Raw genomic sequence first — 57671 nt, 5'->3', positions numbered from 1 at the left:
GCCCTCGCCTGGGCGGCCGAACAGGGACCACGTGCCGGTCTGCGGGTCGATCCGCAACAGGCAGGGACGCCTGCCTTGAGGCGCTCGTTCGGGGAAATGACCTCTACGGCGAGTTCGACAGCATCGACGTCCAGGAGCCAGCCCTCGCCGTCGGGGAACGCGCGGGGGCCGATGGTGAGGTCGGGCGTCGCGTAGTCGTCTTCCTGATGATCTCCACACTCATGCTCGTGGCTCGCTCAATGTGTTTTTCACTGTACGACAGAGGCTTACGCCTCGTCGTTCTCTCGGCTGTCGACGATTCCCTTCAGGCCGACGACCTCGAAGGAATGGAGCCTGCGGACCATCTGCGACGCGAGATACCAGCGCAGGCAGGGGTGACCGTACGGGAGGGAGCCGATGTCGGCCGGGGCGGGGCGGACGCGGTGGCCGGCGTGTTCGTAGAGGGCGCCGACCACGCCGTGGAGGCGGGGCGCGGGGACCAGGAGGACGGTCGGGTCGCCGTGGAGGTACGGGCAGAGGGTGGCGGCGGTGCGGGCATGCCTGCGGCAGACCGGAGGTTGGGCGGTCAGGAGGGTGGTTTCGTTCGGGCGCAGTTCGCCGGGGGCGATGAGGAAGATGAATCCCCTTGCCGTGCGGGCCGGTTGGGCGCAGATTTGGCACAACAGGCGTTGCATGCACTCACGTTGGCGGGCCGGATGGACGTCGCGCCACCGGGGGTCGCCGGTGGGGAGGCCGTCAGGTCCGCGTTTCTGCGGGCAGCGGGCCCAGAGGGCGTCGTGCAGGTCGCGGTCCTCGGGGAGTTCGGTTCGGTAGCCGAGCCGGGGACGGCCGTCCGGTGCCCAACTTCCGTGCAGCGCCTTGTTCTTGACGGGTTCCTCGCCCGCACGGCACGTGATGTACGGGACGATCACACCGGGCCCCTTCCAGCGTCCAGGAGACGCAGCCCGCAGCACACGTCCTTGCCCGTCGCCGTCAACTCCGCCCGCCACCAGTCCGTCAACGCGGCGACGAGCAGCATGCCCCGGCCGGACTGCGCCTCCCAGTCCGGCTCCTTCACGACGGGCAGGACACGGGAGCGGTCGCTGACAGTGATACGCAACTCGTGCGCGCAGGCCCGCAGCACGAGGAGGGCGAGGCCGCCGGCGTATCGATGGATGCTGGTCAGCAGCTCGGTGACGACCTCCAGCGCGTCGTCCAGGACGGCGTCAAGTCCCCACGCTCGAACGTGGGTTCCGACGACGCGGCGAACCCAGCGGAGTTCCTCCGGCTCGACAAGCAGGGGCAATCGAAACTCGTGGTGCACCTGTTGGACATGTTGCGGCATGCCGCCTCCAGTTGGGCATTGGGCAGCCAAGATCACGCCAGGTGAGGGCAGTTGAGGCTGCCGAGCGCGGCTGGGCTGCTGCGGCACCAGAGTGGGGTAGCTCGAAGCCGTCACGCAACATACTTAGTGGAATAAGTCCCAACGAGTGAAGTCTCATGGGACTCTGTCATATGCCACGACGAGGGAAAGCCTCCCTCCAGCTCACGCCGTACGACAGACTTGGTCCCGATCAAGGAGGGGATGTGGCAAGTCGGCAAGGTCCAACGCTCAGGCAGCGCAAGCTCGGAGCCGATCTCAAGCGGCTGCGCGAGGCAGCGGGCATCGGCCAGAAGGAGGCCGCCGCCGAACTCGACGCCCAGCAGAGCAAGATGTCCAAGATCGAGACCGGCAGGCTTCGCCTTCGCCGGCTGGAGCTTCAGGCGCTGCTCGATCTGTATGGGGTGAAGGACGAGCGAGTCCGCACGGAACTGATCACGCTGTTGCGGGAGAGCGGACAACGGCAGTACTTCCCCGAGTACAACCTCGGCGTGAACCTGCGCGAGATCGTGGAGCTGGAAGCCGAGTGCACGCGCATTGAGGCGTTCTCCGCCATGCACCTGACGGGGCTGCTCCAGATACCGGAATACGCGCACGCCATGATCTACGGGTTTGATCCTTGGCGCACGCAGGAGGATGTGCAGCACTACGTCGACCTCCGGATGGCCCGGCAGAAGATCTTCAAGCAAGAGAGGCCGCCACAGGTGGTGTGCGTCCTCGACGAAGGCGCTATTCGCAGGCCGGTGGGCGGCCCCGCTGTCATGAGGAAGCAGCTCGGCCATCTGCTTGAGCTGACCAACGAGTCCTACCTGACCATCCAAGTCGTCCCGTTCGAGCAGGCGGTCTATGCCGGACTCCACGGAGCCTTCCGGACGATCATCAACGATGACGCCACCACCCTCGACGTCGTGGAGGTCAGCACCAGAGCCAAGGCGCTGTACATGCAGGACGCCGCCGATGTGGAGGTCTACCGGAAGCTCTTTGACGAGATTCGAGCGTCCGCCCTATCGTCACGACAGACCGCCGACTTGATCAGGCGCGTGATGAAGGACTTCGAGGGAGCTGACGAGAGCCGATGATGCGCAAGGACCTCCCGGCAGGTGGCTGGACGAAGAGCAGCTACAGCGACGGAGCCGATGCCGACTGCGTCGAGTACCTCCCCCTGCCCGCCGGCGAGGTCGCGGTCCGCGACTCGAAGGCCCCCACCCACGGGGCCTTCGTCTTCCCCGTCCCCTCCTGGCTGGCCTTCGTGAACGCCGTCAAGTCGGAGCACGTCCGGTAACTCGCCTGCACCGACGAACCCGGTGTCGCCAAGTGAAGACGTCCGTATGCTGGCCGTATACCGCCTGTCGGGGTCACACCCAAGACTGCCGGTCGGACGAGGAGGTGAAAGGGAATGAGCGTTGCCATCGACCACACCGGGCCCTGGACCGTCGCCGACGTCCTGGCCCTGCCTGAAGATCGCACCGTCCGTTACGAGCTACTGGGGGAATCCCTCGTGATGTCCCCCGCGCCCGGCGTCCGCCACCAGCGGGCCTCGTTCCGTCTCCACGTCGCTCTCGACACGGCTGCCAGGGCCGTCGGCGCACCAGTAGAGATCTTGGAAGGCGTCAACGTCGTCCTGCCGTCCGGATTGGTCGTACCCGACCTGGTCGTAGCCGACGCGGGCGCGACCGCCGACGACCCCGTCACCGTCGACGTCGACGCGGTCCAGCTCGTCGTCGAACTCGTCTCCCCCGGCAATCGCACCATGGACCGCAAGATCAAGCCCATGCTGTACGCGGAGGCCGCAATCCCGCACTTCTGGCGTCTGGAACTCGACCCGGCGCCGATGCTCGCGGTTTACGAGCTGGAAGGCGGTCGGTACACGGAGCGGACGACGGCCCTCGCAGGTGCAACAACTCACCTGGACACTCCGTTCCCCATCGAGATCGACCCGGCCACGCTCTCCCGGCAGTAGACCCGAGGTCGTCGCGACCTCGGGTACGAGCCAGCAGTACCGATTTGAAGTAGTTCAACTCGTCGTCACGCACCGCGTGTTCGACACGTATCCGCTGACGGGAGCAGTCCGGAGGCGGCATGGACCCATAGCGTACGAGGAGTTCCGGTTGCCTTTGTTCATGTTCTGGAGAGGCAAGGTTGTCGGGGGCGAGGACAGCCAGGCTGCTGCCTGCGGTCGAGCCGCTAGGTTCACTACCGCCAGACAGCCCAACACACCAGAGGTCCCACCGAATCGAAACCAGTGAGACCCCTGAAGGCCCCCGTACAACTATTCTTGTGACGCAACACCAAGGAAATACTCAGCGGCACGCTGCAACGCTATTTCCAATGCCGCCAGCCCCTCACTCTTGCACCATTCAGCAGAGCCTTCCTCGCATGCCTGCCACGCCCGAATATAAGCTTCCTCTACATCAGTTACACCGAACATCAACTCGTCGAGGAATTCGCCCGATACCTGACTCTTCGCGCCCGGGTAAAGGATCCGATCATCCATTTCCGCCCTGGCCACCAAAACCTCTCCGACACGCCGAAGATGGATCGCACCAACGTTTGCGCTGAGCATTATTTCGGCCAGAACCTGGAGAGCTGGGTCGGGAGTATACATGCAGCTAAGACCTCCTCCCATTCCTAATCTCGGCCCGCATTTCCCGGAACGCTGCGACCGCATCCGCGCGGGCGACTCCTCCCGCCTGCAGAATTCCCACGCAGTACGTAACGCAATTGTTGCGAGAACCATAGGGGCCGAGGTTGACGCCGATTGATCCTTGCGCCGCTTCGTATGCGGCCTCCGCGTCTGGCAGCTCAAAAGTCCACTGCAAGGTACCTGGTCCCATATCTTCTACGAATGCTTCACCCCCCTCATTGGGCAAGCCCGCATAATTGCCGCGCGTTTGAGGAATCCCCTGAGGCATAGCTTCCGTTACACTCGACCGCCCATCAGCCATGGTTACCGCAATGATGGCATGGCCTTCTGCTCCCTGCTCGGGATCGTAGTGAACAGTCGCAGTGCCGCCACAGTTGTGAACAAGGACCGGGGCCGAACCTGCCACCACGTAGTACGTGTGAGCGTCACCGACGGTCAGGTTGTGGACCGTCACTCCCGGGCTGGTCCTCCGCTCCACAGTTGAGACCTGGACGAGCGTGCCTGCACTGGTGCGCAGCCACTGCCCTGCCCTCAGGGCGGTGGCGTCGATCCACTCCCGCAGGTCGGGTACCCAGAAGGGGTGTCCGTCGGTAGCGGTGACCGAGGCCGACTTGGTGCCCTTATCACCGTCGACATCGATCGTGACCTTGACGAGGTGCTTGAGACCCTCGCCCTTGATCTCGGCGGTGACCGTCTCGACCCGGGTCTCGCCGGTCTTCGGGTCGGTGGCAATGACCTTGTCGCCGGCCTTGACCTTCTCGATCGGCTTCGTCGAACCGTCGGACATGAGGACCTTGGTGCCGGGGACAAAGCTATTGCTGACCGAGCAGGAACCGCCTCCGCCTTCGGCCTTGCCGGAGCCTCCGCTCCCGCTCGACCCGCCGCTTCCCCGGGACGATCCCCCGGAGTTGCCGCCCGGTTTGGAGCCGCCGCTCTTGCCGGAACCCCCACCCCCGGACGCCTTCGCCGTAGAGACCTTCGGAGCCGCCTTCGCCTGGGCCTGCTTCTGCGCCCCGTTCCCGGTCTTCTTCGCCCTCGCAGCAGCCGCGTCGGCCGTCCGTTTCGCCTGTTCCGCCGCCTTCTTCTTCGCCCGTTGCGCGGCTTCGCGTTTCGCCTTCTCGATCGCCGCCTTCTTGGCGTTCAGAGCGGCCGTTTCCGCGGCCTTGGCCGCCTTCAGGACCAGCTCGGCAGCCTTCTTCGCCGCCTTGAACGACTCGATCGCACTGATCGTCCGCTTGACGGCCTTCAGCACCGACGGGATCTTCCCGAACTTCGTCCACGGGATCGCGTCCACGATCAGCCCCGCGCAGGACCACATGTCCCCGCCGAAGCAGGCCATCGCGTCGTTGATGCCGATGAAGTCCTTCAGCGTCTCCCACGCCACCGCCAGGATCACCGACGTCAGGGACTTGCCCATCATCGCCTGCGCCTGTGCGACCTGCGCCGCCGACAACCCCGCCCCCGCCAGCGCAGCGGCCCGCTCCGACGCCGTCAGGCTGATCGACAACCCCGTCGGGTCCGACATGGTCACCGGGTTGTTGTGCGCGTACGAGTACCCGTTGGACTGCAACACGTCGTTGAGGTCCAGAACCGGGTCCGCGGAGAGGAAGCGGCCCACGACAGGGTCGTACAGACGCGCACCCAACGGCTGGAACCCGGACGCATCGTCCCGGTTCGCCCCCAGGAACCCCTTGTTGGACTGGAAGTCGACCCCCACCGTGCCGGTTCCGCGCTGATTGCCGAAGGGATCCTGCTTGCGTACACGCACCGGCATCGAGCCGTCGAGACCCACCTCGACGTACGTACTGCCCTGGTGGTCTCCGGCGAGCGCGACGAGGTACTCCGTGCTCGACCCCTGCGCGTACCGCATCACCGCCCCACCCGGCGCCGAGTACGTCCGCTGCGTGTTGACCAGCGCACCACCCGCCGCGACCGTGACCTCCGTGTCGCCGAGGTACAGCGTCGCCTGCTTGCCCTTGACGGCGAGGAGCTGCGAGCCGTCGGGCCCGTACACGTACCGCGTGTCGTCCTGCGCCGCCCACTGCTGCTCGGCACGGGACGCGTCACACGCAGCCAGCACGATCAGCGCCGAGTTCGTCGACGACGCGTCCTTCACCGCGAAGCACAACCCCGAGGCCACGTGGACGAGTTGGCCGGCGGTGGTCCGCTTGACCTCCTGACCGGCGGCCCCGGTCACGCACTTCTGGAGCTGGACCGCAGACCCCGCCGTACTGCCGGCAGGCTGAGCGCACCAGTCGTCGTAGATCCTGAACGTCCCCCGGTTCGGGTCCGTCTGTCCGGGAGAAACCAAGAAACTCCACCGCTGGGCCGGCGTCCCGTTGCAGGAGTAGAGCTGGATCGGCTGACCGGCGGTCGTGACGCTGCTCTTGAGGTCGACGCACTTGTCCGCGAGACCCACATAAGGCGTGCGACCGCGCGTCCCCGCACCCGTGATCCGCTCGACCTTGCCGTCGTACGTCCAGGACAGGTTCTGCTTGTCGCCGTTCTGGACGGACGTGATCGACTTGGTCTCGCCGGTGAGTTCGTACAGGCGTTCCGCCTCGGCCGTGACCTCCGGCCCACCGGCAGCGGCCCGGTACTTCTTCGAGACCTTCGTGAGCGTGTGCGGCTGGCTGCCGTCCGCCTTGCCGTAGGTGTACGACGTGACCGCGTCCAGCTCCGCCGAACCGGCGAGGTTCTTCTCCGTCAGCTTCGTGCGGTTGCCGACGAGGTCGTACTCGTACTCCTGCCAGTAGCCCGAACTGTCCGCGCCGGCCGAGACGTTCAGGGAACCGTCGGACTTCTTCGGGCCGACGCAGGACGTCTGGTCCGACGATGTCCACGCCGTCTTCAGCTGGCCCAGCGGGTCGTAAGTGAAGCACTGCCGCTCGGCGGCCTTGCCCTCGGCGTTCTCGCGGATGGAGGTGACGTTGCCGGAGGGGTCGTAGGCGTAGGTTCGGCGGGAGACAAGGGTGTTGGGGACGACCGCCTTGTCGGCGGTCCCCTCGCGGTGGACCGACTGCTCGGTGAGTTCGCCGCTGGACTCGTCGTACAGGGCGCTGGTCCAGACGCGGTACGGCTGAGCGCCGAGCGTGGAGCGCAGGACCTGGCCGTGGACGTCGTAGACGGTTTCCGCGCCGTACCAGTCCTTGCCGCTGATGGAGAGCGGCTTGCCGTCCTTGTTGTAGCGGACGACCAGGTTCTCGGCGTCGAAGCGGCCGGCCTTGGGGAGGGTCGCCTCCTGGAGGCTGCCGGTGTCGGTGTAGGAGTAGCCGTACTTGTACGTGGTGTCGAGGCCCCAGGCGTCCTTGAGGGACTGGGGCAGCACCAACGTCGTGGACGTCGGCTGGTAGTCCTTGGTGTAGCCGTCGACCTTCTGTGTGTACGCCTCACCGGCGGTGTAGCGGGTCGCGCTGTACGGCATCCCCTTGCCGCCGGGTGCCTTGTCGTAGTCGAAGGACGCCAGCAGGGTGCCCTTGTCGTCGTTCAGGCGCTGCTCGGTGGGGCGGGAGAGGGCGTCGTAGCCGTTCCAGACCGTGGCCCGCTGGGTGATGGTCTTCAGCGGGCGGTCGCGGTGGTCGTACTCGGTGCGCGTGGTGCCCGTGTCGGGGTCCGTCGCCGTGATCTGGCGGCCCCGGTGGTCGTAGGTCCAGCTCCACGGGCTGTCCTTCTGGGCCGAGTTGACGGCATTGGTGAGGCGGCCGTGGCGGTCGTAGGTGTACGTCGTGGACGTGAAGCCGTTCGGGGCCTGGGGGTTGAAGGTGTCGAGGCGGGCGGTGCGGCCGAGGGCGTCGGTGAAGACGCGGTAGGAGGAGGTGCCGGCCGGGTTGATGACCTCGGACCAGTCCTGGCCGTACTTGTAGCGGGTGGCCCGTTCCTCGACCGGCTTCGAGGTGGCCTCGCCGGACTGCGAGTCCTTGACCTTCAGGACCGGGGTCTCGGCGAGGACGCGGCCGAGGCCGTCGTAGGTGTAGCGGGTGATGTTGGGTACGACGGTGTCGGCGAGCGGGGAGAAGAGTTCGCCGAACTTCGCGTCGAGGGTGAAGTAGGCGTTGTTGGTCTGCCAGATCTCGCCGGAGCTGTTGTAGAGGGTGTCGGTGACCAAGTGGCCGCCACCGTCGGCCTCTTCCTGCGTCTGGCGCTCACGGCCGAGGCCGTCGTAGAGAGTTACGGAGGTCTCGATCCGGTTCTCGTGGCCGCGCGCGTACGTCGTGACGTACGGCGGTTTGACCTCCTCCCGCGTCGCGTTGTGCGCCGGGATCGTGTAGACGGCCTTGAAGTCCGGTACGGCCGAGGCGGACGGGGTGCGGCCCGCGCCCCATGCCTCGACGAGGCGGCCGAGCGCGTCGTACTTCGCCTCGCTGGTATGGCCGTTGGCGTCGGTGGTCTTCAGCGAGGTGCCCCGGCCGGGCTCCAGTTCCTGGATCTGGGTGTGGCCGGCCGCGTTGGTCTCGGTGACCTTGAAGACCTGGCCGGTGGGCGGGTCGTAGGCGATCGTGCCCGCGTTGCCGTCCGGGTCGGTCTGCTTGACGACACGGCCGGTCGCGTCGAACTCCGAGCGGCCGTTCGGCTGGAAGCCGGTGCCGTCGCCCTTGAGGGACCAGGTCTGCGACGCCTCGCCGAGGGTGCCGGCGAGGAGGGCGGCGCCGTACGACTGGCCGTCGTAGGCGGTGCGGGTGGCGCCGCTCAGGGTGGACAGGTCCGTGAAGTCCGCTGCCGCGCAGGTGGTCGGGGAGACCAGGACCTGCTTGGTCAGGCCGATCAGGTTCTTGCCGGTCTGGTGGAGGTATTCGAGGCGCGTGCAGGACTCGTCGTCGCGCTTGCCGGTGTCACCGAGCGACTCGACCTGGGTGGGGAGGCCGTGCACCGGTTCGTACGTCGTCGTGGACTTGACGGTCCGCAGGGTGCGGGTGTCGTCGCCGGTGCCGGAGGAGCGGGTGTACGCGACCTCCTCGGGCTCGGTGACCCGCCAGGCGCGTAGGGGGGTGAGGCCGTCGTCCCGGGTGCGGGTCGCGAGGGCGGTCGCCTCGGGGACGGTGACGGAGCGCGAGAGCCAGTCCGTGTCCGCGTCGGTGGCCTCGGAGTACGTCAGTTCCTCGGCGATGCGGCCCGCGAACGGCTCGCGGTCCTTGGCGATCTCCGTGCCGGTGATGTCCTTCACCGGGACGTCGTCGCCCAGGCCCCGGAAGAAGCGGGTGACCGCCTTGGAGCGCTTGCTGCCGATGGACGGCTCGTCGCTGCCGGTGAGGACGGTGGTCTGCTCGAAGCCCGCGAACTGGGAGTACGTGCGGGTGGCTTTCTTCGTGAACTCGGCCTCGGCGAGCCGCCAACCCGCGTTCTTGTACTGGTAGGCCGTCTGCGTGGAGAACGCGCCGTCGACGTTGGGGAGTTCCTCGACGGTGTCCACGACGTACTTGTGGAACCAGTCGATGTCCTCGACCTCGGGGTCCGGGTGCCAGTAAGTCGGGTAGCACAGGCGAGTGTTGGCCTTCAGCGCCGCCTTGTCGTTCTTGCCGGGGAGGCCGGAGCCGGTGACGCAGTCGCCGGTGGGCTTCTTGTAGGTGACGACGGTCTCGCCGCCGTACTCGTTGATGACGCGGCCGATCCGCAGGCGGGAGAAGCCGGGGCGCGCGTCACTCTTGACGCGGTTCGGCATGTCCTCGGCGTTGGACTCGAAGCGCACCGCGTTCAGGGTGGTGCTCGCGCCGCCCCGCTCGTAGCCGGTGCGCTGGACGGACTCCAGCCACAGGGCCGTGTTCGGACCCGTCTTCAGGACCGGGAAGTCGTGGCTGAGGGTGTACTTGTCGACGGGCTGGCGGGCCGTGGAACCGGCGACGCGCTGCGTCTCGGTGCTGACCGACGTCAGGCGCTTGCGGGTCCAGAAGGACGGGCCGGCGTTCCAGCACTTCTTTCCGGAGGCGGCGCAGCGCAGGTCGGCCGGGGTGTCGTACCAGATGCGGTACTTGCCGGGGTCCTTGTCGGCGAAGTCGGCATCCGAGCAGACGCCGTCCTTCGGCAGGCAGCGTTCCGCGACGGAGAAGGTGACGCGGGAGGTCGCGGGGGTGTCCAGGACACCGCCGTCGGCGTCCTTGCGCTGGCCGTAGTCGATGTGGTCGAGCCAGCCGCCTCGGTCGTACTTGACGGGGGCCTTGAAGTTGAAGTTGCGGGCGTAGTAGTTCTCCTCCTTCTGCCACCACAGGGACATGGCGTTGCCGTGGAGGTCCTCGACGTAGTCCAGGTTCCAGCGCCAGCCCTGCGTGCAGGCGGAGTTCTTCCACTCGGACTGGTAGCAGTCCTCACCGCTGTGGTTGCCGTACACCGGGACCGTCAGCACCGAGTCCGTGACCGGCTTACCGCTCGACCAGCCGGGGAGCTTGTGCTTGCCGAAGTGGTACTTCGTGCCGTCGCGGGTGGTGACGATCCAGTACTCGCCCTTGTAGGCGCCGTTGCCGCTGGAGTCGTCCGTGATGCGCTGGACGACGGCGCCGTCGCCGTTGGCGGTCGTCCACTTGCCGTCCGCCCACACCAACTCGGTGGTCGTGCCGCCCAGGGAGAGGGTGGCGTTGTCCGAACCCCAGCAGAGGTCCGAGGTGCGGTGGGTCTTGTTGTTCGAGTTCTCCTTCTTGGAGTCCTCGCGGCAGGTGGCGTAACTGCGGGTGATGGAGCCGGGGTTGTAGTCCCAGCCGTCGCCGATCCAGGACGCCTGGTTGTTGGTGGCCGAGGTGCGGCCGTCCACCGTCTGGGAGGAGTAGCCGAAGCTGACCTTCGGGGTGAGGCCGCCGGCCGACTCCGGGACCTGGAGCTGGTAGCCGTAGGTGAAGGCGCCGGAGGAGGAGCCCGCCGACCAGGAGCCGGAGGAGAGCAGCGGGGTGGCGGAGAAGTCGCCGGAGGCGGAGGAGCCGGTGTCGAGGGCGCCGACGACTCGGGGGGCTGAGGCGTCTACGGCGGGGAGGACGGTGGTGGAGGCGGGGGTGATCGTCGCGGCGGGGCGGGGTGCGGTCGCGGGTGTGTACGTGACGGCCGCGCCGGCGGTGCCTGCGAGGGCGCGGGAGGTGTACGCGGGAGCCGTACCGGCGGCGGCCGAGGCGCCGGAGCCGTACGAGTCAGCCGCACCGGCGGTGCGCACCGACGCGCCGGTCGTGGTCGAGGGCGCCGCGCCCGTCAGCAGGTCGGCGACCGGGACCGAGCCCGTCAGGATCGTGCGGGTCTTCTCCTGCCGAGCGGCGGTGATCCTGGCGGGCGCCTCCGCCGCCGGGACCTCCTCGACCGCGCTGGACAGCCGCTCGGGCTCCGCCTCCGTCGTACCGGACATGGTCGTGACGCCGGTCTCGGCCGCGCAGTCGCCGGTGCCGGGGGCGTCCAGGACGCAGTCCGGGAGGAGGGTGAGGCCGAAGCGGTCGGCGGCCTGGGGGCCGTACAGGTCGGCGAAGGCGGTGGTGTCGACGGCGAGGGCGACCTGGGCGGCGGGGTCGGCGGTGGCGGGCGGGGTGATCCGCATGATCAGCCCTGAGACGCCGGCGTCCTGGGACGTGGCCGGTGAGGCGAGGTCGACCTTCCAGGCACCGGCGAGCGCCGCCGGGTCACCGCCCTCGGGGACCCCGACCGCGATCGGGAGGTCCTCGACGGGGACCGTGGTGCCGGGGGTGGTGCCCGTGGTCAGGGTCGCGGTGCCGCTGTCCTCGGTCCACGGGGTGACGGCGGTCGGCACGTACGGCTCGACCGGGACCTCGGGCGCGGTGGTGAGGTTCTTCTCCGCCTCCTCGTCGCCGTCGAGGGAATCCGTCTCCGGCAGCTTCGGCAGCTCGATCGCCCTGGTCATGCCGGGCGCCGGCACCGACCACGCCTCGGAGTTGAGGCTCGTCACGGTCAGGACCGAGGACAGCAGCAGGACGGTCGCCACTTGAGCGCGGCGCCGTCTTGGACCTTGAGAACGCAATCGCACACGCATACGCGTCGACCCCACCCAGGCGATGCAGACAACAGAGCTGATCAGGACTTTCTGGCATGAGCACCGCAGAGTTCAAGTCCCTTGAAGTGGAGCAAGACCTCTCGCTTGAGACTTACGTCACAGGTGAATACGTCACCGGGCGTAGCGAATCGGACACGAAACTCCGCAGTAAAGCCCCCGCCAAGCCATCACCAAGCGTTCGTCACGGATTGATAAATCTTTACTTCATGGACGAACGGTGAGAACCGTGTGATCGTGTCGGCGCTCTGTCTTCATTCGCCCTGGTTCACACGGGAGTGGTCGTGCGTACACGCACCTGGCTGACCCTCGCCATCGGCCTGGTCCTGGCCGCCCTGACTGTCGCCCTGCTGCCCTGGTGGGATCCTGACGATCCGCCAACTCCGGCCGCCCGGGGGCCCGTCGACGCCCGCAAGGCCGAGGTCGGCCCGCGTGACGAGGCCGCGGCCGTCGCCGAGTCCCGGCGTACCGGCAAGGCGGTGGCCGTCGACACGGCGACCACCGCCACCGAGCTGACGTGGGCCCTGCCCGACGGCCGGATGCGCACGGAGATCGCGGCGCTCCCCCGGCGTGCGAAGAACGCCGAGGGGCGTTGGGCGCCGGTCGACAACCGGCTCCGGCGTACCGAGGACGGCATACGTCCCGCCAACCCGGTGGTGCCGCTGCGGTTCTCCGCCGGGACGCGGCAGGACAGGGCGGACCGGTCGTACGCCCGACGTCCCCTGACGGCCGGTCAGGACACCGCCACGGAGACCGTGCTGGCGCAGACCGTCATCGGCGGTCACGCCATCTCCTACACCTGGCCCGGCGAGTTGCCCGAGCCGGTGCTGAGCGGTCAGCGCGCGCTCTACTCCGAGGTGCTGCCCGGCGTCGACCTCCTGATGGTCGCCCGCGCGGAGGGCGGTTTCGCCCAGCTCCTCATCGTCAAGACCCGTGAGGCGGCGGCGAATCCGGCGCTGGCGTCGCTGTCGTACGGGCTGAAGTCGTCCACAGCCGTCTTCCGGTCCGATACGTCGGCGCGGCGCATGCTGATCACGGACGCCTCCGGCGCGGAGGTCGGGTCCGTGCCGACGCCGTTCGCGTGGGACTCCAGCGGACGCGACCCGGAGCTGCCGGAGGACCCGGACGTGCCGGGCGATTCCGTCGCGACGCCGGAGGAAGTGCTGGCCCTGTCCGGGCTGAACGGCATCGAGCCGGGCTCACGGCAGGCACCGGCGCCCATGGCGCTGACCGGGGAGGGTACGGGGACGGCGCGGCTTGAGGTGAAGGCCGGTGCGACCGGGCTGCTCAGTGATCCCGAGGCCCGCTTCCCGGTGTTCGTCGACCCGACGATCCACCCGGGCACGTCGGGTTGGACCGTGGCCTACCAGCCGCACCCCAACGCCAGCTTCTGGAACGGCGTCAACTACAACGACGGCACGCCCGAGGCACGGGTGGGTCACGAGAACGACACCGGCGGCACCGCCCGTTCCTTCTGGCGGATGAACTACAGCAGCTCGCTGAAGGGCGCGACGATCAGCAAGGCGTCCTTCAAAGTGCTCAACAACCACTCCTGGTCGTGCGAGAAGCGGGAGTTCCAGCTCTGGCTGACGGGCGCGATCTCGTCGGGCACGACGTGGAAGAAGCAGCCCGGCTGGACCACCGAGATCGACCGGCTGTCGTTCGCGCACGGCTGGAAGGCCGGCAACTGCCCCGACGACTACGAGGAGTTCGACATCAAGGCCGCCGCGCAGAAGGGTGCGGACGCCGGCTGGTCCAGCCTCACCCTCGGGATGCGCGCGACCAGCGAGCGCGACACCCAGACCTGGCGCAAGTTCCAGGCGGCCACGGCTCAGCTGACCGTCGAGTACAACCGCCCGCCGGCCACTCCCAGCGGCGTGACCAGCGCCCCCGGCGGCACCTGCAACACCGCCACGGCCGGTGCGACGATCGGCAAGACCAACGTGGTCCTGTCCGCCAAGTCCACCGACCCCGACGGCAACCTCAAGGGGCTGCGCTTCCGGATGTGGAAGTCCGGCGCCGCCGTCCCGGCGGGGACCCTCGTCACCAGCCTGTCCAGCGGCAAGGCGTCGATCACCATCGCCGCGGCCAACCTCGCGGACAAGGGCGTCTACTACTGGGACGTCCGTGCCGAGGACTCCGGCGGGCGGGTGTCCGCGTACTACCCGACCAGCGGCAACCGGTGCACGGTCACCATCGACGCGTCGGCCCCGCCGCCGCCCACGGTCGACAGCGAGACGTTCCCCGAGCTCACCAGCGACGGGCAGACCTGGGCGACGGTCGAGTTCGGCGGCACGGGAGCCGTCACCTTCACCTCGCCGGGCGCGGCCAAGTTCCGGTACGGCATCGAGGGGCTGTGGTGGAAGACCGTGGACGCGGTCGGCGGCTCGTTCACCGACAGCGCGCTGAAACCCCAGCACACCGGGCCCAACTGGCTGAACGTGTACGCCCTCGACGCGGCGGGCAACCAGAGCGCGGTCACCAACCACGGTTTCTACGTCCCGCCCAGCGGTTCGGGTGACCATCCCGGTGACGTCAGCGGCGACGAGTTCCCCGACATCCTCCAGGTGAACGGCAACGGCCAGCTCTTCACCTGCGTCGGTCTGCCGGCCGGTGAACTCCAGGGCTGCATGCCCGCCTCGTACACCACCGGCGGAGCGCTGCACCCCGCCGGACACTGGTACGACGCGGCGAGCAACAAGGCCGCGCTGATCACCCACTTCTCCGACGCCTACCCCGGCGACGGCATCACCGACCTCTTCGCGGTCTCCCCCGACGGAACCTTCTGGCTCTACCCCGGAGACGGGTACGGGAGTTTCGACGTCGACCAGCGCATCCGGATCATCCTGCCGCCGGACGCCCCCGCGCCCTCTGCCTGGACCCAGATCAGGGCCGTCGGCGACATCACCGGCGACCGGCTGCCCGATCTCTTCCTGCGCTCCGGCGGCTCCTTCTGGGTCCTCTCCGGATACACCGGCGGGAAGTTCCAGGCGGCCACGATGATGAACCCCGACGCCTGGGCCCGCCGTGACATCGTCAACGTCGCCGACGTCAACGGCGACAAGACGCCCGACATGCTGTGGCGCAACCTCGACAACGGCACCATGTACGTCCGCCACGGCAAACCCGGTTCCGTCACCGGCAGCGTCGACCTCGAATCCCTGAAACTCGGCTCCAGCTCCCAGAGCGGCCAGGACGTCGCGTACGGCACCGGCTGGGCCGAGACCGCGGTCTCCACCGCCCTCGGCATCCCCGACATCAGCGGCGACGGCGTCCCCGACATCTGGGCGCGCTCCGCTACGGACGGCCAGATCCGCCTCTACAACCCGAGCCGCACGAACACGAACGCGGCGGTGAAGGTCGTGCTGTCGGCGGACTGGAGGTCGGTCAAGTCTCTGGGCTGACTCCCGTACGAGAAGGGGCCACCCGGGCGGATTCCCGGGTGGCCCCTTACGTGGTCGTGGAGGGAGGTCGGGAACGCCGCTCCCCCACCCCGCGCCCCGCCCGGACCGGTCAACTCCCTGCTCCGCCCCGGGAGATGGGCCGCGCTCTCACCGCGACCGCACGCCATCCGCTCCCAGCGGAACCTGCTCAGTCCGATCTCGAAGAGGCTCGTCACCGTCGAGCCCTCCACGGCCCACGCGGCTCGCCCCGGCTGCCCGAGCCGGAGCGGCACAGGCGAAGACGTGCCGGCGGTCCGCTGAGAAAGCCGGAGCCGCCGTCGAAGGGTTCAGGTCCGCTTGGGCCACGGTGTCCGCCCCGGCGCCGACCAGGTGCACAGCAGCGGCCGGGTGGGCCGTACGGCGAACTCCAGCGCCGCGAGCGGCGTTTCGCCGAGGTCCCAGATCAGGCCGTCCAGGTGGGCGCGGACCCGGCCGCCGGTGCTCATGAAGACGTGGCTGCTGCTGAGCCACCAGCCCACCGGGTCGTGTTCCTCGCCGAAGAGGTCGTTCAGAAGGCGGGCTTCGTCGCGGTAGCGGACTCCGCGGTTGGGCGTGATCCAGTACGGCTCGTCGTTCATGAAGTTGGGGCCGGCGGACAGTGCGGGCTGGATCTCCAGGCCCCGGAACTCGGCCATGAAGGTGCGGAAGGGCTCGCCGGCCGGGTAGCCGACGTGGGTGAGCCTGTCCACGGTGTCCGTGATGTCGACGCGCCTGCCTGGCCGCCAGCCGGCGGCCAGGAGACTGTCACGGACGGGAAGGCTCAGCCCACGGTCGTCCTCGGTGGGCTCAGGGCCCGATGAAGAGGTTCTTCTGGAGGCGGCTGCACCGTCCACAGGGTCTGGCGACATCGCCGTGCTCCCACTGCCCGTCATCGTCGTCGCCCACGTGGACGACGTCCATGTGGCCGCCGCGGATCGCCCCGGGACCTTCGGCATTGTATGCCTTGATCAGGCACTTGGTCTCGGCGCAGCCGCCGTGGTGGTCGTTCTCGTCGAACACGTCCTGCATGTCCGGCGGGACGGCGAGCTGTTCCTTGTTGTGCGCCCGGTAGGTCTCGCCGGAGGGCGAGGTGTACTCGGCGGCGTACTCAGCGCCGTACGCCTCCGCGATGTCGGCTGTGTCGAGCAGCGCCTGTGACGGGGGGCAGTTGTGGACGAGGACCGCGGCCGTTCCGACGAGCACGTGGTACGTGTGGACGTCGCTGACCGTCAGGTTGTGGACGGCCTGCGTCTGCTGCGTCCACCGCTGGACCGCGGTGACCTGGACGAGGGTTCCGGCGCTGGTGCGCAGCCACTGGCCGGCCCGCAGGTCGGTGGCGCCGACCCACTCGCGGAGTTCCGGGACCCAGAAGGGGTGCCCGGCGGTCGCGGTGACCGACGCGGTCCTGGAGCCGTCGATGCCGACCGTCACCTTGACGAGGTGCTTCAGCCCCCGTCCCTTGATCTCGGCCGTGACCGTGCGGGCGCGGGTCTCGCCGGACCGCTCATCGGTGGCGACGACCTTGTCGCCGGTCCTGACCTTCTCGATCGGCTTGGTGGAACCGTCGGCCATCAGGACCTTGGTGCCGGGGACGAAGCTGTTGCAGGTGGGGCCGCTCTCGCCCGACTTGCCGGAGCCGCCGCTCCCGCTGGAGCCGCCGTTCCCCCGGGACGATCCCCCGGAGCTGCCGCCCGGCTTGGAGCCGCCGCTCTTGCCACCGCCCCCGCCCCCGCCGGCACTCTTCGCCGTCGAGACCTTGGGCGCCGCCTTGGCCTGGGCCTGCTTCTGAACCGGGTTGCCCGTCTTCCGGGCCCGGGCCGCAGCCGCGTCGGCCGTGCGTTTCGCCTGTTCCGCCGCCTTCTTCTTGGCGCGTTGGGCCGCTTCCTTCTTGGCCCGTTCGATCGCCGCCTTCTTGGCGCGCAGGGCGGCGGATTCGGCGGCCTTGGCGGCCTTCAGGACCAGTTCCGCGGCCTTCTTCGCCGCGCGGAAGGACTCGATGGCCTTGATCGTGCGGTTGACGGCCTTCAGGACGGACGGGATCTTGCCGAGTTTGGTCCAGGGGATGGCGCCGATGATGAGGCTGCCGCAGGACCACATGTCCCCGCCGAAGCAGGCCATGGCGTCGTTGATGCCGATGAAGTCCTTCAGGGTCTCCCAGGCGACGGCGAGGATGACCGAGGTGAGGGACTTGCCCATCATCGACTGGGCCTGCGCGACCTGGGCCGCCGAGAGGCCCGCGCCCGCGAGGGCCGCCGCCCGTTCCGAGGCCGTGAGGCTGATCGCCAGGCCCGTCGGGTCGGACATGGTCACCGGGTTGTTGTGGGCGTAGGAGTACCCGTTGGACTGCAACACGTCGTTCAGGTCGAGGACCGGGTCCGCGGAGAGGAAGCGGCCCACGACAGGGTCGTACAGACGCGCCCCCAGCGGCTGGAACCCGGACGCGTCGTCCCGGGTCGCGCCCAGGAACCCGGTGTGGGTCTGGACGTTGACGCCGACCGTGCTCGCGGCGCGCTGGTTGCCGAACGGGTCCTGCTTGCGCATCCGGACCGTGTTCGTGCTGTTGAGCGCGACCTCGACGTACGTACTGCCCTGGTGGTCGCCGGCGAGGGCGACGAGGTTCTCGGTGCCGAGGCCGTACGCGTAGCGCATGACCGCGCCGCCGGGTGCCGAGTAGGTGCGCTGGGTGTTGATCAGCGCGCCGCCCGCCATGGTGGTGACCTCGGTGTCACCGAGGTACAGCGTGGCCTGCTTGCCCTTGATCGCCAGCAGGCGCGAGCCGTCGGGCCCGTACACGTACCGGGTGTCGTTCTGGGCCGCCCACTTCTGCTCGGACTTGGTGGCGTCGCAGGTGGCGAGGACGACCGGCGTGGAGTTCGCCGAGTTGGCGTCCTTGACCGCCCCGCACAGCGTGCCGTACACGAGCTGGCCCGCGGTGTTGCGCTTGAACTCCTGGGCCGGGGTGCCGTCGCACTTGCGGATGCCGAAGGCGGAGCCGGCGGTGTTCGCGGCGGGCTGGAGGCACCAGTCGTCGTAGACGCGGAGGGTGCCCTTGTCGGGGTCGGTGCCGGGGACCTGGGCGAAGCGCCAGCTCTGGCCGGGGGTGCCGTTGCAGGAGTAGAGGTGGACCGGCTGGTCGGTGACCGTGAGGCCGCCCTTGAGGTCCAGGCACTTGTCGGCGAGGCCGATGTACGGGGTCTTGCCGCCGGTGCCGGCGCCGGTGATCCGCTCGACCTTGCCGTCGTACGTCCAGGCCAGCTCCTGCTTGTCGCCGGTCTGCGTCGACGTGACCGTCTTGGTCTCGCCGGTGAGTTCGTAGACGCGCTCGGCCTCGGCCTTGACCTCGGCGCCCTGCGGGGTGCGGGACGTCTTGGTGACCTTGGTGAGGGTGTGCGGCTGGCTGCCGTCCGCCTTGCCGTAGGCGTACGAGGTGACCGCGTCCTGCTGCGAGGAGCCGGTGAGGTTCTTCTCGGTGAGCTTCTTGCGGTTGCCGGCGAGGTCGTACTCGTACTCCTGCCAGTAGCCCGAACCGTCCGCGCCCGCCGAGACGTTCAGCGTGCCGTCGGACTTCTTCGGGCCGACGCAGGACGTCTGGTCGGCGGCCGTCCAGGCCGACTTGAGCTGGCCCAGCGGGTCGTACGTGAAGCACTGCCGCTCGGTGGCCCTGCCCTCGGCGTGCTCGTTGATGGAGGTGACGTTGCCGGAGGGGTCGTAGCCGTAGGTGCGGCGGGACACCAGGTTGCCGGAGACGGTGTTCTTGTCGCCGGTCTGCTCGCGGTAGACGAGCTGTTCGGCGAGTTCGCCGCTGGACTCGTCGTACGTCGCCTGGGTCCACACCCGGTACGGCTGGGCGCCGAGCGTGGAGCGCAGGACCTGGCCGTAGGCGTCGTACTCGGTCTCGGCGCCGTACCAGTCCTCGCCTGAGACGGAGAGCGGACGGCCGTCCTCGTTGTAGCGGACGACCAGGGTCTCCTCGCCGAAGCGGCCCGCCTTGGGGAGGGTCGCCTCCTGGAGCATGCCGGTGTCGGTGTAGGAGAACTTGGAGCGGTACTCCAGGTCCAGGCCCCAGGTGTCCTTGACGGACTGCGGGAGGGTCAGGGTGGTGGAGGTCGGCTGGTAGTCCTTGGTGTAGCCGTCGATCTTCTGGACGTACTTCTCGCCGTCGGTGACGCGGGTCGCCGAGTACGGCATGCCCTTGCCGCCGGGCGCCTTGTCGTACTCGAAGGACGCGAGGACCTTGCCGTCGGCGTTGTCGGCACGCTGTTCGGTCGGCCGGGACAGCAGGTCGTAGCCGTTCCAGACCGTGCCGCGGGCGTTGGTGGTGGTCAGGACGCGGCCGCGGGCGTCGTACTTGGTGCTGGTGGTGCCGGTGTCGGGGTCGGTCGCGGTGAGCGGGCGGCCCCGGTGGTCGTAGGTCCACGACCACGGGTGGGCCTTGTCGATGGAGCTGGTCGCGGTCTCCTGCTGGCCGCCGGGGTTGTACGTGTACCGCATCGACGTGAAGCCGCCGGGGGCCTCGGGGTTGAAGGTGTCGACGCGGCTGGTGCGGCCGAGGGCGTCGGTGAAGACCTGGTAGGAGGAGGTGCCGGCCGGGTTGATGACCTTCGACCAGTCCTGGCCGTACTCGTAGCGGATCGCCTTCTCGGCGACCGGCTCCGCGGAGGACTCGCCGGACTGCGGGTCGGTGACGCGCAGGACCGGGGTCTCGGTGAGGACGCGGCCGAGGCCGTCGTAGGTGTAGCGGGTGATGTTGCGGACCGCGAGGTCGCTCTCCGGCTGGAACAGCTCGCCGGGCTTCGCGTCGCGGGTGAGGTAGGCGTTGTTGGTCTGCCAGATCTCGCCGGAGCTGTTGTAGAGGGTGTCGGTGATCAGGTGGCCGCCGCCGTCGGCCTCCTCCTGCGTCTGGCGTTCACGGCCGAGGCCGTCGTAGAGGGTGACGGAGGTCTCGACGCGGTTGTCGTGGCCGCGCGCGCGGGTGGTGATGTACGGCGGCTTGCGGTCCGGGTTGTCCTCGTCGTACTTCGGGATCGTGTAGACGGCCTTGAAGTCCGGGACCGCCGAGGCGGACGGGGTACGGCCGGCCGCCCACGCCTCGGTCATCCGGCCCAGCGGGTCGTACTTGGCCTCGCTGACGTGGCCGTTGGCGTCGGTCGTCTTCAGCGAGGTGCCCCGGCCGGGCTCCAGGGTCTGGATCTGGGAGTGGCCGGCCGCGTTGGTCTCGGTGACCGTGAAGACCTGGCCGGTGGGCGGGTCGAAGGTGATCGAGGAGGGGTTGTTGTCCGGGTCGAACCGCTTGGTGACCCGGCCGTACTCGTCGAACTCGGTCCGGCCGTCGGTCTGGAAGCCGGTGCCCGCGCCGTTCAGCGACCAGGTCTGCGACGCCTCGCCGAGCGTGCCGGCGAGCAGCGGGTCGCCGTAGTCCTGGCCGTCGTAGGCGGTGCGGACGCCGCCGGTCAGGGTGGAGTACTTGGTGAAGTCGGCCGCCGCGCAGGTGGTCGGCGAGACCAGGACCTGCTTGGAGAGGCCGATCAGGTTCTTCGCGGTCTGGTGGAAGTACTCCAGCTTCGTGCAGGACTCGTCGCCGGACCTGCCGGTGTCACCGCGCGACTCGACCTGGGTGGGCAGGCCGTACACCGGCTCGTACGTCGTCGTCGACTCGACGGTCCGCAGCGGGCGGGGGTCGTCGCCGGTGCCGGAGGAGCGGGTGTACGCGATCTCCTCGGGCTCGGTGACCCGCCAGGCCCGCAGCGGGGTGAGGCCGTCGTCACGGGTGCGGGTCGCGAGGACGGTCGCCTCGGGGACGGTCACCGAGCGCGAGAGCCAGTCCGTGTCGGCGTCGCCCGCGTTGGTGTACGTCAGCTCCTCGGCGATCCGGCCCGCGAACGGCTCGCGGTCCTTGGCGATCTCCGCGCCGGTGATGTCCTTCACCGGTACGTCGTCGCCCATGCCCCGGAAGAAGCGGGTGACGGACTTGGAGCGCTTGCTGCCGATCTTGTCGTCGTCGGCGCCGGTGATCACCGAGGTCTGCTCGAACCCGGCGAACTGGGAGTACGTCCGGGTGGACTTCTTCGTGAACTCGGCCTCGGCGAGCTTCCAGCCCGGGTTCTTGTACAGGTACTCGGTACGGGTCGCGAGCGCGCCGTCGACGTTGGGGAGTTCCTCGACGGTGTCCACGACGTACTTGTGGAACCAGTCGATGTCCTCGACCTCGGGGTCCGGGTTCCAGAACGCCGGGTAGCACAGCCGCGTGTTGGCCTTCAGCGCCGCCTTGTCGCCCTTGCCGGGCAGGCCGGTGCCGGTCTTGCAGTCACCCTCGGGCGTCTTGTACGAGACGACGGTCTCGCCGCCGTACTCGTTGATGACACGGCCGACGCGCAGCCGGGAGAAGCCGGGGCGGGCGTCGTCCTTGACGCGGTTGGGCATGTCCTCGGCGTTGGACTCGAAGCGCACCGCGTTCAGGGTGGTGCTCGCGCCCGCCGGGTCGTAGCCGGTGCGCTGGACGGACTCCAGCCACAGGGCCGTGTTCGGGCCGGTCTTCAGGACCGGGAAGTTCTGGGTGAGGGTGTACTTGTCGACGGGCTGGCGGGCCGTGGAACCGGCGACGCGCTGCGTCTCGGTGCTGACCGACGTCAGGCGCTTGCGGGTCCAGAAGGACGGGCCGGCGTTCCAGCACATCTTCTTCGACTGGCAGCGCAGGTCGGCCGGGGTGTCGAACCAGATGCGGTACTTGCCCGGGTCCTTGTCGGCGAAGTTGGTGTCCGAGCAGACGCCGTCCTTCGGCAGGCAGCGCTCGGCGACCGCGAAGGAGATCCGGGAGGTGGCCGGGGAGCCGAAGATGCTGTTCAGCTTGTTGCGCTGGCCGTAGTCGATGTGGTCGAGCCAGCCGCCTCGGTCGTACTTGACCGGGGCCTTGAAGTTGAAGTTACGGGCGTAGTAGTTCTCCTCCTTCTGCCACCACAGGGACATGGCGTTGCCGTGGAGGTCCTCGACGTAGTCGAGGTTCCAGCGCCAGCCCTGCGTGCAGGCGGAGTTCTTCCACTCGGACTGGTAGCAGTCCTCGCCGCTGTGGTTGCCGTACACCGGGACCGTCAGGACGGAGTCGGTGACCGTGCCGCTCGGGGCGCCGGGCAGCTTGTGCTTGCCGAAGTGGTACTTGGTGCCGTCGCGGGTGGTGACGATCCAGTACTCGCCCTTGTAGGCGCCGTTGCCGGTGGACTCGTCGCGGATCTGCTGGACGACCGCGCCGTCGCCGTTGGCGGTGGTCCACTTGCCGTCCGCCCACACCAGTTCGGTCGTGCTGCCGCCCAGGGACAGGGTCGCGTTGTTCGAGCCCCAGCAGAGGTCCGCGGTGCGGTGGGTCTTGTTGTTCGACCCGTCCTTCTTGGAGTCCTCGCGGCAGGAGGCGTAGGTGCGGGTGATGGAGCCGGGGTTGTAGTCCCAGCCGTCGCCTATCCAGGACGCCTGGTTGTTGGACGCCGAGGTACGGCCGTCGACCGTCTGCGAGCTGTAGTTGAAGGCGACCTTCGGGGTGAGGCCGCCGGCCGACTCCGGGACCTGGATCTGGTAGCCGTAGGTGAAGGCGCCGGAGGAGGAGCCCGAGGACCAGGAGCCCGAGGAGAGGAGGGGGGAGGCCGTGAAGTCACCGGCGGCGGAGGCGCCGGTGTCGAGGGCGCCGACGACCTGGGGGCGGGAGGCGTCCACGGCGGGGAGGACGGTGGCGGTCTGCCGGGCTTGGGCGGTGCCGGTCTTTCCGGCTTCGCCGGTCTTGAGGGCGGCCGTGTCGGCGGTGCCCGCGGTCGGCGCGCTGTCGCCCAGGAGGCCGGCGACCGGGACCGAGCCCGTCAGGATCTTCCGGGTCGTCGCCTTCTTCGCGGCGGTCGTACGGGTCGGGGCCTGCGACGCCGGGACCGTCTCGACGGAGCTGGAGAGGCGCTCGGCCTTCTCCTCCGCCCTGCCGGACATCGTCGCGGTGCCCTCTTCGGCGGCGCAGTCGCCGGTGCCGGGGGCGTCCATGACGCAGTCCGGCAGCAGCATCAGGCCGAAGCGGTCGGCGGCCTGGGGGCCGTACAGGTCGGCGAAGGCGGTGGTGTCGACGGCCAGCGCGACCTGGGCGGCCGGGTCGGCGGTGGCCGGCGGGGTGACCCGCATGACCAGGCCCGAGACGCCCGCGTCCTGCGAGGTGGCGGGCGGTGCCAGCTCGACCTTCCAGGTACCGGCCAGCGCCGCCGGGTCGCCGCCCTCGGGGACGCCGACCGCGATCGGGAGGTCCTCGACGGGGACGGTGGTACCGGGTGCGGTGTCCGTCGTGATGGGTGCGGTGCCGCTGTCCTCGGTCCACGCGGTGACGGCGGTCGGCACGTACGGCTCGACCGGGACCTCGGGCGCGGTCGTGATCGTCTTGTCGGCCTCCTCGTCCCCGTCCAGCGCGGGGGTCTCGGGGAGGTCGGGCAGGTCGACGCTGCGGGTCGCGTCCGGCGCGGGCGGCACCGCCCACGCCTGGGCGGACAGGCTCGTCACCGCCAGCGTCGTGGACAGCAGGAGGACGGTCGCGACGCGGCCGAGCCGCCGACGCCGTCGTGGACCATGAGCACGCATGCGCGTCGACTCCACCCAGGTGATGCGAACAACAGAGGTGTTCGGCACCTTCTGACATGAACCGCACAGGGATCAAGGCGGCCGAAGTGGACGGATCGGGTCCCTTTGAGACGTCCGTCACAGGAGATTTCCGGCCAGATCGACGCACTGTTGGCGCGTAAGGGCTCAGTAAAGGCCATTTCAAGCCTTCATCACAGCTTTATAAAATCTTCATATGTGGACGAGCGGTGGGAACCGTGTGATCGTGTGCGCGCCCATGTCCGTCTGGACCACACGGGAGTAGACCGCCGTGTCCGCGCCGCCCCGCCTTCTTAGCCCCTTCGTGCGCACGCGCACCCGGCTGAGCCTCACCGTCTGCCTGGTGCTGGCCGCCCTGACCGCCGCGCTGCTGCCCTGGTGGCAGGGTGGCTCGTCATCGACTCCCGCCGCCCGCAAGCCTGTTGACGCCCGGCCGGTGCACACCGGACCGCGCGACGAGAACGCCGCCGCCGCCGAGGCGCGGCGGACCGGGAAAGAGGTCGTCGTCGACACGGCGACCACCGCCACGGAGATGACGTGGGCCCAGCCGGGCGGGGGGTTGCGCACGCGGCTCAACGCGCTGCCCGTGCGGGCGCGGAACGCGCAGGGGAAGTGGGCGGCGGTCGACAACCGGCTGCGGGTGGCCGAGGACGGGGTGCGGCCGGTGAATCCGGTGGTGCCGGTGCGGTTCTCGGCGGGCTCCGTGGCGGGGAGTTCGCGCGCCGACCGGTCGTACGCCCGTCAGCCGCTCGGCTCTTCGGACACCTTCCTCGCCGAGACCGTCCTCGGTGAACACACCGTCACCTACACCTGGCCCGGCCCGCTGCCGTCGCCGGTGCTGGACGGGCCGCGCGCTCTGTACTCCGAAGTGCTGCCCGGCGTCGACCTGTTGCTGGTGGCCCGCGAGGAGGGCGGCCTCGCGCAGCTCCTGATCGTGAAGGACCGCGCGTCGGCTTCGGCGCTCGCGACCGTGTCGTACGGCTTGAAGTCGCCCACCGCCTCCTTCCGTCACGACGCTGGCGCGGGCCGCGTGCTCGTGCTGGACTCCGCTCGGCGGGAAGTCGGGTCGATCCCGACGCCGTTCGCGTGGGACTCCAGTGGGCGTGACCCCGAGGCGCCGGCCGGTTCGGGGGTCCGTACCTCCGTGGCGACGCCCGCCGATGTCCTGAAACTGTCGGGGCTGAGCGGGATCGAGCCCGGCGCGCGGCAGGCGCCGACGCCGGTGCGGCTGGCCGGGGACGGGACGGGGGCGGCGCGGCTCGAACTGCGCGTCGCCGAGACGGGGTTGCTCGACGACCCCGCCGTACGCTTCCCGCTCTTCATCGACCCGCCGTTCAACCCGGGCTGGCAGGCGTGGACAGTGGCGTACAAGCCGTACCCGAACTCCAGCTTCTGGAACGGCACCAACTTCAGCTCCGGGACCTCGGACGCGCGGGTCGGGCGGGAGAACGACACGAACGGGACGGCGCGTTCGTTCTGGCGGATCGGCTACAGCAGTTCGCTGAAGGGCGCGTCGATCAGCAAGGCGACGCTGACGATCCTCAACAACCACTCCTGGTCGTGCACCAAGCGGGAGTTCCAGCTCTGGCTGACCGGGTCGATCTCTTCGGGGACGACCTGGAACAAGCAGCCGAGCTGGGCCGACGAGATCCAGCGGAAGTCGTTCGCGCACGGCTGGTCGTCGGCCGACTGCCCCGACGACTACGAGGAGTTCAACGTCAGGTCGGCCGCGCAGACCGGTGCCGACAAGGGCTGGTCCAACATCACCTTCGGGATGCGGGCGACCAGCGAGAGCGACACGCAGACGTGGCGGAAGTTCAAGGCGACGTCCGCGGAGATGAACGTCGTCTACAACCGTGACCCGGCGGTCCCGTCGAGCGTGTCCAGCGCGCCCGGCGGCACGTGCAGCACCGCGGCGGCGGGCCGGACCGTCGGCAAGACGAACGTCGTCCTGTCCGCGAAGTCCTCCGACCCGGACGGGAACCTGTCGGCGCTGCGGTTCCGGTTCTGGAAGAAGGACGCGGCGGTGCCGGCGGGGACGCTGGTGACCGCGCCGTCCGGCAAGGCGACGCTGACGATCCCGTCCAGCTCGCTCGTCGACAAGGGCGTCTACTACTGGAACGTCCGCGCCGAGGACTCCGGGGACGGGCGCTCCGCCTACTACCCGGCCAGCGGCAACTGCACGCTCACCGTGGACGGTTCGGCTCCGCCGCCGCCGGACGTGGACAGCGAGGTGTTCCTCGCCGCCACCGACGACGGGGCGACCTGGGCGACCGTCAAGTTCGGCAAGCCGGGCGCGGTGACCTTCACGTCGTCCGGGGCGGCGAAGTTCCGGTACGCCGTCGACGGACTCAACTGGAAGGACGCGCCGCCTCCCACCGCGGGCGTCTCGACCGTCCCCGACCTGACGCCCAAGCACGCCGGGCCCAACACCCTCAACGTCATCGCGTACGACGCGGCCGGCAACCCCAGCAAGACCACCGACTACACCTTCTACCTCCCGCCCCGCGACATCGGCGACGCGCCCGGCGACACCACCGGCGACACCCTCCCCGACCTCCTCGTCGTGGACGCCTCCGGCAAGCTGATCAACTGCGTCGGCGACGAGGGGGGCGAGCTGAACGAGTGCCTCGACGCGGCGTACACCTCCGACGGCAAGCTCAACCCCGCCGGGCACTGGTACAACGCCTCAACCGGCAAGGCCGCGCTGATCAGCCACTACGCCGACGCGTACCCCGGCGACGGCGCCACCGACCTCTTCGCCGTCACGCCCGACGGGGGGTTCTGGCTCTACCCCGGCGACGGGTACGGCAGCTTCGACGTGGGCAAGCGCCTCAAGGTCTTCCTGCCCTCCAACGCCCCCGCCCCCTCGACCTGGATCCAGCTCAAGGCGGTCGGCGACATCACGGGTGACGGCCTCCCCGATGTGACCCTGCGGTCCGGTCTCACCTACTGGATCCTCACCGGCTACACCGGCGGCAAGTTCCAGACCGCGACCCTCATGAACGCCGACGCCTGGGCCCGCCGCGACATCGTCAACATCGCCGACATCAACGACGACGACGTCCCCGACCTGCTCTGGCGCAACCTCGACAACGGCAACATGTACGTCCGCCACGGCAAGCCGGGCGCGGTCGCGAAGAGCGTCGACCTCGACTCCCTCAAGACGGCGGCGGCCTCCCTGAACGGCGACGTCGCCTACGGCACGAGCTGGACCGAGGCCAACGTCTCGACCGCCCTGGGCATCCCCGACATCAACAAGGACGGGATCCCCGACATCTGGGCCCGCTTCGGGGCGGACGGGCAGGTGAAGGTGTACAACCCGTCGCGGACGAACACGAACGCGCCGGTGAAGGTGGTGCAGCCGTTGGACTGGCGGACGGTGAAGGCACTGGGGTGAGCCCGGCCGCGGGCGCCTGGGCCCGGCCGCCTCACGGGGCGACCGGGCCTTTGCCATGCCCTCGCGGTGAACTCCCGCCCAGGGGCGCGCGGTTCGGTGGCTGCGCTCGCTCGGTGCGGTGACGTTGCCGTGGTTCCGGTGACCGGTTCGGGGGTGTCCCCGTTGTTTCGGTGACTGCTCGGAAAGTGCGGGCGGAATATTCGACGGGAGGGATGCCGTGGTCGGGAAGCGTGTGGTGCGGATCGTCGCCGGCGTGGCCGTAGGGAGTGCGCTCGTATTCGGTGTGCCGGGGGCGGCGCATGCCACGGCCGTGGGGACCACGCCGGTGCGGACGTTCGAGTACAGCGTCGGTGGGATGACCGTGAAGGTGCCGACGGGGTGCATGTTCACGCATGCGATCAAGGGGAGCGGGCGGAGGATCACGTATCAGAACGCCGGGGTGGACTGTGCGTTTGTCGGGGCGCTCAGTAGTGGGTTCTGCCTACCGCACACCTCACGTGACGTCACGCATGGCGATCCCAAGATCGACCCTGCGTGTGACAACTCCCCTCAGACGTAGCCGCGTTACCGCCGAGCCTGCATGTCAGCGGGGTGCGGCGGGTGAGTCAGTGTCATCACGTCTCGAAATTAGGGGTGTTGTGAGCGAGCGGCAGGGGGGTTGGCTGCGGTGGGTCGGAGTCGGGGGGTTTGTTGCGGGAGTTGTTGTCGGGCTGGGCTTCTTCGCGTTCTTTCCCGGGCTGCCGCATGTCATCGACTGGGGTGCGGTGATCGTCTCGTTGGGGGTGGGGGGCGTGGTTCGGTGGGCATGTCTCATGTGGGGGCGTAAGAGGGTGAGCGGGCGGACGTGAGGTGATCACGCCGTCCGTTTACGGGGAGTTGCCTTCTTCGCCGGCGTCGACTTCTTCGTGGGCGTCTTCTTCGCAGCCGCCTTTTTGCGGGGCGGCAGCCGCTTGACCTGTGCCTCCGCCTCTTCTCCCCGTGATGCCTTTGCCGCGTTGACGCTTTTCTCCAGGGCCGCCATGAGGTCGAGGACCTTGGCGGAGGAGGGGGGTGCGGGGGTCTCGGAGGGGGGTTCGCCGGAGGACTTCACGGCGATCAACTCCTCCAGCGCTTCGCGGTACTCGTCGTGGAGGTCGTCGAGGTCGACCTCCCCCAGCGTGTCCATCAGGACGTCCGCGAGGTCCAACTCCTCTTTGCGGATGGTGACTTCCGTGTCCGGCGCGATGCCTTCGGGGACGCGGACCTCGTCCGGCCACAGCAGCCCGTGCATGGCGATGGCGTCGCCGACGACGCGGAGCATGCCGAGGCGTTCGCGGCCGCGGAGGGCGTACTTGGCGACGGCGACTCTTTTGCTGCGTTTCAGGGCCTCGCGCAAAAGGGTGTACGGCTTCGCCGCGGGCACGCCGGCCGCGGCGAGGTAGTACGCCGTGTCCATCTGGAGGGGGTCGATCCGGTCGGCGGGGACGAAGGCGACGATCTCGATCGTGCGGGCGGTGGGGAGGGGCAGGTGGGCGAGGTCGTCGTCGGTGATGGGGACGATCGTCCCGTCGGCCTCCTCGTACCCCTTGCCGATCTCGGCGGTGGCGACCTCGCGGTCTTCCAGTTCGCAGACCTTGCGGTACCGGATGCGGCCACCGTCCTCGGTGTGGATCTGCCGGAAGGAGACGGAGTGGCTCTCGGTGGCGTTGACGAGCTTGATGGGGATGCTGACGAGGCCGAAGGAGATGGCGCCGTTCCATATGGATCGCACGGTTGGCATCCTTTCCGTCCCGTTAATCACCGTTCTGCGTGATTCTTATCGTATGACGCCTATCACCTCCGTGGCCGGGCGGCGGCTCGCGCTCAGCAATCTGGAGAAGGTGCTGTACCCGGCGGACGGCTTCACGAAGGGGGAGGTGCTGCACTACTACGCGACCGTCGCGGACGTCCTGCTGCCGCACCTGCGGGACCGGGCCGTGTCGTTCCTGCGCTACCCGGACGGGGCCGCCGGCCAGGTCTTCTTCACCAAGAACGTCCCGCCCGGCACCCCCGAGTGGGTCACGAAAGCGCAGGTCACACGGTCGGACGGGACCGCGCGGATGGTCGTCGTGCAGGATCTGCCGAGCCTGATGTGGGCGGCGAACCTGGTCGCCGAGTTCCATACGCACCAGTGGACGACCGCCGCCCCCGACCTCGCCGACCGCCTCGTCCTCGACCTCGACCCGGGCGCCCCGGCGGGCATCGCCGAGTGCTGCCGGGTCGCGCTGTGGCTGCGGGAACGGCTCGCGGCGGACGGGATCGAGGCGTACGTGAAGACGTCCGGCGCGAAGGGCCTGCACCTCCTCGCGCCGGTCCGCGACGCGTCCCCCGACCGGGTGAGCGCGTACGCCCGGCGCCTCGCCGTCGACGCGGAGGCCGCACTCCCCGGCCTCGCCGTCCACCGCATGAACCGCGCCCTGCGCCCCGGCAAGGTCTTCGTCGACTGGAGCCAGAACGCGGCCCGCAAGACGACGGCCGCCCCGTACACCCTGCGCGCCCGCCCCGAGCCGACGGTCTCCACTCCGGTGAGCTGGCAGGAGGTGGCCCAGTGCCGGGAGGGTCTGGTGTTCCGGGCGGGGGATGTCGTACGGAGGGTGGAGGAGTACGGGGATCTGCTGGCGCCGCTGTTCGAGGCGGGGCGGGCGGGGACCGTACCTCAGGGGTAGTTCCGGAGAGGTAGCTCTAGAGAGGCAGCTCTAGAGAGGCAGCTCCGGAGAGGTAGCTCCCAAGTACTACCCCCTAGGTCCCTCACACCCTCCCCCACGTCCCCCGGTCCCGGGCCATCGCATGCAGCGCCTCCACATCCGCCGGCTTCAGCACCCCCCCCTGCCGCCCCAGCTCCGGCAGCGCGTCGTCCCCCAGTACCCGTACCTCCCGCAGGGGAGCCGTCACCCGGACCTCCGCCGCGCCGACGAGCGCGAGGACGGGGCGTACCTCGGCGGTCAGGGCGTACGACGCCCGCGCGGCGTCCGCGCGGACCCGGCGCAGGAGGGGCTGGGCGTCGCGGCGGCCGAGGGTGACCATCGGGTCGGCGACGAGGACCCGCTGCTTACGGGCGTACAGGGCGTGCACGGCGTACAGCCCGCCGGGCCCGATCGCGAGGTGGTGGAGGCGGTCGCCGCCGGGCAGCGGGACCGAGTGGAGGGTGTGCCAGCCGGCGCGGTCGAGGGCGTCGAGGGCGTCGCCGACCGCCTGCTCGGCGGCGAGGGCCCTGCGGCGGGGGTCGGGGCGCAGGCGCGAGCCGGTCGGCGGGGTGCGGTCGAGGGCGACGAGCAGGGCCTCGCCGGGGCGGTTGGGGGCGAGGTCGTCGTCGGGGTGGAGGGAGAGGAGGGCCAGTTCGGCGGGGGTGGGTACGGGGGGTGGTCCGACGGCCACCGGGCCCGTGAGGAAGGGGGCCAGCGCGTCCAGTACCTCGGCTCTGCGGTCGTCGCTCAGCAGGTTGACCCTGGCGGCCTCACGGTCGTACCAGGCGATGTTCCTTCCGTCGGTCAGACAGACGTAGAGCCGTTCCTGGCCGTGGCGCCAGGTCGGTACGACGCGCAGTGCGGTCATGCGCCATCACCCCAGGCACCATGGGAACAGGACCGGTACGCCAGGGGCAAGAAGGCGGTTACCTTTGGCGCGAGTTGGGCAGGCCACTGGCAGATCCCTCGCACTCGTCCCGTAATACCTCCGACCGTAATACCTCCGAGCTAGTTCCTTGGTGAGCGCGCGTTGGGGAGGCGCTGTTGCGGACCCGCAGGAAGCAGCCCGACGTCCCCGCCCCCGACAGTCCGTGGAACGAGATCGTGCCCGGGCTGTGGATGGGCGGGCACGAGTTCCGGGGCCGTTCCGGGCATGTGGAACGGGCCGTCGTACGCGATCAGTTCGACCTGGTGCAGACACTGCTACGACTACCGGGGTACGGGCCCGACACCGGCGTCGAGCACCACGTCTGGGACATACCGGACGGCCCGCTCGACGGGACCCAGCTGGCCGGCGTCATCCGTCTCGCGCGAGCGGCGAGCGAGGCGCTCGACGAGGGGCGGCGGGTCCTGGTCCGGTGCTACCACGGTTACAACCGCTCCGGCCTGGTCGTCGCCCACGCGCTGGAGCGGCGGGGGTACGGGATGGAGGAGGCGATCCGCCTGATCCGCGCCCGCCGCTCCCCGTGGGCCCTGCACAACGACCTGTTCGTCGAGTACCTGCGGGCGGGCCTGTCGACGGCCCGATTACTGGAGGAACTGGCGGAGTGAAGACCTGAGCAATCGTTTCGGCATGAGCTTTCCGCCGGGAATTTCCTCGCGGAAAAATACCGGGCGCCCCGCCCACCGCCTCTCCTATCGTGAGCCGAACGGGGCTCGGCCATCGGAGGGTGAGGGTTTGACGGACGCGTACAAGGTGTTCCAGGACGCCGAGTCGAGGAAGGCGTACGACGTGTGGGACAGCTATCTCGCCGCCTCGGCCGGAGAGGATCCGAAGGTCCGCGAAACCCTGCGCTCGATGCTGGAGTCCGCCCGCGAGGACGGCGAATACACCTGGGTTCAGACCAAGTTGGCGGAGATGTACGACGAAGCCCGGGAGTCCGGGCTGACTTGGGCGCCCACTCCCCCTCGGCCCTGCGAGGCCGACCGGCAAGTCCGCGACTACGCCAGGGACTTGCTGCGGGGCTCGCTCCCTCTGCGCGTGCTGGACCGGCTCGACAGCATCGGCCTCTCCCTGCGGGTACTGAACCGCCGCTTCGACGACACCCTCGGCCTCGACCGGGCGACCCGCGAAGACGCCGTCTACATCACCGCACGGGCGGAGTCGGCCCTCGACTTCGCCCATGCCGAGGCGGCGGAACGGGAGTTGGAGCGCCTCAAGGCCCTCGCTCGGCGCTGCGGGGTGCTGGACCGAGGGAGATCCGCCGCGTGATGTCGCCGGTCAGATCTTGATCACAGTGACACGCCCACCGCACAGTGCGGCGAGGTCCTCCGGATCCGACGTCAGGATCGTGACAGGCCCGGGAGCGGCGAGAGCGGTGGCTGCGAGCATGGCGTCGACGGCGTACTTGTGACCGTGCAGACCGGCATCGGCCAGCAGGGCCGCCGCGTGGTGAGCGATCGACTCGGTGACCGGTTCGACGACGAGGCGCGAGAGTGTCCACGCCAGGGCAGGCCGGTTGATCCGCGGGTGGACCACTTCGACCAGGGTCGCCGCGGAGGTGATGACGCGCAGATCGTCGGCGAGGGCCAGGGCGAGCCATCGGCTGACCGTGCGGTCACGCAGAACGGCCTTGGCCAGCCCTTCGCTGTCGAGAACCAGGGTGCCGCCCGGAACCGCCGAGGAACGAGTCACGCGGCGTCAGCCTCACGCCGGGCCCTCTGGAGCTGATCACGCACGGCCTGGATCTCTTCATCGGTGATCGGCCCGTGCTCCGCTTCGGCGACGGCGATGAGTTCGTTGAGGTTGTCGCGCTCCACCTGACGGGCGACGGCCGCAGCCACGTAGGCGGACAATCCCGACGGGCCGCTGCGCACTTTGGCCGCTTCAGCGACATCCCTCGGCATGGTGATCGAATATTTGCCGGTAGGTTCACTCATACCACTCATCCTACTTCGAGTCCTCCACCCGCTTCCTCTTGCCCAACCCTTGGTCCAGTCCAGTACGCAAAAAGGACTTCCGCACGAATAAGGTGAACGGGATCAGTGTTCAGTGCGGCATACAGGAGTCCCTTGAGTCTCGCCCGGCGTCTTCGTCTCGTGCTCGTAGTCGCCCTGGTGGGGGCGGCGGGGGTGGGATGCGGTGATGCCGGTGGGCTGCGGGGGGCGGGGCCGACGGCGACCGCGAACTCGCCGGAGCGGCTGTGGCCGCAGATCACGCCCGCGTCGAGCCCGGCCTGGGATCTGGACGAGGCGGAGACACAGGTAGTACAGGGGGTCGTGGTCCCCGGGGACGACATCCGGCGGGTGAACCCGGTCGCCGTCGTCCGCGCGGAGATCGCCGCCGACCCGAGCGACTACGCGGGCGCGAAGGCCCCCTACCGTGATACCGGCCGCCTGATGGCCAAGTGCGGCCCGCCCGGCAAGGGCGCGTGTCCGGTACTACAGCCCTACTACCGGGACCTCACCGGCGACGGCAGGCCCGACCTCACGCTCGGGTTCCGACTGTCTCCCGGCGACCTCACGGCCGTACGCGTCTACACCGTCGAAGCGCACCGCCTCGTGCAGGTGATGGCCTGGGAGGACGCGGTCAGTGCGGTGGAGCTGGCCGGGCGGTCGGTGATCATCCGTTCGCCCTCGGACCTCGCGGACTACGAGTACCGCCTCCAGTGGACCTGGGACGCGGAGCAGAAGGCGATGCTCCTCACCCACGACGAGATGCTGCGTACGGACGGCAGGCGCATGCCGAGCGGGAAGCGGCACGGCGTGCCCTCCGCGACCCCGCAGCCCCTGCCGTCGGCGACGGGTTCGGGGATCGCGTACGTCATACCTGGGACGTACGGCGCCCCCCTCCCGGCCTCGCCGGCCGTGGTAGCCCTCCCGTACTACCCCCGTACCCCCGCGGGCCCCGTATGAGCCCCCCGCGCCTGATCCGCAACCCCCGCTGGACCCGCACCCTCGCCTTCAAGGCGGCGGCGTTCATCACGGTGATGTGCTGCGCGCTGGCGACGATGCTCGGCGTCCTCGTGCACGTCCAGGTGACGAACCAGACGGTGGGCCAGTCGAGGGACGTCGCGCTGTCGAAGCTCGCGGACGCGACGGACGCGTACGAGGCGGGCGACGCGCTGGCGCCGAACGCCGGGGTGGACCCGGAGGGGCTCCCCGAGGAGCTGAAGGCACTGGCGGCGGCGGGCGAGCGCGGCACGATGGTCGCGGACTACCGGGGCCGCCCGCTGATGTGGGCGGCGGGCCCGGCGGCCGGCGGCCGGGCGCTGGCCGTGGCCGTCGAGTACGGCCAACAGGCCCGCACGATCGAGGCGTTGGACAACGCGATCCTGTGGTCGTCGGGCCTGGCGATCGGTGTGACGCTGCTGGTCGGCGCGGTCGCGGTGGCCCGGGTGACCCGGCGTCTCCAGGCGACCGCGCAGGTCGCGCGGCGGATCAGCGCGGGCGACCTGGACGCCCGGGTCGACGACCCGCGCGCGCAGGGGTCGACGCAGGACGAGGTCGCCGCGGTGGCGGCGGCCCTGGACCGGATGGCGTCGTCCCTCCAGGGCAAGCTGCTGAGCGAGCAGCGTTTCACGGCGGACGTCGCGCACGAGCTGCGCACCCCGCTGACGGGCCTGCACGCGGCGGCGGAGCTGCTGCCCCCGGGCCGTCCGACGGAGCTGGTCCGCGACCGGGTCGCCGCGCTGCGGACGCTCACGGAGGACCTGCTGGAGATCTCCCGGCTGGACACCGGCAAGGAGCAACCGGAGATGGACGCCGTCGAGTTGGGGGCGCTGGCGCACCGGGTGGTGGCGGCGTCGGGCGAGGCGGCGGAGGTGGTCGTCGCGGCGGACCGGGTCGTGGAGACGGACCGGCGGCGGCTGGAGCGGGTGCTCGGCAACCTCGTGTCGAACGCGCACCAGCACGGGGCGGAGCCGGTGACGGTGACGGTGGACGGGCCGGTGGTGACGGTCCGGGACCACGGTAGGGGGTACCCGGAGTACCTGGTGCTGCACGGGCCGCAGCGGTTCCGTACGGAGGGCGGGGCGCGCGGGCACGGGCTGGGGCTGACGATCGCGGTGGGGCAGGCGGAGGCGCTGGGCGCGCGGCTCGCGTTCGGCAACGCGCCGGGCGGCGGGGCGGTCGCGACGCTGACGCTGCCGTCGGGGCCGTCCCCGACTGGCGCAACCTGAAAGGCATATCACCCCTTTTCACCCCTACCGTGGCGTTAGTCCGCCAGTACCCGGCGGGCGCTCCTTCTCCCGTCCCCCCCCCGGAGGAACCGCCATGCGCTCCACCCTCACCCGCCTCGGCATAGCCGGCGCCACCGCCGCCCTCGCGCTCGCCGCGGCCGTCGTACCGGCCGCCGCGAACAACGACTGGGACGGCGGCGGCCCCCGGGACAACTGGGGGCAGGGCGGCGGCCACCATCACCACGACAACCCGCGCCTGTACAAGGGCGTGGTGACGGCGAACGGCGGGCTCGTGCTGCGCAGCGCGCCGAACCGGGGCAGCGCGGTCATCCGGGTAGCTCCCCAGGGTGAGGTGGTGACGATTTTCTGCAAGACCTCGGGCCAGCCGATCCAGGGCAACCCGCTGTGGTACCTGCTCACCGACGGCACCTGGGCCTGGGGCGCCGCGCGGTACATCGACAACATCGGCCCGGCGCCGCGCTGGTGCTAGGGCCGGACCCACGAGGAGCACTGTTTGCGCTGTTTGGGTAGGTTCCGGACATGACGAGCGCCGGTATCGGTATCGGGACCAGCACGGCCACCGCGGCCGTACGGCTCCCCCGGCGCCGTGGCGTCGAACTCTCCCTGCTCGTCGTCGCCGTCCTGCTCTGCGTGTCGGGCTACTGCGCCGTGGGGCTGGCGAGGAACGGCTCGATCCCGCCCGGCGCCGCCGGTTACGGCGCCGGGCTCGGCGTGCTCGCCCTGTGCGCGCATCTGGCGGTCCGGCTGCGCGCCCCGTACGCGGACCCGCTGCTCCTGCCGATCGGCGTCCTCCTGAACGGCATCGGCCTGGTCCTCATCCACCGCCTCGACCTGGAGACCCCGGGCGACCGCGCGGCCCCCGCCCAACTCGTCTGGTCCGCCCTGGGAGTTGCCCTCTTCACCTGCGTGGTCCTGGCGCTGCGCGACCACCGCGTCCTGAAGCGGTACGCGTACGTCAGCGTCGCCGCCGCCCTCGCGCTGCTGACGCTCCCGGTGCTGTTCCCGGCCGTCAACGGGGCCCGGATCTGGATCCGGATCGCCGGATTCTCCATCCAGCCGGGGGAGTTCGCGAAGGTGCTGCTTGCGGTGTTCTTCGCGGCGTACCTCGCGGACAACCGCACGGCGCTCGCGTACGCGGGCCGCCGGATCTGGTTCGTGCAGCTCCCAACGGGCCGTGTTCTGGGGCCGATCGTGGCGATCTGGCTCATCAGCGTCGGCGTACTCGTCCTCGAACGCGACCTGGGCACCTCGCTGTTGTTCTTCGGCCTGTTCGTGGTGATGCTGTACGTCGCCACCGGACGCACCGGATGGATCGCCGTCGGCCTGCTGCTCGCGGCGTTCGGTGCGGTCGCCGTCAGCGCGCTCGAACCCCACGTGCACAGCCGTGTCGAGGACTGGCTGCACCCGTTCGCGTCGATCGACGCGGGCCTGGGACCGGGCCAACTCGCCCAGTCCCTCTTCGCGTTCTCGGCGGGCGGCGTCCTCGGCACCGGCCTCGGTCTCGGCCACTCCGTGCTGATCGGGTTCGCCGCGAAGTCCGACTTCATCCTCGCGACGGCCGGCGAGGAGCTGGGCCTCGCGGGCCTGTCGGCGCTCTTCATCCTCTACGGCCTGCTGGTGGAGCGCGGTTACCGCGCGGGCCTCGGGCTGCGCGACCCGTTCGGCCGGCTGCTGGCCGTGGGGCTCGCCTCGATCGTCGCGCTCCAGGTGTTCGTCATCGCGGGCGGCGTGACCGGGCTGATCCCGCTGACGGGCATGGCGATGCCGTTCCTCGCGCAGGGCGGCTCCTCGGTGGTGACCAACTGGGCGATCGTCGCGCTGCTGATCCGGCTGAGCCACGTGGCGCGCAAGGGGGACCGGTGAGGAACGACCTCCGCATGAGCCGGTACATCCGGCACGCCGCCGTCTTCTCCTGCCTCCTCCTGCTCGCCCTCCTGGTCAACGCGGCCCGCGTCCAGGTCGTCCAGTCCCCGGCGTACGACGACAACCCGGCCAACCGCCGTGCGGACATCGCCCGTTACGCGGCGCCGCGCGGCGACATCCTCGTCGACGGCGCCCCGGTCACCGGCTCCCGGGACACCAGGGAGCAGCTCCGCTACGAACGCACGTACCGGGACGGCCCGTTGTACGCGCCGGTGACGGGGTTCTCCTCGCAGCAGTACGGGACGACGCTCCTGGAGCACAGCGAGGACCCCGTCCTGTCCGGCGCCGACCCGTCGCTGTCCTCGTTCCCCCTCCTGAACGGCGTCACCCGGGCCCGCCCGCCCGGCGGCCAGGTCGTGACGACCCTCAACCGCCGTGCGCAGCGGGCCGCTTACGAGGGTCTCGGCGGCCGCAAGGGCGCGGTCGCGGCCGTCGAGCCGTCCACGGGGCGGGTGCTGGCCCTGGTGTCGACCCCGTCGTACGACCCCGCCGCGCTCTCCGGGAACGGGGCCGCCGTGCGCCGGGCCTGGGCGCGGCTGAACGCGGACCCCGAGCAGCCGATGCTCAACAGGGCGGTACGGCAGACGTATCCGCCGGGGTCGACCTTCAAAGTGGTGACCGCCGCTGCCGCGTTGGACGCCGGGATCGTCGACGACCTTGACGCGGCGACCGATTCGCCCGCGCCCTACACGCTGCCGGGGACGACGACGAGCCTCACCAACGAGGGCTCGGGGTGCGAGGACGCGCCGCTGCGGGCCGCCTTCACGTGGTCCTGCAACACCGTGTTCGCGAAGCTCGGGGTGCGGGTGGGGGTGCGGAACATGGTGGCGACGGCGGAGGCGTTCGGGTTCAACGACCCCGGTGTGCGGATCCCGTTCGCGGTCGTGCCGTCCACCTTCGACCGGACCGTGGACCAGGCGCAGTTGGCGCTGTCGGCCATCGGGCAGTACAACACGCGGGCCACGCCGCTGCAGATGGCGACGGTCGCGGCGGCCGTCGCGAACGGGGGGCAGGTGCGGACGCCGTACCTCGTCGAGCGGACGACACGGAAGGGCGGGGCGACGGTCTCGACGTCCGGTTCGACTCCGGCCCGTCAGGCGATGTACCCCTCAACTGCCCTGCAACTCCGGGAACTCATGCAGGACGTCGTGCGCGAGGGGACCGGGACCAACGCCGCGATCCCCGGCGCGGTCGTCGGCGGGAAGACCGGAACCGCGCAGCACGGTGTCGGCAACTCCGGTACGCCGTACGCCTGGTTCGTGTCGTGGGCGCGGGGCGAGCGGGACATGGAGCCCCGGGTGGCGGTCGCCGTGGTCGTCGAGGACGGGTCCGCCGACCGGGGGGACATCAGCGGCGGGGACGTCGCGGCACCGATCGCGCGGGCCGTGATGGAGGCCGTGCTCACTTCGTGAGACGGGGGGGCGTTCCGGGTCGCGGACGCCGACGCGGCACGGGGGTTCGTCTGGAGGTGCCGGAGGGGCTGGGGTGCGGGGTGTGAGGCTCCGGTACTAGTACCGGGGGTGGATGAGGCACAGGTCCCGCACCACCCCCGTACGCCCCCTGCCTCAGAGCGGCTGGCGGATCTCCTCGCGGACCTTCAGCGTCGTCCTCGCCGCCGCCTCCAGGTCGACGTCCTCCGCCTTCTGGTGGACCGTCTCCGCCGAGATCTCGGCGATGGTCGCGCCCGTGTTGCCGTCGACCCACGCGCAGGCGGGGTACATCAGCTTCGTCCCGGCCTGCTCCTGCGCGATGACCTCGCACGTGATCGTCGTGTCGGCGCCCGGGAGGTCGAAGTCCTGGGGCTTGCCGACGATGCTCGCGCCGTCGGCCTCGCCGACGCCCTCCATCATGCTGCGGCGGGAGGAGGCGGTGTCCTTGAAGCGGCCGTACATGCCGGAGATGACCAGGCTGCCCTTGGTCCGGTCGCCGCCGATGTCGTACTGGCCCACCTTCGCCTTCACGTCGCGGGCGTTCCACGCGCCGCTCTCGCGCTCGATCTGCCGGCCGAGCGTGCCGGACATGTCCTGGGCGAACGCGTACTTCCCGTCGAGCAGCGTCTTCGGCAGCGTGAGCTGGTACTTGGCCTCGGGGAACCCCTCGTCGGAGCCGACGACGACCACGAGGGAGCCCACGGCGACCACGAGCAGGACCAGGACGGAGCCGACGATGCCGAGGACGAGCCCGAGGCGACGCTTGCGCGGCGGCGGCGCCGCGGGGGCGCCCCAGGGTTGCTGGCCGTAGGGGGGCATGCCGGGCTGCTGGCCGTACGGGGTACCGGGGTAGGGGGTACCCGGGTAGGGGGTCTGCTGCGGCTGCCCGTAGGGGTTCCCGTACGGGGGCTGCACATAGGGACCGGGCTGCTGCGGGGGGCCGTACGGGCCTTGGGGCGGCGGAGGCGTGGACACGCCAGAACCGTACTCCACCTGGGGGATGCCCCCGTAACAAGTGCTGCGCGAGGGATTGACCACCTTGCTGACAAGCAGTCTCATAAGTGCCATGACGACCCTCACCGAAACCGACGCCGTCGACGGGCTGCGGGACGCGCTCGGGCTGCTCAAGGACCGCGAGCAGGTGGCCGAACGCCTCCTCGCCGCCTCCGCGAAGCACTCGTTCGACCCGGAACGGGAACTCGACTGGGACGCGCCCTTCGAGGAGGGCAAGTGGTTCTGGCCGCCGGAGCTGGTGTCCCTGTACGACACCCCGATGTGGCGGCGGATGAGCGAGGAGCAGCGCATCCTGCTCTCCCGGCACGAGGCCGCCGCCCTCGCCTCGCTCGGCATCTGGTTCGAGCTGATCCTCATGCAGCTGCTGGTCCGGCACATCTACGACAAGGCGGCGACGAGCGCGCACGTGCGGTACGCGCTCACCGAGATCGAGGACGAGTGCCGGCACTCCAAGATGTTCGCCCGCCTCGTCACCCGGAGCGACACCCCCTGGTATCCGGTGAGCCGGGCCCACCACACGCTCGGGCGGGTCTTCAAGACCATCTCGACGACGCCGGGTTCGTTCACGGCGACGCTGCTCGGGGAGGAGGTCCTCGACTGGATGCAGCGCCTCACGTTCCCGGACGAGCGCGTCCAGCCGCTGCTCCGGGGGGTGACCCGGATCCATGTCGTCGAGGAGGCGCGGCATGTGCGGTACGCCCGCGAGGAGTTGCGGCGGCAGATGGTGACCGCGCCGCGCTGGTCCCAGGAGTTCACGCGGGTGACGTCCGGGGAGTTCGCGCGGGTGTTCTCCGTCGCCTTCGTCAACCCCGAGGTGTACACCAACGTCGGGCTCGACCGGCGGGAGGCGGTGGCGCAGGTCCAGGCGAGCGGGCACCGGCGGGAGGTCATGCAGAAGGGCGCCGGGCGGCTGACCGAGTTCCTCGACGACATCGGGGTGCTGCGGGGTGTGGGGCGGCGGCTGTGGCGGTCCTCCGGGCTGCTGGCCTGAGGGTTCGTCCCCGTACCTGAGGATTCACCGTCTAATACCCCAGGGGGACGAGCGGCTACGCTGCACGTCATGCCGCCCCCCGCCGTACCCGCCTACCGTCGTCTCAGTGTCGAGGAGCGGCGCAGTCAGCTTCTCGACTCCGCGCTCACGCTCTTCGCGCACCGCGCGCCCGAGGACGTGTCCCTCGACGACGTCGCCGAGGCGGCGGGGGTGTCCCGGCCGCTCGTCTACCGGTACTTCCCGGGCGGGAAGCAGCAACTGTACGAAGCCGCGTTGCGGTCCGCCGCGGAGGAGCTTCAGCAGTGCTTCGACGAGCCCCTGGAGGGGCCGGTCCTCGCGCGCCTCGGGCGGGCCCTCGACCGGTATCTCGGGTTCGTCGACGGGCATGACACCGGGTTCAGCGCGCTGTTGCAGGGCGGGAGTGTGGTCGAGACGTCGCGGACGACGGCCACGGTCGACGAGGTCCGGCGGGCCGCCGCCGAGCACATCTACCGGCATCTGGATGTGGTCGATCCTGGGCCCCGGCTGCGGATGACGGTCCGCATGTGGATCACGGCCGTCGAGGCGGCGTCGCTGATCTGGCTGGACGAGGGGAAGCAGCCTCCCGCGGAGGAGCTGCGGGACTGGCTGGTGGAGCAGTTCGTGGCGGTGATGACGGTGACGGCGGGGCGGGACGCGGAGACGGCGGGGGTGTTGGAGGGGGTTGCGGAGAGGGGGTGAGGGGGTGGCTGGTGCGAGTGGATGGGTGCGGGCTCGTTGTGGCTGGTCGCGCCCTCCCGGCGGTAGCCGCACATCCAGTACAGCCCCGCGCCCCTGGGTGGGCGGCGCGTGCCCTTGATGCGCGCGTGCTTGAGACTGGTGTCGTGAAGAGTCAGAACACTCCCTTCGAGGGTGGGCCCATGGATGGTCGTACCCTTTCCGTCCTCCTCGGGCCCACCGGGCATCCGCCCAAGACGTACCGCATCCCCGTGCCCGACAGCGCGGGCGGGCCGCCGACCGTTCTCGTCTACCGGCGGGTGCCCCGGGGGCACAGCAAGCGGCTCGGGGTGCCCACCGGATGGAAGTACGAGTACGACCCCGACGGCAAGGGTGGGTCCCCGAAGCCCCGGTGGCCCTGGTCGAAGCCGGAGAAAAGGGCTGGTGGAGAGGGTGACGGGGACGCGGACTGAGCCGTGGGCTGAGCCGTTGAAAACCCGGTGCCGCCGCAGCTCACGCCCTTGCTAAGGTGCGGCCGATGCCTACGATCAGACAAGTCCAGGTCACCTTCGACTGCCACGACCCCGAGCGCGTCGCCCGCTTCTGGTGCGAGGTACTGGGGTATGTCGTACCGCCCCCACCTGAGGGTTACGCCACCTGGGCCGCCTACGACCTCACCCTCCCGCCCGAACGCCGGGGCGCGAGCTTCGTCGCCATGGACCCCACCGGCGCCGGCCCCCGCCTGTACTTCCAGCGCGTCCCCGAGGGCAAGGTCGTCAAGAACCGCGTCCACCTCGACGTCCGCGCCGGCACGGGCCTGGTCGGCACGGAACGCCTCGCGGCACTGGAAGCCGAACGCGACCGCCTGATCGCCCTCGGCGCGGTCTGCGAACGCGTCCTGCCGGCCGACGAGTTCAACGAGTCGTGCATCGGGATGCAGGACATCGAGGGCAACGAGTTCTGCCTGGACTGAGCACGCGGGGGCGCGGGACTGTACTGGATATGCGGCTACCGCCGCGGGCACGACCGGCCACGACGAAACCCGCACTCGCCCACTCAGCCGACCCCAGCGCGCGCCGCAGGCTCCCCGCGTCGATGCTCGCCCTGTAGGGCGGAAGTGCCGCCCCGCTGGAGGTGACGGCATGTCAGGACGGTTGCTGCGGCTGGTGTGTACGGCGGCACTGGTCACGCAGGTCGCACTGGTGCCCGCCGTCGCCGTGGGCGTACCGGCACCCCCCGAGCGCCCGATCGCCGAGCTGCTGACGGAGCTTCAGCGGCTGTACCGGGAGACCGAGTCGGCGACGGAGACGTACAACGCGACGGAGGAACGGCTCAAGGCGAAGCAGCACGAGGTGGCCCGCCTGGACGCGGAACTCGTCCGGGCCCGCCTGGCCCTGGACGGCAGCCGGGACCTCGCGGGCCGGCTGGCCCGGCAGCAGTACCAGTCCCGCAGCGACATCTCCCCGTACGTACGGCTATTGCTCGCGAAGGATCCCCAACACGCCCTGGACGAGGGCCACATCATCGGCCAGCTGGCCCGCGACCGCGCCTCCGCGACGACCCGGCTCGCCCAGGACGAGCACCGCCGGGACACGGTGACCCGCGGTGCCCGCACCGCGCTGGACGCCCAACTCGCCCTGACCGCCCGCAAGAAGAAGGCCCGCGACGACGTCCGCACCCGCCTGGACGCCGTCCAGAAGCTGCTGGCGACCCTGACTCCGGAGCAACTGGCCCGGCTGGCCCTCCTGGAGCGCGCCCAAGTGGACGGACGCCAGCGGGAGTTCCTCACGGAGAACGCCCTCGACGGCGCCGACGCCCCGGCCTCCCCAGAGGGCGAACAGGCGGTGCGCTATGCGATGGACCAGGTGGGCAAGCCGTACGAGACGGGCGCTGCGGGCCCGCGCGCGTACGACAACTCGGGCCTGGCGGCGGGTTCTTGGGGACACGCGGGCGCGCAGATCCCCCGTACGGCGAAGGAGCAGTGGGCGAGGCTGCCGAGGGTTCCGCTCAGGCAGCTGCGGCCGGGGGACCTGGTGGTGTACTACCCGCAGGCGACACACGTGGCGGTGTACGTGGGGAAGGGCAAGGTCGTGCAGGCGCCGGGGCCGGGAGGGAAGGTGAGGGTCACTCCCGTCGCCGCCGATCCGGTCCTGGGGGCGGTGCGGCCCGCGTGACCCCTCACTCCCCCGAGGCCGCCCCGATCGCCTCGTCCAACACACCCCGGGACAGCACCAGTTCGGCGATCAGCCGGTCGATCCGCTCCCGTTCGGCGACCAGTTCCTCCACCAGTTTCCCGTCCGCCACCGCGCTGGGCCCGCCGTCCGCGTCCCGCATGCACGGCAGCAGCCGGGCGATGGTCGCGCTGTTCAGCCCGGCGGCGTACAGCGCCTGCACCCGGATCACCCGGTCCACGGCCCACTCGCCGAACTCCCGGTGCCCGCCCGGCGTCCGCTCGGCGACGAGCAGGCCCTGCTGCTCGTAGTACCGCAGGGACCGCTCACTCACCCCACTGCGCCGGGCCAGTTCCCCGATCCGCACCCGTACCCCACCTCCCCTACCCGAGAGCCACTTGAATCTGACACCAATGTCAGGTTCTACGGTACCCGCATGGCACCGACGACACCCCTCCTAACCCCCTCCCACCTGGGCGAACTCCCCCTACCTCACCGCCTGGTGATGGCCCCGCTGACCCGCAACCGCGCGGAGCCCGACGGAGTCCCCTCGGCGATGATGGCCGAGTACTACACGCAGCGCGCCTCGGCCGGCCTGATCATCGCGGAGGCGACGACCCCGAACGCGACAGGCCGGACGTACCCGAACATCCCCGGTATCCACACCCGCCCGCAGATCGAGGGCTGGCGCAGGGTGACGGACGCGGTGCGCGCGGCGGGCGGCACGATGTTCCTGCAACTCCAGCACGGCGGCCGGGTGGGCCACCCGGACACCAGCGGACACGTCCCCGTGGCCCCCTCCCCCGTCCCTCTCCCGGAGCCGATCCACACCCCCACCGGCCGCCAACCCTCCATCGTCCCGAGGGAGTTGACGAAGGACGGCATCCGGCGGACGATCGCCGACTTCGCCCGGGCCGCCCGCAACGCGATGGCCGCCGGCTTCAGCGGCGTGGAGGTCCACTCGGCCAACGGCCACCTCCTGCACCAGTTCCTGGCCACGAACACGAACCTCCGCACGGACGAGTACGGCGGCCCGGCCGCGAACCGGATCCGCTTCACCGTGGAGGTCACCCGCGCGGTCGCCGAGGCGATCGGCCCGCGGAACGTGGGCCTGCGCATCTCACCGGGGAACACCGTGAACGGCGTCGAGGAGACCGACACGGACACCCTCTACCCGGCCCTGGCCGAGACCCTGGCCGGCGACGGCCTCGCCTACCTCCACCTGACCACGCTGAACCACGACCACCCCCTCCTCCCCCGCCTGCGCGCCCTGTGGCCGGGCACGCTGATCGGGAACCCGGCGCTGGGTGCGACGCTCCCCACCGACGGCGGACAGCGCGCGGCGGAGCAACTACTCGGCGCCGGAGCCGACTTGGTGGCCCTGGGCCGCGCCTTCCTCGCCAACCCCGACCTGGTCACCCGCATCCGGCAGGGCGCCCCGCTCAACGAGGTGCGGGACACCCTGATGATGTACACGGGCGGCGAGCGGGGTTACCTCGACTACCCGACGCTGGATCAGGCCAGCGACGACAGGTACGCGGCGGTCTTCTGCGGCTCGTAGAAGAAGTGCTCGAAGTCCGCCGGGTTGTCGAAGGCGTTGGCGAACCGGTCGGCGGCGGGCCGCAACTGCCCTGCCGCGCCGAGGAGGTTGACGACGTGCTCCGGCGGCGGCGCGAGCATCGCGTTGGTCCACTTGGTGACGTGCCGGGCGGTGTCCCAGTACAGCTCGAAGGTGGCCCGCATCCATTCCTCGTCGAACTCCTTCTCCCCGTGGTCGAGGATGGAGGTGAGGTACGAAGCGGCGCATTTCGCGGCGGAGTTGGAGCCCTGGCCCGTTATCGGGTCGTTCGCCACGACGACGTCGGCGACGCCGAGGACGAGCCCGCCGCCGGGGAGCTGCCCGACGGGGTTGCGGACGGTCGGGGCGTAGCGGCCGGCCAACGTGGCGCCCGCGTCGGTGAGTTCGGCGTCCTTGGCCCGGTCGTACTCCCAGGGCAGGAACGTCTTCATCAACTCCAGGGTGAGGGCGAGGTGTTCGGCGGGGTCCTTGACGCCGGTGAAGGCGTCGACGGGGCCGCCGGGGACGCCTTCCCAGAAGAGGATGTCCGCGCGGCCCGAGGTGGTGAGCGTCGGCATGACGAACAACTCCCCCACGCCGGGTACCAGGTTGCAGCGGACGGCCTCCGTGCCGGGGTGCTCGGGGCGCGGGCCCAGGCCGTGGACGTACGCGACGGCGAGGGCGCGCTGCGGGGCGTCGTACGGGGAGCGTTCGGGGTTGCGGGCGAACATCGACACCAGTTCGCCCTTGCCGGCGGCGACCAGGACGAGGTCGTAGGTGCGGGAGAAGTAGTCGAGGTCGCCGACTGCGGCGCCGTGGATGACCAGTTGGCCGCCGCGCTGGGCGAAGGTCTCCATCCAGCCCGCCATCTTCACGCGCTGGTCGACCGACTGGGCGTAGCCGTCGAGGCGGCCGAGCCAGTCGATGGCGCGCTCGCCGGCGGGACCCGCGACCGAGACACCGAGGCCCTCGATCCGCGGGGCCTGGCTCTCCCAGAAGCCGATCCCGAGGTCGCGTTCGTGCTGGAGGGCGGTGTGGAACATGCACTGCGTGGACATCACGCGGCCCGAACGGATCTCGTCCGCCGTCCGGTTGGACATCAGGGTGACCTCGTAGCCGTGCTGCTGGAGGCCGAGGGCGAGTTGGAGGCCGGACTGACCGGCCCCCACGACGAGTATCTTCCGCATGCGGGGAGTCGCTCCTATTCGGGTGTTTCGTCGAGCGCGTGCGCCACCAGGGAGAGCAGGGTGTCGATGACCGCGATCCGGCGGCGGGCGTCCATGACGACGACCGGGACGTCCTGAGGGATCGTCAGAGCCTCGCGGACGTCGTCCGGTTCGAAGCGTTCGGTGCCGTCGAAGTGGTTGACGGCGACGACGTACGGCAGTCCGCAGCTCTCGAAGTAGTCGAGGGCCGGGAAGCAGTCCTTCAGGCGGCGGGTGTCGGCGAGGACGACGGCGCCGATCGCGCCGCGCACCAGGTCGTCCCACATGAACCAGAAGCGCTGCTGGCCGGGGGTGCCGAAGAGGTACAGGACCAGGTCGTCGTCCAGGGTGAGGCGGCCGAAGTCCATCGCGACGGTCGTCGTGAGCTTCTGCGGGGTGGCGCTCAAGTCGTCGGTGGCGGCGGACGCTTGGGTCATCAGCGCCTCCGTCTGGAGAGGGGTGATCTCCGAGACGGCCGTGACGAGCGTCGTCTTGCCGACGCCGAAACCGCCCGCGATGACGATCTTCGTGGCGACAGGGGCGCGGGTGCGGTCCGTCTGCCAGGATTTCAGGTTCTCGTCGGTGTCGACTCCCCGTCCGGGGAAGCGATCAGAGACGACGGAGTCCACTCAGCACCCTTTCCAGCAGAGCGCGGTCGGGACGGCCCGTACCGTGGGTGGTACCGGTGCCGTACACACGGATCTTTCCCTGGTCCGCGAGGTCGCTCAGCAGGACCCGGACCACGCCGAGCGGCATGCGCAGCAGCGCGGCGATCTCGGCCACGGTCCGCATACGGCGGCAGAGTTCGACGATCGCCGCCAGCTCCGGCAGCACCTTGGAGTTCTGACGGTTCGTCAACTCCTTGTGCTCCTCGGGCGCTTCGAGCGCGGCGACGAAGGTCTCGACGAGGAGGACGTGGCCGAAGCGGGTGCGGCCGCCGGTCAGGGAGTAGGGGCGGACGCGGGCCGGATGGGGGTACCGCCCTGTTCGAGCGGAGCCGAGAACTTGGGGGAGGCCCGCGCCGCGTACCGGGAGCTGTTTCCTGGTCATCGCGCGCCCCCTTCCGCCTCCAGTGACTTCCTTAGTTCCGTGCGGAGTTCGGGCGTCAGGACATGTCCGACGCGGCCCACGAACAGGGCCATGTGGTACGCCACGGTGCTCATGTCGCAGTCCGCGTCGCCGTGCACACCGAGCAGGGAGCCGTCACTGATCGACATCACGCACAGGCTGCCTGCGTCCATCGCGACCATCGTGTTCTTCACGCCGCCGAAGTCCATCAGGCGGGCGGCGCCCAGTGTGAGGCTGCCGATGCCGGAGACGATCGTGGCGAGGTCGGCGGACGAGCCTCTCGGGCCCGCCGGTCGGCTCGAACTCCCTTGTTTCGCCCGGTCGTTGGCGCCGGGGTCGGAGGACAGGAGCAGCAGGCCGTCGGAGGAGACCACAGCCACCGACTGGATGCCGGGGACCTCCTCCACGAGGTTGTTCAACAGCCAGTGCAGGTTACGGGCTTCGCTGCTCAGGCCGAAGGTACTGGGCGCGGTCAACTGCTTGCCTCCTCGACGGTGCCCCCCGTGGTGTCCCCGGCATGTCCATACGTCCCGCGCCCGACTGCCCGTTCATTCGGGGGCAGTTCCCCTCTGTCCGTCTCCTCCGCGAGCTCCGACTCGGCGTCCCGGTATCCGGCGACGGCCCCCCGCCGGAACCCGCCGAGCTTCTTGCGGAGCGCCTCCGCGTCGACGCCGCCCGCGGGCCTCGGCCGCACGGCCTCCTCCGGCGCGGTCACCTTGGGCGTCCGCTTGGGGAGCCCCTTCGCGGTGACCTGCTCGGCGGGCTCGGCGAGTTCAGCGGGTTCAGCGGGTTCGGTGGACTGGTCGGGCTCGGCGCGGGAGTGCTCGGGAGAGCTGAGGGCGGTGCGCGGGTCGTCGACGGTCTGCGGAACCGATTCGCTTCGGGGCGCCGGCGGGAGGGAGAGCACCATGGTCGTCTCGGACGACACAGCCGGTTCGTCCGGCACGGCGGGCTCATCGACGGCGGGCGGCTCCCCGGAGTCGCCGGGGCCGGTCTCCTCGACCGCGTCCACGACGTCTTCTACGCCGCCGGCACCGGACTCATCGGCATCCTCGGGCGCGGCACCCTCGCCGGAGCCCTCAGACAGGCCGTCCTCGCCGGAGTCACACCCCTCAGCGGGAACGCCCTCCGCATCACCCTCAACGGCCCCAACCTCCCCCTCAGCCGGAACCCCACCCCCGGCCTCACGTATCGCCTTCTCCGCCAACTCCACCGCGAGGTCCCTCGAACGCCCCCCGATGACATGCGAGTTGACCTCGGCGTCGGCCCCCGGAAGCGTCACCCCGCCCGAGGCCACCACGCCCGGCGCGGTGGACGGCACAGCACCGGCCGGCGCCGGCGCCAGCACGGCCGTAGGGATGACGACGACCGCCGCCGTCCCGGGCGTCTTCTTCTGCCCCCGCAGCCGCACCCGCACGGCGTGCCGCCCGGCGAGCCGGGAGACGACGTACAGGCCGAGCCCCTCCTCGTCCGGTCCCTCGAAGGGGACTTCGGGGTCGGACTCGGCGAGGCGGGCGTTGAGGGTGTCGCGGCGGTCCGGCTCGATGCCGAGGCCCTCGTCCTGGACGGAGACCATGACGTCGCCGTTCTCCAGGAGCCAGCCGGAGACGTCGACGGGCAGGTCGGCCGGCGAGAAGGAGGTCGCGTTCTCCATCAACTCGGCGAGCAGGTGCGAGAGATCGTCGGCGGCGAACCCGGCGATGTGGGCGTGCGCGGGCAGCGAGGAGATCCGCACCCGGTCGTAGCGCTCGATCTCGGAGACGGCCGCGCGGACGACGTCCACCAGCGGTACGGGACCGGGGTGCTGCTGCACGTGCTCGGCCCCGGCGAGGACGAGCAGGTTCTCGCTGTGCCGCCGCATGACGGTCGCGAAGTGGTCCAGCTTGAACAGCGTCGCGAGCCGCTCGGGGTCCTGCTCGCGCTCCTCCAGCCCCTCGATGACGGCGAGTTGACGCTCGACGAGGCCGAGGGTGCGCAGCGAGAGGGTGGCGAACGTGGATCCGATGGACCCCCGCAGCCGCTCCAACTGCGCGGTCACGGAGGCGAGTTCGGTACGGAGTTCCTCGCGCGCGTCGGCCATCTTCTGCCGCTGCCCGACAAGGTGCTTGCGGTCGGCCTCCAGCGTGCCGAGCCGCTCGTACAGCCCGGCGGCGTGCGCGTGCAGCGCGTTGACGGACCGGACGACCTGCGCGAACTCGTCGTTGCGGCCGGTGAACTTGACGGGTTCCTCGGCGCCGGGCTCCTCCGCCTCGGCGATCCGCGCGGCGCCCCGGCGGACGGCGGACAGCGGCCGGGTGAGGCTGCGCGCCATGCCCGTGGCGACCCCGACGGCGACCAGCATGAGCGCGCCGAGCAACGCGACCCGCAGTTCGAGCCCGGTGACGTCGTCGTCGCGGAGGGTCTCAAGTCCCTTGGTGCGCCGGTCGAAGAGGGACGCCTCGACGCCGCGCATCAGCTCGATCCGGGCGGACAGGGCGGTGTCCACGGCGGCCGGCGCGGCCTTCAAGTCGTCGTCGCCGAGGACGGGTTGGTCGGTGAGCTGGGTCAAGTACCGCTCGGCGGCGTCGTTCTCGCCCCCGGTGACCGTCGAGTCGTAGGCGTCGACCATGCTCTGCGGCGCGGTCTCCCGGAAGTCCGCGAGCGCCGAGTCCGAGCGCAGGCGGGCCTGTTGGGCGGCGGCGCTGAGGCTGTCGCGCAACTCGGCGGCGCCGGAGGTGTCGTAGCCTTCGGTGACCGGTACGTCGAGGGCGGCGACCAGCAATCCCCGGGCGGCGGCGGCCTGTTGGACGGCGGAGTCGAGTTCGGCGAGGGCGTACGCACCCGCGCCCGCGCGTGGCGGGGTCTGCTGGGCGAGGCGTTCGGCGAGGCGGTGCAGCTCGGTGATGGTCTTGGAGTACGCCTCGTGGGTCTGGAGCGGCGTGCTCTTCCCGTCGAGGGCGGTCCTGCGGATCGCGGCGACGCCGGAGACGGCGGCGGGGAGGTTCCCGGCGGCGCGCAGGTCGGTGAGCTGCCGGTCGACGCGCGCGACGACCTGCGCGTCCGGGGCGCTCTCCTTGGCGCGGCCGGTCGCGAGGTACTCGGTGACCTGGTCGCGCTCGTCGGCGAGGGAGTGCGCGAGGACCAGCGCTTCCTGGGTGCGCTCGGCGAGCGTCACCAGCTCCTGGGAGTCCTTGAGTTCGGCGGAGAGCGCGAGCACGGACGGTGTCCCGGCGGCGCCGATCGCGGCGGCCACCACGGCCACGGCGATGATCAGCCGGTTGCGCACATGGGTCGGCCGCCCCTTGCCGACGGGAGGCACCGAGGCCGCCCCGGAAGCCGGTTGTTCTGTGCGCCCAGGCCGCGTCTTCTGCACCGGTGCTCGCATTCCTGACTCGTGTACCCATAGGACCGGATGACGCTCGGTCAACAACAGCGCACAACCGGTACGGTCCCCGACCCTCCCAGTGCCGGTGGGCGGGAAGCGCTCATCACCTGACCCGCCACCCGAAGGAGTGAACATCGGAGGGGAGTTGGCGGGCAAGTTCCACCGGCGCGCGCCGGTCCGCTTCCCGGCCCGTCGGTTGGACGCGGGCGCCGGGCTTTGGCAGGATTCGCCGCCACGCGTTCCCCAAGGGCGCGAATCCCGCCCAAATCACCCGTCTGACCTGCAAAGAAACGCCAACGGGACGATCATCGCGAGCCGTTCGCCCGCCGTCCACCCGGGTCTGTGCAGACTGGCCCGATGCGTACGGAACTTGTGTCCGAGCCGGGCGATCCGGCCCGCCCCGACGAGGACTTCGCCGCGGTCTGCGTTCCCGCAGCCGGGCAGGGGGGCGCGCTCGTCGTGCTGGACGGGGTGACGCCGCCGCGCGGGCCGACCGGGTGTGTGCACCCGGTGCCCTGGTACACCGCGCGGCTCGGCGGGGCGCTGACCGAACTGACCGTTTCCCTCCCGGATGTCCCGCTCACCGAGGCGTTGTTCCGCGCGATCCACCGAACCGCGACCTCCCATTCACAAACCTGTGACCTTTCTCACCCGCGTACCCCGCAGGCGACGGTCGCGCTCGCGCGGTGGACCGCCGAGGCCGTCGAGTGGCTGGTCCTGTCCGACGCGGCGCTCCTGCTGGAGTCCCCCGACGGCACGGTCACGCCCGTCCTCGACGACCGCCTCGCCCGCCTCCCCCGCGCACTCCTCGTCTCCGACGAGGTCGCCGACGCCCGCGCCCGCAACAAGGAGGGCGGCTTCTTCACGGCCGCCGCGGACCCGTCCGTGGCGGCGCGCGCGGTGACGGGCCGCGTCCCGCGCGCGGACGTCCGCTCCCTGCTCGGCCTCACCGACGGCGCGGCCCGCTGGGCGGAGACGTTCCACGAGGGCGACTGGACCGACCTGCTGACGTACGTCCGCAAGGAGGGCGCCCACGGACTCGTGCGCCGGGTACGGGAGTTGGAGTCGTCCGACGCGCAGGCACGGGCGTTCCTCGGGCGCGGCAAGACGCACGACGACGCCAGTGCCGTGTACGTCGAGCTGTAGCCCTACTTCTGCATCACCTGGTTCAACTCCCCCAGCAGCCGCGCCAGTTCGGAGACCTCCTTGCGGTCCCAGTGCGCGAGCTGCGCGACGTAGATCGCCCGGCGGGCCTCCCGGACCCGGCTCACCCGCCCGCGCCCTTCCTCGGTCAGCTCGACGAGCCAGGCCCGGCCGTCCGCCGGGTCGGGTTCGCGGGCGATGAGGCCCAGCTCCTCCAGGGCGCGCAGCTGCCGGGACATCGTCGCCTTGCCGACGCCGATGTACGCGGCCAGTTCGGTGGCCCGGCGCCGGCCGGTCTCCTCCAGCCGCACGAGCAGCCCGTAGGCGGCCGGCTCCAGGTCGGGGTGCACCTCGCGGGCCATCTCGCCCTGGTTGGCGCGAGCCCGCCGCAGCAGCACGGTCAGCTCCCGCTCCAGCGAGAGGAACTCCCGGTCGGCCCCTGCCACCGCCCCGCCGTTCCCGTCGTCACTCACTTCGGTGCTCCCTGTCGTCCGCATCGGCTCATCGCCGCAGTTCGGACAGTATTTCGCAGGGAGGCGTAGGGGTCCTGTCAGGGGACGGACCTGTGCGAAAGCTCGGGCCCCGTTCAAGGGGAACCCGAGCCTCCGCGTCATCCGATGGCGCCCGTCACGCCGCCACCGGAACCTCGTTCCTCGCGGGGGTCAGCGCCAGCTCCAGCACCTGACGCACGTCCGTCACCGCGTGGACGTCGAGCTTCTCCAGCACCTCCGCCGGGACGTCGTCCAGGTCGGCCTCGTTGCGCTTGGGGATGATGACGGTCTTCACCCCGGCCCGGTGCGCGGCCAGCAGCTTCTGCTTGACCCCGCCGATGGGCAGCACGCGCCCGGTGAGGGACACCTCGCCGGTCATCGCCACGTCCGTGCGGACCAGCCGCCCGGAGAGCAGCGAGGCCAGCGCGGTCGTCATCGTGATGCCGGCGCTCGGGCCGTCCTTGGGGACCGCGCCCGCCGGGAAGTGGATGTGCACGCCCCGGTCCTTGAGGTCGCCGACCGGGAGTTCCAGTTCGGCGCCGCGCGAGCGCAGGAAGCTGAGCGCGATCTGCGCGGACTCCTTCATCACGTCCCCGAGCTGCCCGGTGAGCGTGAGGCCCGCCGCGCCCGTCTCCGGGTCCGCGAGGGACGCCTCGACGAACAGGACGTCGCCGCCCGCGCCGGTCACCGCGAGCCCGGTCGCCACGCCCGGGACGGCCGTACGGCGCTCGGCGGGGTCCTGCGCGGACTCCGGCACGTGGTGCGGGCGCCCGATGAGCGCGCGCAGGTCCTCGTCCCGGATCGTGAACGGCAGCTCCCGGTCGCCCAGTTCGTGCTGGGCGGCGACCTTGCGGAGCAGGCGCGCGATGGAGCGCTCCAGGGTGCGGACGCCCGCCTCGCGGGTGTACTCCCCGGCGAGCTTGCGCAGGGCGCTCTCGTCGAGGGTGACCTCGTCGGTGCTCAGGCCCGCGCGCTCCAGCTGGCGCGGGAGCAGGTGGTCGCGGGCGATGACGACCTTCTCGTCCTCCGTGTACCCGTCGAGCCGGACCAGTTCCATCCGGTCGAGCAGGGCCTCCGGGATCGCCTCCAGGACGTTGGCCGTGGCGAGGAACACCACGTCCGACAGGTCGAGTTCGACCTCCAGGTAGTGGTCGCGGAAGGTGTGGTTCTGCGCGGGGTCGAGGACTTCGAGCAGCGCCGCCGCCGGGTCGCCCCGGAAGTCGGAGCCGACCTTGTCGATCTCGTCGAGCAGGACGACGGGGTTCATCGACCCGGCCTCCTTGATCGCCCTGACGATCCGCCCGGGCAGCGCGCCGACGTACGTCCGCCGGTGCCCCCGGATCTCCGCCTCGTCCCGCACGCCCCCGAGGGCGACCCGGACGAACTTGCGGCCCATCGCGTGCGCGACGGACTCACCCAGCGAGGTCTTGCCGACCCCGGGCGGCCCCACGAGGGCCAGTACGGCGCCCCCGCGCCGGCCGCCGATGACGCCCAGGCCCCGGTCACCACGCCGCTTGCGGACGGCCAGGTACTCGGTGATGCGCTCCTTCACGTCCTCCAGGCCCGCGTGCTCGGCGTCCAGGACCGACTTGGCGCCCTGGATGTCGTACGCGTCCTGCGTGCGCTCGTTCCACGGGAGTTCGAGGACCGTGTCCAGCCAGGTGCGGATCCAGGAGCCCTCCGGGGACTGGTCGCTGGACCGCTCCAGCTTGTCGACCTCCTTGAGGGCGGCCTCGCGGACCTTCTCCGGCAGGTCGGCGGCCTCCACGCGGGCGCGGTAGTCGTCCGACTCCTCGCCCTCGGCCTCGCCGTTCAGCTCGCGCAGCTCCTTGCGGACGGCGTCCAGCTGGCGCCTGAGCAGGAACTCGCGCTGCTGCTTGTCGACGCCCTCCTGGACGTCCTTCGCGATCGTCTCGGCGACGTCCTGCTCGGCGAGGTGGTCGCGGAGCTGCTGGGTGGCCAGCTTGAGGCGGGCGACCGGGTCGGCGGTCTCCAGCAGCTCGATCTTCTGGTCGAGGGTCAGGAACGGGGAGTAGCCGGAGTTGTCGGCCAGCGTCGACACCTCGTCGATGGCCTGCACCCGGTCCACGACCTGCCAGGCGCCGCGCTTGCGCAGCCACGCGGTCGCCAGCGCCTTGTACTCCTTGACCAGCTCGGTCACGCTCCCCGGGAGCGGCTCGGGCAGCGACTCGTCGAGCCGGCTGCCCTCGACCCACAGGGCTGCGCCCGGACCGGTCGTCCCGGCCCCGATCTTCACCCGCGCCCGCCCGCGGATCAGCGCGCCCGGGTCCCCGTCCGCGAGCCTCCCGACCTGCTCGATCGTGCCGAGCACGCCGGTTCCCGCGTAATTCCCGTCCACCCTGGGCACCATCAGCACCCTCGGCTTCCCGGGCTCGGTCCGCGCGGCCGCCTGCGCGGCCTCCACAGCGGCCCTCACATCAGCGTCATTCAGATCCAACGGCACCACCATGCCCGGCAGAACGACCTCGCCGTCGAGCGGCAGCACAGGCAGAGTGAGCGTTGAGGACGACGAAGCCATGATCTCCCCTTCGGCAGTCAAGTTGAGCTATGCCGACTCAATGCATATGAGCCACCGAATGTTCCCGGGGCCGTGTTCGCCGTGAGCGATCACGTGGTTCTCGCAGGTCAGAGAGGTTGTCAGTGGCAGGTGCGAAGGTGGTGGACATGAAGACCCGGCCCTCACGACAACAACACCGAGGCCGACTTCGGTACCGCCCCGGAGACAGGAGCCACACCCGGGAACTCGGAACGGGCGAAACCACGGGACGGAACAGGCAGCGAGAAACGACGCGGGACATACGACAGCCGCAGCGAACACTCGGAGAAAGAGGCCCCGCCGCGAGGGCGCACGGCGCGCAGCTCACGCGGACCCCTGGGCCGGTGCGAGGAGTGGCCCCGACGGGCGGGCCGTCCACTTCAACCCCCGGGCCGCCGCAGGAGGAGACTCGCCGCGAGGCAACGCGAGGCCCCGCCGGACAGCCCGCCCGCTCCGGGCTCCGGCCGCCCCCGCGGAAGGGCTCACCGGACAGGCACCGCAGGGTCGAGCCCGCTCCGGTCCCCGGCCCGCCCCGAACTCCGCGTCGACCCGGGACAACGCCCCCCGGGGCTGCCGCGCGACCCGGCTCGCCTCGCGACCTGGGCCCGGCCCGGGAGGGCAGCCGTGTCAGTTCCGGCGGAACAGGCAGATCAGGGACGTCCGTTCGCCCGTGAGGGTCTTGCCCTCCGCCGCTGCCATGTCGGAGAGGGTCCAGCCCTGGGCCTCGATGGCCTCGATCTGTTCGCCCACGCCCGGCATGAGGCCGGTGGTGCGGGAGGCGGTGCCGGCCTCGATGATCTTGAAGGTGAGGACGCGGCGGCCCTCCGTGTAGGCGAGGGCCGCTACGCGGGACGCCTCGTTGGCCTTGGCGTTGTTGATGAAGCCCATGAGTCCCCCTGGGGTGAGATGCGGTGGATGGGGAACATCATCGGGCGGCGGCCGGGGCGGAGGGTAGCGCCGTGACGGGACTGTGACGGGGTGGTAGCCGTGTGACCTGCGCGGGCACCCGGCGAAAGCCACCCGCACCTGACGCCGGCCACCCGCGAAGCCCCCGACGAAAGCCGCCCGCGGCCTGTCCCGAGCGCCCCGCGAAAGCACCGCGAACCACCCGCCCGGCCCCCGGCACCCGGCACCCCGCCTCCGACGCGACGCGAGTCGCTCGTACCCGTTCCCGGCGCCCCGCGAAAGCACCGCGAACCCCCCGACGGCAGCCACCCCCACCTGTTCCGGCCGGCTCGAACAAAGGCCCCCACTTTCCCGGTTCCCCCCGTTCTACTCCCCCACCCCGACCACAATGCGCACATGACCGATGACTGGAAGCGACACATCGACGAGCTGCACGCGGAACTGGTCCGGCGGGACGACCCGGTCGCGTGGGTGATGGAGGCGGACGCGGTGGAGGCGTCGCGCAGGTATCCGCGGATGGCGCTCAGGGGGCCGGTGTTCGGGGTGGCGGTGCGGGAGGGGGAGGGGCGGTGGCGGGTGAAGACGGCCCTCGTCGACGGCATGCCCCAGATGGCCCGCGACGAACTCCACTCCCACCTGTGGTTCGCCGCGAAGGACGACACCGACGACCCCGCGGAGCGCCGCGCGCTGATCGCCGCCGTGTCGGTGCTGGAGAAGGAGCCGGCGAACGAGGTCGAGGCGCTCGGCGTGCGCTACCGGATCGTGCGGGGCGACGAGTTCGCGTGGAGCGGCGAGTACGGCCTGGAGCCGCCGAGGCCGACCGACCCGGAGCCCGCGGAACCCGACTGGGACGCGATGGACGGCCCCTCCCCCGACGTCGGCTTCGTCCTGGACCCGACCCGCGACGACAGCCCGATGGCGGGCGCCCTGCGTCTGGGCCTGCGCGAGTTCAGCTACGTCGGCACCCGCTTCGACGCGGACGCGCAGGACGACTCGCGGCGCGCGGTGACCACCCACCCCGACCTGGTCCGCCTCCCCATCGGCTTCGCGATCGTCGAGCGCGACGACAAGGGGTGGACGGCGTGCAGTTCCCCGAAGGCGTCCCCGCACGAGGCGCGGCGCTGGCTGTACCAGGCGATGACCCGGTACTGGCCGCTGCTGCACCGCGACGACGAGACCCGCCGGGCCGAGTACGCGGCCGGCGCCGAGGAGTTCCGCGCGGCGGGCCGGGCCGACGAGGCGACCGTCGCGGGCCGGCACTTCCGGGTGTGCCGCGTGGAGAGGGTCGTCCGCATGGGCCCGGACGGCCCCGAGACCCCCCGCCCCTCGGACGTCGACCAGTACGGCCCGTCGAAGATGCACCCGACGCTGCTGGAGGACGGCACGGTGATCCACGAGGACTGAAGGGGCCGCCGGCCAGGAAGACACCTGCGAGAAGCCACACCCTCCAGAACCCAGCCACTCAGGAAGCCGCGCGCCCTTAACCCCGCCCCCGCAAGAAGCCGCGCACCCCGAGAGCCGGGCTCCTCAAGAAGCCGAGCCCCTCAAGCCCAGCCCTTCAAATCGCGCTCCCTCAAACCCACCCCCGCAAGAAGCCGCGCCCCTCAAACCCACCCCCCTCAAGAAACCGCGCCCCCTTCAAGCTCAGCCCCTCAAGAAGCCGCCCCCCTCAAGAAGCCGTCGGCAGAGCCGGCCCCCGGAGGGCCGTGCGCCTCAGTGCCTCCGTACTCTCCGCACTCCACCTCCGCACCCACCGCCACGTCCCCACCCCCACGCCCAGCGCGATCAGGTGTCCCCAATTGCTCACCGGGTCCGTGAGGTTGACGAGGTCCTGGAGCAGCATCCCCCCGAACAGCACCAGCACGGGCCAGCGGATCCACGGCCGCAGCAGCCCCGTCACCGCGCCCAG

At 70.5% G+C, this 57671-nt stretch carries 44 protein-coding genes (2 of these 44 cut by a window edge); 22 read left to right on the top strand and 22 right to left on the bottom strand.

The window, feature by feature from the left end:
* From ACLZOT_RS10425 to ACLZOT_RS10415, 3 genes are all read right to left on the bottom strand, one after another.
* On the bottom strand, positions 1 to 57 hold the 5' end (the start) of the coding sequence (locus tag ACLZOT_RS10425; RefSeq protein ID WP_416968502.1) for a hypothetical protein. It extends 357 nt beyond the left edge of the window; 57 of the gene's 414 nt are visible here — the first part of the coding sequence; it begins with the start codon at positions 55 to 57; its stop codon lies off the left edge, out of view.
* 209 nt (positions 58 to 266) lie between these two features.
* Positions 267 to 911: a hypothetical protein gene (locus ACLZOT_RS10420; protein WP_416968501.1), complete on the bottom strand. Its 645-nt coding sequence runs from the start codon at positions 909 to 911 to the stop codon at positions 267 to 269.
* The gene (locus ACLZOT_RS10415) at positions 908 to 1285 is read right to left on the bottom strand and encodes an ATP-binding protein (protein WP_416968500.1); all 378 of its coding nucleotides are present in this window, start codon (positions 1283 to 1285) and stop codon (positions 908 to 910) included. Before ACLZOT_RS10415 ends, ACLZOT_RS10420 begins: the two co-directional genes overlap by 4 nt.
* A 281-nt stretch (positions 1286 to 1566) precedes the next feature.
* Between ACLZOT_RS10415 and ACLZOT_RS10410 the strand changes: the two genes are divergently transcribed.
* From ACLZOT_RS10410 to ACLZOT_RS10400, 3 genes are all read left to right on the top strand, one after another.
* Positions 1567 to 2439, top strand: coding sequence for a helix-turn-helix domain-containing protein (locus ACLZOT_RS10410; RefSeq protein ID WP_416968499.1), 873 nt, complete (start codon positions 1567 to 1569; stop codon positions 2437 to 2439).
* Entirely contained in the window at positions 2436 to 2642 is a 207-nt protein-coding gene (locus tag ACLZOT_RS10405) for a DUF397 domain-containing protein (protein WP_416968498.1), read from the top strand. The genes ACLZOT_RS10410 and ACLZOT_RS10405 overlap by 4 nt, the downstream gene beginning before the upstream one ends.
* A 114-nt stretch (positions 2643 to 2756) precedes the next feature.
* Positions 2757 to 3320 carry a Uma2 family endonuclease gene (locus ACLZOT_RS10400; protein ID WP_416968497.1) on the top strand — a complete coding sequence of 188 codons (564 nt, stop codon included), beginning with the start codon at positions 2757 to 2759 and terminating at the stop codon, positions 3318 to 3320.
* Between the two features lie 309 nt (positions 3321 to 3629).
* On the opposite strand, the gene ACLZOT_RS10395 is transcribed toward ACLZOT_RS10400, so the two are convergent.
* Together ACLZOT_RS10395 and ACLZOT_RS10390 are read right to left on the bottom strand one after the other, a co-directional pair.
* On the bottom strand, positions 3630 to 3965 hold the full coding sequence (locus ACLZOT_RS10395; protein ID WP_416968496.1) for a hypothetical protein: 336 nt from the start codon (positions 3963 to 3965) through the stop codon (positions 3630 to 3632).
* 4 nt (positions 3966 to 3969) lie between these two features.
* Positions 3970 to 11904 carry a polymorphic toxin-type HINT domain-containing protein gene (locus tag ACLZOT_RS10390; protein ID WP_416968495.1) on the bottom strand — a complete coding sequence of 2645 codons (7935 nt, stop codon included), beginning with the start codon at positions 11902 to 11904 and terminating at the stop codon, positions 3970 to 3972.
* A gap of 104 nt (positions 11905 to 12008) precedes the next feature.
* Here ACLZOT_RS10390 and ACLZOT_RS10385 point away from each other — a divergent pair, with 104 nt between their 5' ends.
* Together ACLZOT_RS10385 and ACLZOT_RS10380 are read left to right on the top strand one after the other, a co-directional pair.
* A complete protein-coding gene (locus ACLZOT_RS10385) occupies positions 12009 to 12194 on the top strand; it encodes a hypothetical protein (RefSeq protein ID WP_416968494.1) in 186 nt (61 codons plus the stop codon).
* A gap of 60 nt (positions 12195 to 12254) precedes the next feature.
* Positions 12255 to 15374, top strand: coding sequence for an FG-GAP-like repeat-containing protein (locus tag ACLZOT_RS10380; RefSeq protein ID WP_416968493.1), 3120 nt, complete (start codon positions 12255 to 12257; stop codon positions 15372 to 15374).
* A 326-nt stretch (positions 15375 to 15700) separates the two neighbouring features.
* Here the strand turns inward: ACLZOT_RS10380 and ACLZOT_RS10375 are convergent, their stop codons facing one another.
* Both ACLZOT_RS10375 and ACLZOT_RS10370 read right to left on the bottom strand, forming a co-directional pair.
* Complete coding sequence (locus ACLZOT_RS10375) at positions 15701 to 16261, bottom strand: SUKH-3 domain-containing protein (RefSeq protein WP_416968492.1); 561 nt, start codon at positions 16259 to 16261, stop codon at positions 15701 to 15703.
* Positions 16200 to 23984: a ricin-type beta-trefoil lectin domain protein gene (locus ACLZOT_RS10370; protein ID WP_416968491.1), complete on the bottom strand. Its 7785-nt coding sequence runs from the start codon at positions 23982 to 23984 to the stop codon at positions 16200 to 16202. The genes ACLZOT_RS10375 and ACLZOT_RS10370 overlap by 62 nt, the downstream gene beginning before the upstream one ends.
* Before the next feature lie 289 nt (positions 23985 to 24273).
* Here ACLZOT_RS10370 and ACLZOT_RS10365 point away from each other — a divergent pair, with 289 nt between their 5' ends.
* Positions 24274 to 27402 (top strand): DNRLRE domain-containing protein, encoded by a 3129-nt coding sequence (locus tag ACLZOT_RS10365; protein WP_416968490.1) that lies wholly within the window; start codon positions 24274 to 24276, stop codon positions 27400 to 27402.
* An 853-nt stretch (positions 27403 to 28255) separates the two neighbouring features.
* Here ACLZOT_RS10365 and ACLZOT_RS10360 read toward each other — a convergent pair.
* On the bottom strand, positions 28256 to 29161 hold the full coding sequence (locus ACLZOT_RS10360; RefSeq protein ID WP_416968489.1) for a Ku protein: 906 nt from the start codon (positions 29159 to 29161) through the stop codon (positions 28256 to 28258).
* A gap of 43 nt (positions 29162 to 29204) precedes the next feature.
* Here ACLZOT_RS10360 and ligD point away from each other — a divergent pair, with 43 nt between their 5' ends.
* Positions 29205 to 30086 (top strand): non-homologous end-joining DNA ligase, encoded by an 882-nt coding sequence (gene ligD / locus ACLZOT_RS10355; protein ID WP_416968488.1) that lies wholly within the window; start codon positions 29205 to 29207, stop codon positions 30084 to 30086.
* A gap of 82 nt (positions 30087 to 30168) precedes the next feature.
* Here the strand turns inward: ligD and ACLZOT_RS10350 are convergent, their stop codons facing one another.
* Positions 30169 to 30972, bottom strand: a complete 804-nt coding sequence (locus ACLZOT_RS10350) for a nuclease-related domain-containing protein (protein WP_416968487.1) — start codon at positions 30970 to 30972, stop codon at positions 30169 to 30171.
* Between the two features lie 176 nt (positions 30973 to 31148).
* On the opposite strand from ACLZOT_RS10350, the gene ACLZOT_RS10345 reads away from it, so the two are divergent.
* Positions 31149 to 31655 carry a protein-tyrosine phosphatase family protein gene (locus tag ACLZOT_RS10345; protein ID WP_416968486.1) on the top strand — a complete coding sequence of 169 codons (507 nt, stop codon included), beginning with the start codon at positions 31149 to 31151 and terminating at the stop codon, positions 31653 to 31655.
* A 127-nt stretch (positions 31656 to 31782) separates the two neighbouring features.
* Entirely contained in the window at positions 31783 to 32316 is a 534-nt protein-coding gene (locus ACLZOT_RS10340) for a hypothetical protein (protein WP_416968485.1), read from the top strand.
* 9 nt (positions 32317 to 32325) lie between these two features.
* Here ACLZOT_RS10340 and ACLZOT_RS10335 read toward each other — a convergent pair whose 3' ends face one another.
* On the bottom strand, positions 32326 to 32739 hold the full coding sequence (locus tag ACLZOT_RS10335; protein WP_416968484.1) for a PIN domain-containing protein: 414 nt from the start codon (positions 32737 to 32739) through the stop codon (positions 32326 to 32328).
* On the bottom strand, positions 32736 to 32984 hold the full coding sequence (locus ACLZOT_RS10330) for a CopG family transcriptional regulator (RefSeq protein WP_416968483.1): 249 nt from the start codon (positions 32982 to 32984) through the stop codon (positions 32736 to 32738). Before ACLZOT_RS10330 ends, ACLZOT_RS10335 begins: the two co-directional genes overlap by 4 nt.
* A 132-nt stretch (positions 32985 to 33116) precedes the next feature.
* Between ACLZOT_RS10330 and ACLZOT_RS10325 the strand changes: the two genes are divergently transcribed.
* The 5 genes from ACLZOT_RS10325 to ACLZOT_RS10305 all read left to right on the top strand — a co-directional run bounded on the left by ACLZOT_RS10325 (position 33117) and on the right by ACLZOT_RS10305 (position 38580).
* The gene (locus ACLZOT_RS10325; protein ID WP_416968482.1) at positions 33117 to 33959 is read left to right on the top strand and encodes a hypothetical protein; all 843 of its coding nucleotides are present in this window, start codon (positions 33117 to 33119) and stop codon (positions 33957 to 33959) included.
* Positions 33956 to 35224: an ATP-binding protein gene (locus tag ACLZOT_RS10320; protein WP_416968481.1), complete on the top strand. Its 1269-nt coding sequence runs from the start codon at positions 33956 to 33958 to the stop codon at positions 35222 to 35224. Before ACLZOT_RS10325 ends, ACLZOT_RS10320 begins: the two co-directional genes overlap by 4 nt.
* 94 nt (positions 35225 to 35318) lie before the next feature.
* Positions 35319 to 35714, top strand: a complete 396-nt coding sequence (locus tag ACLZOT_RS10315) for an SH3 domain-containing protein (RefSeq protein ID WP_416968480.1) — start codon at positions 35319 to 35321, stop codon at positions 35712 to 35714.
* A gap of 50 nt (positions 35715 to 35764) precedes the next feature.
* Positions 35765 to 37108, top strand: coding sequence for an FtsW/RodA/SpoVE family cell cycle protein (locus ACLZOT_RS10310; RefSeq protein WP_416968479.1), 1344 nt, complete (start codon positions 35765 to 35767; stop codon positions 37106 to 37108).
* A gap of 14 nt (positions 37109 to 37122) precedes the next feature.
* A complete protein-coding gene (locus ACLZOT_RS10305; RefSeq protein ID WP_416968478.1) occupies positions 37123 to 38580 on the top strand; it encodes a peptidoglycan D,D-transpeptidase FtsI family protein in 1458 nt (485 codons plus the stop codon).
* 153 nt (positions 38581 to 38733) lie between these two features.
* Here ACLZOT_RS10305 and ACLZOT_RS10300 read toward each other — a convergent pair whose 3' ends face one another.
* Positions 38734 to 39573, bottom strand: a complete 840-nt coding sequence (locus tag ACLZOT_RS10300) for a hypothetical protein (RefSeq protein ID WP_416968477.1) — start codon at positions 39571 to 39573, stop codon at positions 38734 to 38736.
* 91 nt (positions 39574 to 39664) lie between these two features.
* Here ACLZOT_RS10300 and ACLZOT_RS10295 point away from each other — a divergent pair, with 91 nt between their 5' ends.
* The 5 genes from ACLZOT_RS10295 (at position 39665) to ACLZOT_RS10275 (ending at position 43473) form a co-directional block, all read left to right on the top strand.
* A complete protein-coding gene (locus tag ACLZOT_RS10295; RefSeq protein ID WP_416968476.1) occupies positions 39665 to 40603 on the top strand; it encodes an AurF N-oxygenase family protein in 939 nt (312 codons plus the stop codon).
* A gap of 69 nt (positions 40604 to 40672) precedes the next feature.
* On the top strand, positions 40673 to 41323 hold the full coding sequence (locus tag ACLZOT_RS10290) for a TetR/AcrR family transcriptional regulator (protein WP_416968475.1): 651 nt from the start codon (positions 40673 to 40675) through the stop codon (positions 41321 to 41323).
* Between the two features lie 143 nt (positions 41324 to 41466).
* The gene (locus tag ACLZOT_RS10285) at positions 41467 to 41772 is read left to right on the top strand and encodes a hypothetical protein (RefSeq protein ID WP_416968474.1); all 306 of its coding nucleotides are present in this window, start codon (positions 41467 to 41469) and stop codon (positions 41770 to 41772) included.
* A 65-nt stretch (positions 41773 to 41837) separates the two neighbouring features.
* Positions 41838 to 42272, top strand: a complete 435-nt coding sequence (locus ACLZOT_RS10280; protein ID WP_416968473.1) for a VOC family protein — start codon at positions 41838 to 41840, stop codon at positions 42270 to 42272.
* 169 nt (positions 42273 to 42441) lie between these two features.
* Complete coding sequence (locus tag ACLZOT_RS10275) at positions 42442 to 43473, top strand: NlpC/P60 family protein (protein WP_416968472.1); 1032 nt, start codon at positions 42442 to 42444, stop codon at positions 43471 to 43473.
* Positions 43474 to 43477: 4 nt separating this feature from the next.
* On the opposite strand, the gene ACLZOT_RS10270 is transcribed toward ACLZOT_RS10275, so the two are convergent.
* Positions 43478 to 43837 carry a MerR family transcriptional regulator gene (locus ACLZOT_RS10270; protein ID WP_416968471.1) on the bottom strand — a complete coding sequence of 120 codons (360 nt, stop codon included), beginning with the start codon at positions 43835 to 43837 and terminating at the stop codon, positions 43478 to 43480.
* A gap of 69 nt (positions 43838 to 43906) precedes the next feature.
* On the opposite strand from ACLZOT_RS10270, the gene ACLZOT_RS10265 reads away from it, so the two are divergent.
* A complete protein-coding gene (locus tag ACLZOT_RS10265; RefSeq protein ID WP_416968470.1) occupies positions 43907 to 45031 on the top strand; it encodes an alkene reductase in 1125 nt (374 codons plus the stop codon).
* Here ACLZOT_RS10265 and ACLZOT_RS10260 read toward each other — a convergent pair.
* Genes ACLZOT_RS10260 through ACLZOT_RS10240 form a run of 5 tightly spaced genes read right to left on the bottom strand, consistent with a single transcriptional unit; the run spans position 44986 to position 50665 of the window.
* Positions 44986 to 46215, bottom strand: a complete 1230-nt coding sequence (locus ACLZOT_RS10260; RefSeq protein ID WP_416968469.1) for a styrene monooxygenase/indole monooxygenase family protein — start codon at positions 46213 to 46215, stop codon at positions 44986 to 44988. The genes ACLZOT_RS10265 and ACLZOT_RS10260 overlap by 46 nt on opposite strands.
* Positions 46216 to 46229: 14 nt before the next feature.
* Positions 46230 to 46862 carry a GTP-binding protein gene (locus ACLZOT_RS10255; protein ID WP_416968468.1) on the bottom strand — a complete coding sequence of 211 codons (633 nt, stop codon included), beginning with the start codon at positions 46860 to 46862 and terminating at the stop codon, positions 46230 to 46232.
* Positions 46843 to 47283, bottom strand: a complete 441-nt coding sequence (locus ACLZOT_RS10250) for a DUF742 domain-containing protein (protein ID WP_416968467.1) — start codon at positions 47281 to 47283, stop codon at positions 46843 to 46845. Before ACLZOT_RS10250 ends, ACLZOT_RS10255 begins: the two co-directional genes overlap by 20 nt.
* Entirely contained in the window at positions 47280 to 47777 is a 498-nt protein-coding gene (locus ACLZOT_RS10245; RefSeq protein WP_416968466.1) for a roadblock/LC7 domain-containing protein, read from the bottom strand. The genes ACLZOT_RS10250 and ACLZOT_RS10245 overlap by 4 nt, the downstream gene beginning before the upstream one ends.
* Complete coding sequence (locus tag ACLZOT_RS10240; protein ID WP_416968465.1) at positions 47774 to 50665, bottom strand: nitrate- and nitrite sensing domain-containing protein; 2892 nt, start codon at positions 50663 to 50665, stop codon at positions 47774 to 47776. Before ACLZOT_RS10240 ends, ACLZOT_RS10245 begins: the two co-directional genes overlap by 4 nt.
* Before the next feature lie 357 nt (positions 50666 to 51022).
* Here ACLZOT_RS10240 and ACLZOT_RS10235 point away from each other — a divergent pair, with 357 nt between their 5' ends.
* Positions 51023 to 51811 (top strand): protein phosphatase 2C domain-containing protein, encoded by a 789-nt coding sequence (locus tag ACLZOT_RS10235; protein WP_416968464.1) that lies wholly within the window; start codon positions 51023 to 51025, stop codon positions 51809 to 51811.
* 2 nt (positions 51812 to 51813) lie between these two features.
* Here the strand turns inward: ACLZOT_RS10235 and ACLZOT_RS10230 are convergent, their stop codons facing one another.
* The 3 genes from ACLZOT_RS10230 to ACLZOT_RS10220 all read right to left on the bottom strand — a co-directional run bounded on the left by ACLZOT_RS10230 (position 51814) and on the right by ACLZOT_RS10220 (position 55744).
* Positions 51814 to 52305: a MarR family winged helix-turn-helix transcriptional regulator gene (locus tag ACLZOT_RS10230; protein WP_416968463.1), complete on the bottom strand. Its 492-nt coding sequence runs from the start codon at positions 52303 to 52305 to the stop codon at positions 51814 to 51816.
* Positions 52306 to 52435: 130 nt separating this feature from the next.
* Entirely contained in the window at positions 52436 to 54838 is a 2403-nt protein-coding gene (lon, locus tag ACLZOT_RS10225; protein WP_416968462.1) for an endopeptidase La, read from the bottom strand.
* Between the two features lie 645 nt (positions 54839 to 55483).
* On the bottom strand, positions 55484 to 55744 hold the full coding sequence (locus ACLZOT_RS10220) for a hypothetical protein (RefSeq protein WP_416968461.1): 261 nt from the start codon (positions 55742 to 55744) through the stop codon (positions 55484 to 55486).
* A 414-nt stretch (positions 55745 to 56158) separates the two neighbouring features.
* Between ACLZOT_RS10220 and ACLZOT_RS10215 the strand changes: the two genes are divergently transcribed.
* On the top strand, positions 56159 to 57166 hold the full coding sequence (locus tag ACLZOT_RS10215; protein WP_416968460.1) for a DUF5954 family protein: 1008 nt from the start codon (positions 56159 to 56161) through the stop codon (positions 57164 to 57166).
* Between the two features lie 265 nt (positions 57167 to 57431).
* On the opposite strand, the gene ACLZOT_RS10210 is transcribed toward ACLZOT_RS10215, so the two are convergent.
* Positions 57432 to 57671, bottom strand: partial view of a rhomboid-like protein gene (locus ACLZOT_RS10210; RefSeq protein WP_416968459.1) — the end only. The gene runs 651 nt beyond the window's last position; the window shows 240 of its 891 coding nt (coding positions 652–891); its start codon lies off the right edge, out of view — the gene reads right to left on this strand; the stop codon is at positions 57432 to 57434.

Source organism: Streptomyces sp. 4F14, from assembly GCF_048159485.1.
In the GTDB taxonomy this organism is placed as follows: Bacteria; Actinomycetota; Actinomycetes; order Streptomycetales; family Streptomycetaceae; genus Streptomyces.
The sequence above is the reverse complement of the archived record's forward strand: the minus strand, read 5'-3'. Positions and strand labels throughout refer to the sequence as shown.

What these genes read in the sequence shown, in the direction of transcription:
- ACLZOT_RS10405 (WP_416968498.1), top strand. Translation starts at nt 2,436, where the DNA reads ATGATGCGCAAGGACCTCCCGGCAGGTGGCTGGACGAAGAGCAGCTAC.
- ACLZOT_RS10400 (WP_416968497.1), top strand. Translation starts at nt 2,757, where the DNA reads ATGAGCGTTGCCATCGACCACACCGGGCCCTGGACCGTCGCCGACGTC.
- ACLZOT_RS10395 (WP_416968496.1), bottom strand. Translation starts at nt 3,965, where the DNA reads ATGTATACTCCCGACCCAGCTCTCCAGGTTCTGGCCGAAATAATGCTC.
- ACLZOT_RS10385 (WP_416968494.1), top strand. Translation starts at nt 12,009, where the DNA reads ATGAGCACCGCAGAGTTCAAGTCCCTTGAAGTGGAGCAAGACCTCTCG.
- ACLZOT_RS10375 (WP_416968492.1), bottom strand. Translation starts at nt 16,261, where the DNA reads ATGTCGCCAGACCCTGTGGACGGTGCAGCCGCCTCCAGAAGAACCTCT.
- ACLZOT_RS10370 (WP_416968491.1), bottom strand. Translation starts at nt 23,984, where the DNA reads ATGCGTGCTCATGGTCCACGACGGCGTCGGCGGCTCGGCCGCGTCGCG.
- ACLZOT_RS10360 (WP_416968489.1), bottom strand. Translation starts at nt 29,161, where the DNA reads ATGCCAACCGTGCGATCCATATGGAACGGCGCCATCTCCTTCGGCCTC.
- ligD (WP_416968488.1), top strand. Translation starts at nt 29,205, where the DNA reads ATGACGCCTATCACCTCCGTGGCCGGGCGGCGGCTCGCGCTCAGCAAT.
- ACLZOT_RS10350 (WP_416968487.1), bottom strand. Translation starts at nt 30,972, where the DNA reads ATGACCGCACTGCGCGTCGTACCGACCTGGCGCCACGGCCAGGAACGG.
- ACLZOT_RS10330 (WP_416968483.1), bottom strand. Translation starts at nt 32,984, where the DNA reads ATGAGTGAACCTACCGGCAAATATTCGATCACCATGCCGAGGGATGTC.
- ACLZOT_RS10320 (WP_416968481.1), top strand. Translation starts at nt 33,956, where the DNA reads ATGAGCCCCCCGCGCCTGATCCGCAACCCCCGCTGGACCCGCACCCTC.
- ACLZOT_RS10315 (WP_416968480.1), top strand. Translation starts at nt 35,319, where the DNA reads ATGCGCTCCACCCTCACCCGCCTCGGCATAGCCGGCGCCACCGCCGCC.
- ACLZOT_RS10310 (WP_416968479.1), top strand. Translation starts at nt 35,765, where the DNA reads ATGACGAGCGCCGGTATCGGTATCGGGACCAGCACGGCCACCGCGGCC.
- ACLZOT_RS10305 (WP_416968478.1), top strand. Translation starts at nt 37,123, where the DNA reads ATGAGCCGGTACATCCGGCACGCCGCCGTCTTCTCCTGCCTCCTCCTG.
- ACLZOT_RS10295 (WP_416968476.1), top strand. Translation starts at nt 39,665, where the DNA reads ATGACGACCCTCACCGAAACCGACGCCGTCGACGGGCTGCGGGACGCG.
- ACLZOT_RS10290 (WP_416968475.1), top strand. Translation starts at nt 40,673, where the DNA reads ATGCCGCCCCCCGCCGTACCCGCCTACCGTCGTCTCAGTGTCGAGGAG.
- ACLZOT_RS10280 (WP_416968473.1), top strand. Translation starts at nt 41,838, where the DNA reads ATGCCTACGATCAGACAAGTCCAGGTCACCTTCGACTGCCACGACCCC.
- ACLZOT_RS10275 (WP_416968472.1), top strand. Translation starts at nt 42,442, where the DNA reads ATGTCAGGACGGTTGCTGCGGCTGGTGTGTACGGCGGCACTGGTCACG.
- ACLZOT_RS10265 (WP_416968470.1), top strand. Translation starts at nt 43,907, where the DNA reads ATGGCACCGACGACACCCCTCCTAACCCCCTCCCACCTGGGCGAACTC.
- ACLZOT_RS10260 (WP_416968469.1), bottom strand. Translation starts at nt 46,215, where the DNA reads ATGCGGAAGATACTCGTCGTGGGGGCCGGTCAGTCCGGCCTCCAACTC.
- ACLZOT_RS10250 (WP_416968467.1), bottom strand. Translation starts at nt 47,283, where the DNA reads ATGACCAGGAAACAGCTCCCGGTACGCGGCGCGGGCCTCCCCCAAGTT.
- ACLZOT_RS10240 (WP_416968465.1), bottom strand. Translation starts at nt 50,665, where the DNA reads ATGCGAGCACCGGTGCAGAAGACGCGGCCTGGGCGCACAGAACAACCG.
- ACLZOT_RS10235 (WP_416968464.1), top strand. Translation starts at nt 51,023, where the DNA reads ATGCGTACGGAACTTGTGTCCGAGCCGGGCGATCCGGCCCGCCCCGAC.
- ACLZOT_RS10230 (WP_416968463.1), bottom strand. Translation starts at nt 52,305, where the DNA reads ATGCGGACGACAGGGAGCACCGAAGTGAGTGACGACGGGAACGGCGGG.
- lon (WP_416968462.1), bottom strand. Translation starts at nt 54,838, where the DNA reads ATGGCTTCGTCGTCCTCAACGCTCACTCTGCCTGTGCTGCCGCTCGAC.
- ACLZOT_RS10220 (WP_416968461.1), bottom strand. Translation starts at nt 55,744, where the DNA reads ATGGGCTTCATCAACAACGCCAAGGCCAACGAGGCGTCCCGCGTAGCG.
- ACLZOT_RS10215 (WP_416968460.1), top strand. Translation starts at nt 56,159, where the DNA reads ATGACCGATGACTGGAAGCGACACATCGACGAGCTGCACGCGGAACTG.